The 57671-nt window shown below is 57.5% G+C and carries 53 protein-coding genes and 1 tRNA gene (2 of these 54 running past the window's edge); 27 read left to right on the plus strand and 27 right to left on the minus strand.

Annotation, left to right across the window (positions count from 1 at the left end; all coding sequences use genetic code 11):
- The 6 genes in view from AC2FLJ_RS01930 to AC2FLJ_RS01955 are tightly spaced (at most 43 nt apart) and all read right to left on the minus strand, a layout consistent with a single transcriptional unit that may run on beyond the window.
- A protein-coding gene (locus AC2FLJ_RS01930; protein ID WP_496704310.1) for an urea carboxylase-associated family protein crosses the window boundary here: on the minus strand, positions 1-569 show its 5' portion. 298 nt of this gene lie to the left of the window's left edge; only the first 569 of its 867 coding nucleotides appear in the window; its start codon is at positions 567-569; the stop codon falls past the left edge of the window.
- Between the two features lie 43 nt (positions 570-612).
- Complete coding sequence (locus tag AC2FLJ_RS01935) at positions 613-2091, minus strand: aldehyde dehydrogenase (RefSeq protein ID WP_496704311.1); 1479 nt, start codon at positions 2089-2091, stop codon at positions 613-615.
- 8 nt (positions 2092-2099) lie between these two features.
- A complete protein-coding gene (locus AC2FLJ_RS01940) occupies positions 2100-3134 on the minus strand; it encodes an LLM class flavin-dependent oxidoreductase (RefSeq protein ID WP_282118595.1) in 1035 nt (344 codons plus the stop codon).
- A complete protein-coding gene (locus AC2FLJ_RS01945; RefSeq protein ID WP_496704312.1) occupies positions 3134-4054 on the minus strand; it encodes a flavin reductase family protein in 921 nt (306 codons plus the stop codon). The genes AC2FLJ_RS01940 and AC2FLJ_RS01945 overlap by 1 nt, the downstream gene beginning before the upstream one ends.
- On the minus strand, positions 4051-4830 hold the full coding sequence (locus AC2FLJ_RS01950) for an alpha/beta fold hydrolase (RefSeq protein ID WP_496704313.1): 780 nt from the start codon (positions 4828-4830) through the stop codon (positions 4051-4053). Before AC2FLJ_RS01950 ends, AC2FLJ_RS01945 begins: the two co-directional genes overlap by 4 nt.
- Positions 4802-5401 carry an amino acid synthesis family protein gene (locus AC2FLJ_RS01955; RefSeq protein WP_496704314.1) on the minus strand — a complete coding sequence of 200 codons (600 nt, stop codon included), beginning with the start codon at positions 5399-5401 and terminating at the stop codon, positions 4802-4804. Before AC2FLJ_RS01955 ends, AC2FLJ_RS01950 begins: the two co-directional genes overlap by 29 nt.
- Positions 5402-5508: 107 nt before the next feature.
- Between AC2FLJ_RS01955 and AC2FLJ_RS01960 the strand changes: the two genes are divergently transcribed.
- The 5 genes from AC2FLJ_RS01960 (at position 5509) to AC2FLJ_RS01980 (ending at position 11496) form a co-directional block, all read left to right on the plus strand.
- On the plus strand, positions 5509-6372 hold the full coding sequence (locus AC2FLJ_RS01960; protein WP_496704315.1) for a LysR family transcriptional regulator: 864 nt from the start codon (positions 5509-5511) through the stop codon (positions 6370-6372).
- A gap of 77 nt (positions 6373-6449) precedes the next feature.
- Complete coding sequence (locus AC2FLJ_RS01965; RefSeq protein ID WP_496704316.1) at positions 6450-7700, plus strand: sarcosine oxidase subunit beta family protein; 1251 nt, start codon at positions 6450-6452, stop codon at positions 7698-7700.
- Positions 7701-7713: 13 nt separating this feature from the next.
- Positions 7714-8001, plus strand: a complete 288-nt coding sequence (locus tag AC2FLJ_RS01970) for a sarcosine oxidase subunit delta (protein ID WP_496704317.1) — start codon at positions 7714-7716, stop codon at positions 7999-8001.
- A complete protein-coding gene (locus AC2FLJ_RS01975; protein WP_496704318.1) occupies positions 7998-10943 on the plus strand; it encodes a sarcosine oxidase subunit alpha family protein in 2946 nt (981 codons plus the stop codon). Before AC2FLJ_RS01970 ends, AC2FLJ_RS01975 begins: the two co-directional genes overlap by 4 nt.
- The gene (locus AC2FLJ_RS01980) at positions 10936-11496 is read left to right on the plus strand and encodes a sarcosine oxidase subunit gamma (RefSeq protein WP_496695248.1); all 561 of its coding nucleotides are present in this window, start codon (positions 10936-10938) and stop codon (positions 11494-11496) included. Before AC2FLJ_RS01975 ends, AC2FLJ_RS01980 begins: the two co-directional genes overlap by 8 nt.
- Positions 11497-11503: 7 nt before the next feature.
- Here AC2FLJ_RS01980 and AC2FLJ_RS01985 read toward each other — a convergent pair whose 3' ends face one another.
- From AC2FLJ_RS01985 to AC2FLJ_RS01995, 3 genes are read right to left on the minus strand one after another with little or no spacing between them, the layout of a single operon-like run.
- Entirely contained in the window at positions 11504-12508 is a 1005-nt protein-coding gene (locus tag AC2FLJ_RS01985) for a GlxA family transcriptional regulator (RefSeq protein ID WP_496695246.1), read from the minus strand.
- Between the two features lie 43 nt (positions 12509-12551).
- The gene (locus AC2FLJ_RS01990; RefSeq protein ID WP_108858788.1) at positions 12552-12806 is read right to left on the minus strand and encodes a hypothetical protein; all 255 of its coding nucleotides are present in this window, start codon (positions 12804-12806) and stop codon (positions 12552-12554) included.
- A gap of 3 nt (positions 12807-12809) precedes the next feature.
- A complete protein-coding gene (locus tag AC2FLJ_RS01995; protein WP_496695244.1) occupies positions 12810-13151 on the minus strand; it encodes a hypothetical protein in 342 nt (113 codons plus the stop codon).
- 73 nt (positions 13152-13224) lie between these two features.
- On the opposite strand from AC2FLJ_RS01995, the gene AC2FLJ_RS02000 reads away from it, so the two are divergent.
- Positions 13225-14136: a LysR family transcriptional regulator gene (locus AC2FLJ_RS02000; RefSeq protein WP_496704319.1), complete on the plus strand. Its 912-nt coding sequence runs from the start codon at positions 13225-13227 to the stop codon at positions 14134-14136.
- A gap of 129 nt (positions 14137-14265) precedes the next feature.
- Here AC2FLJ_RS02000 and AC2FLJ_RS02005 read toward each other — a convergent pair whose 3' ends face one another.
- Positions 14266-14946 (minus strand): GntR family transcriptional regulator, encoded by a 681-nt coding sequence (locus AC2FLJ_RS02005; protein WP_496704320.1) that lies wholly within the window; start codon positions 14944-14946, stop codon positions 14266-14268.
- Between the two features lie 107 nt (positions 14947-15053).
- Here AC2FLJ_RS02005 and AC2FLJ_RS02010 point away from each other — a divergent pair, with 107 nt between their 5' ends.
- A complete protein-coding gene (locus AC2FLJ_RS02010) occupies positions 15054-16085 on the plus strand; it encodes an AbrB family transcriptional regulator (protein ID WP_496704488.1) in 1032 nt (343 codons plus the stop codon).
- Between the two features lie 46 nt (positions 16086-16131).
- Here AC2FLJ_RS02010 and AC2FLJ_RS02015 read toward each other — a convergent pair.
- From AC2FLJ_RS02015 to pyrH, 9 genes are all read right to left on the minus strand, one after another.
- Positions 16132-16221, minus strand: a tRNA-Ser gene (locus AC2FLJ_RS02015).
- A 90-nt stretch (positions 16222-16311) separates the two neighbouring features.
- Positions 16312-18741, minus strand: coding sequence for a DUF3772 domain-containing protein (locus AC2FLJ_RS02020; RefSeq protein ID WP_496695236.1), 2430 nt, complete (start codon positions 18739-18741; stop codon positions 16312-16314).
- The gene (locus tag AC2FLJ_RS02025; protein ID WP_108858796.1) at positions 18741-19775 is read right to left on the minus strand and encodes a cysteine synthase A; all 1035 of its coding nucleotides are present in this window, start codon (positions 19773-19775) and stop codon (positions 18741-18743) included. The genes AC2FLJ_RS02020 and AC2FLJ_RS02025 overlap by 1 nt, the downstream gene beginning before the upstream one ends.
- Before the next feature lie 69 nt (positions 19776-19844).
- A complete protein-coding gene (locus AC2FLJ_RS02030; protein ID WP_496695234.1) occupies positions 19845-20960 on the minus strand; it encodes an NUDIX domain-containing protein in 1116 nt (371 codons plus the stop codon).
- A gap of 32 nt (positions 20961-20992) precedes the next feature.
- A complete protein-coding gene (locus AC2FLJ_RS02035) occupies positions 20993-21433 on the minus strand; it encodes a TrgA family protein (protein ID WP_058273774.1) in 441 nt (146 codons plus the stop codon).
- A gap of 16 nt (positions 21434-21449) precedes the next feature.
- Positions 21450-22658, minus strand: coding sequence for a class I SAM-dependent methyltransferase (locus AC2FLJ_RS02040; protein ID WP_496695232.1), 1209 nt, complete (start codon positions 22656-22658; stop codon positions 21450-21452).
- A gap of 69 nt (positions 22659-22727) precedes the next feature.
- A complete protein-coding gene (locus AC2FLJ_RS02045) occupies positions 22728-24152 on the minus strand; it encodes a cryptochrome/photolyase family protein (protein WP_496704321.1) in 1425 nt (474 codons plus the stop codon).
- 54 nt (positions 24153-24206) lie between these two features.
- A complete protein-coding gene (locus AC2FLJ_RS02050) occupies positions 24207-25433 on the minus strand; it encodes an aminotransferase class V-fold PLP-dependent enzyme (RefSeq protein ID WP_496704322.1) in 1227 nt (408 codons plus the stop codon).
- Between the two features lie 251 nt (positions 25434-25684).
- On the minus strand, positions 25685-26437 hold the full coding sequence (gene pyrH, locus AC2FLJ_RS02055) for a UMP kinase (RefSeq protein ID WP_109312162.1): 753 nt from the start codon (positions 26435-26437) through the stop codon (positions 25685-25687).
- 97 nt (positions 26438-26534) lie between these two features.
- Here pyrH and miaA point away from each other — a divergent pair, with 97 nt between their 5' ends.
- The 5 genes from miaA (at position 26535) to AC2FLJ_RS02080 (ending at position 34262) form a co-directional block, all read left to right on the plus strand.
- Entirely contained in the window at positions 26535-27428 is an 894-nt protein-coding gene (gene miaA, locus AC2FLJ_RS02060; protein ID WP_496704323.1) for a tRNA (adenosine(37)-N6)-dimethylallyltransferase MiaA, read from the plus strand.
- Between the two features lie 326 nt (positions 27429-27754).
- Positions 27755-29425 (plus strand): ABC transporter substrate-binding protein, encoded by a 1671-nt coding sequence (locus tag AC2FLJ_RS02065; RefSeq protein WP_282151047.1) that lies wholly within the window; start codon positions 27755-27757, stop codon positions 29423-29425.
- Between the two features lie 135 nt (positions 29426-29560).
- Entirely contained in the window at positions 29561-30607 is a 1047-nt protein-coding gene (locus AC2FLJ_RS02070; protein WP_496704324.1) for an ABC transporter permease, read from the plus strand.
- 12 nt (positions 30608-30619) lie between these two features.
- Positions 30620-32083: an ABC transporter permease gene (locus AC2FLJ_RS02075; protein WP_496704325.1), complete on the plus strand. Its 1464-nt coding sequence runs from the start codon at positions 30620-30622 to the stop codon at positions 32081-32083.
- A gap of 91 nt (positions 32084-32174) precedes the next feature.
- The gene (locus AC2FLJ_RS02080) at positions 32175-34262 is read left to right on the plus strand and encodes a dipeptide ABC transporter ATP-binding protein (RefSeq protein ID WP_496704326.1); all 2088 of its coding nucleotides are present in this window, start codon (positions 32175-32177) and stop codon (positions 34260-34262) included.
- Between the two features lie 62 nt (positions 34263-34324).
- On the opposite strand, the gene AC2FLJ_RS02085 is transcribed toward AC2FLJ_RS02080, so the two are convergent.
- Positions 34325-34906, minus strand: a complete 582-nt coding sequence (locus AC2FLJ_RS02085; protein WP_113788946.1) for a lytic transglycosylase domain-containing protein — start codon at positions 34904-34906, stop codon at positions 34325-34327.
- Positions 34907-35113: 207 nt separating this feature from the next.
- On the opposite strand from AC2FLJ_RS02085, the gene ssb reads away from it, so the two are divergent.
- Both ssb and AC2FLJ_RS02095 read left to right on the plus strand, forming a co-directional pair.
- On the plus strand, positions 35114-35626 hold the full coding sequence (gene ssb, locus AC2FLJ_RS02090) for a single-stranded DNA-binding protein (RefSeq protein WP_058273781.1): 513 nt from the start codon (positions 35114-35116) through the stop codon (positions 35624-35626).
- Positions 35627-35644: 18 nt separating this feature from the next.
- The gene (locus tag AC2FLJ_RS02095) at positions 35645-36715 is read left to right on the plus strand and encodes a site-2 protease family protein (protein WP_496695218.1); all 1071 of its coding nucleotides are present in this window, start codon (positions 35645-35647) and stop codon (positions 36713-36715) included.
- Here AC2FLJ_RS02095 and aroB read toward each other — a convergent pair whose 3' ends face one another.
- Both aroB and AC2FLJ_RS02105 read right to left on the minus strand, forming a co-directional pair.
- Positions 36716-37828: a 3-dehydroquinate synthase gene (gene aroB, locus AC2FLJ_RS02100; RefSeq protein ID WP_496704327.1), complete on the minus strand. Its 1113-nt coding sequence runs from the start codon at positions 37826-37828 to the stop codon at positions 36716-36718.
- Positions 37829-38416 carry a shikimate kinase gene (locus tag AC2FLJ_RS02105; RefSeq protein WP_496704328.1) on the minus strand — a complete coding sequence of 196 codons (588 nt, stop codon included), beginning with the start codon at positions 38414-38416 and terminating at the stop codon, positions 37829-37831.
- 79 nt (positions 38417-38495) lie between these two features.
- On the opposite strand from AC2FLJ_RS02105, the gene AC2FLJ_RS02110 reads away from it, so the two are divergent.
- The 9 genes from AC2FLJ_RS02110 to AC2FLJ_RS02150 all read left to right on the plus strand — a co-directional run bounded on the left by AC2FLJ_RS02110 (position 38496) and on the right by AC2FLJ_RS02150 (position 50164).
- On the plus strand, positions 38496-38645 hold the full coding sequence (locus tag AC2FLJ_RS02110) for a hypothetical protein (protein ID WP_170557697.1): 150 nt from the start codon (positions 38496-38498) through the stop codon (positions 38643-38645).
- The gene (locus tag AC2FLJ_RS02115; RefSeq protein ID WP_496704329.1) at positions 38635-40158 is read left to right on the plus strand and encodes a hypothetical protein; all 1524 of its coding nucleotides are present in this window, start codon (positions 38635-38637) and stop codon (positions 40156-40158) included. Before AC2FLJ_RS02110 ends, AC2FLJ_RS02115 begins: the two co-directional genes overlap by 11 nt.
- A gap of 2 nt (positions 40159-40160) precedes the next feature.
- Positions 40161-41114: a site-specific tyrosine recombinase XerD gene (locus tag AC2FLJ_RS02120; protein ID WP_496704330.1), complete on the plus strand. Its 954-nt coding sequence runs from the start codon at positions 40161-40163 to the stop codon at positions 41112-41114.
- A gap of 63 nt (positions 41115-41177) precedes the next feature.
- Complete coding sequence (locus AC2FLJ_RS02125) at positions 41178-42488, plus strand: HlyC/CorC family transporter (protein ID WP_496704331.1); 1311 nt, start codon at positions 41178-41180, stop codon at positions 42486-42488.
- A 203-nt stretch (positions 42489-42691) separates the two neighbouring features.
- Complete coding sequence (locus tag AC2FLJ_RS02130) at positions 42692-45109, plus strand: GcvT family protein (RefSeq protein WP_496704332.1); 2418 nt, start codon at positions 42692-42694, stop codon at positions 45107-45109.
- A 31-nt stretch (positions 45110-45140) separates the two neighbouring features.
- A complete protein-coding gene (locus AC2FLJ_RS02135; RefSeq protein ID WP_496695207.1) occupies positions 45141-45740 on the plus strand; it encodes a nucleotidyltransferase family protein in 600 nt (199 codons plus the stop codon).
- Between the two features lie 756 nt (positions 45741-46496).
- Positions 46497-47939, plus strand: a complete 1443-nt coding sequence (locus AC2FLJ_RS02140; RefSeq protein ID WP_496704333.1) for a Do family serine endopeptidase — start codon at positions 46497-46499, stop codon at positions 47937-47939.
- 181 nt (positions 47940-48120) lie between these two features.
- Positions 48121-48801 (plus strand): response regulator transcription factor, encoded by a 681-nt coding sequence (locus AC2FLJ_RS02145; RefSeq protein ID WP_058273791.1) that lies wholly within the window; start codon positions 48121-48123, stop codon positions 48799-48801.
- Entirely contained in the window at positions 48794-50164 is a 1371-nt protein-coding gene (locus tag AC2FLJ_RS02150; protein WP_496704334.1) for a sensor histidine kinase, read from the plus strand. The genes AC2FLJ_RS02145 and AC2FLJ_RS02150 overlap by 8 nt, the downstream gene beginning before the upstream one ends.
- On the opposite strand, the gene AC2FLJ_RS02155 is transcribed toward AC2FLJ_RS02150, so the two are convergent.
- Genes AC2FLJ_RS02155 through AC2FLJ_RS02165 form a run of 3 tightly spaced genes read right to left on the minus strand, consistent with a single transcriptional unit; the run spans position 50161 to position 52898 of the window.
- Positions 50161-50628: a CYTH domain-containing protein gene (locus AC2FLJ_RS02155; protein ID WP_496704335.1), complete on the minus strand. Its 468-nt coding sequence runs from the start codon at positions 50626-50628 to the stop codon at positions 50161-50163. The two genes, AC2FLJ_RS02150 and AC2FLJ_RS02155, sit on opposite strands and share 4 nt — an antisense overlap.
- Positions 50625-51380 (minus strand): ParA family protein, encoded by a 756-nt coding sequence (locus AC2FLJ_RS02160; protein WP_496704336.1) that lies wholly within the window; start codon positions 51378-51380, stop codon positions 50625-50627. Before AC2FLJ_RS02160 ends, AC2FLJ_RS02155 begins: the two co-directional genes overlap by 4 nt.
- A 3-nt stretch (positions 51381-51383) precedes the next feature.
- Positions 51384-52898 carry a CHAD domain-containing protein gene (locus tag AC2FLJ_RS02165; protein WP_496704337.1) on the minus strand — a complete coding sequence of 505 codons (1515 nt, stop codon included), beginning with the start codon at positions 52896-52898 and terminating at the stop codon, positions 51384-51386.
- Positions 52899-53060: 162 nt separating this feature from the next.
- Here AC2FLJ_RS02165 and AC2FLJ_RS02170 point away from each other — a divergent pair, with 162 nt between their 5' ends.
- The gene (locus AC2FLJ_RS02170) at positions 53061-53408 is read left to right on the plus strand and encodes a TfoX/Sxy family DNA transformation protein (protein WP_496704338.1); all 348 of its coding nucleotides are present in this window, start codon (positions 53061-53063) and stop codon (positions 53406-53408) included.
- A 57-nt stretch (positions 53409-53465) separates the two neighbouring features.
- On the opposite strand, the gene ndk is transcribed toward AC2FLJ_RS02170, so the two are convergent.
- Positions 53466-53888 (minus strand): nucleoside-diphosphate kinase, encoded by a 423-nt coding sequence (gene ndk, locus AC2FLJ_RS02175; RefSeq protein ID WP_058273797.1) that lies wholly within the window; start codon positions 53886-53888, stop codon positions 53466-53468.
- A gap of 114 nt (positions 53889-54002) precedes the next feature.
- A complete protein-coding gene (locus AC2FLJ_RS02180) occupies positions 54003-55205 on the minus strand; it encodes a multidrug effflux MFS transporter (RefSeq protein ID WP_496704339.1) in 1203 nt (400 codons plus the stop codon).
- A gap of 108 nt (positions 55206-55313) precedes the next feature.
- On the opposite strand from AC2FLJ_RS02180, the gene AC2FLJ_RS02185 reads away from it, so the two are divergent.
- The 3 genes in view from AC2FLJ_RS02185 to AC2FLJ_RS02195 are tightly spaced (each overlapping or abutting the next) and all read left to right on the plus strand, a layout consistent with a single transcriptional unit that may run on beyond the window.
- Positions 55314-57164 (plus strand): ABC-F family ATP-binding cassette domain-containing protein, encoded by a 1851-nt coding sequence (locus tag AC2FLJ_RS02185; RefSeq protein ID WP_496704340.1) that lies wholly within the window; start codon positions 55314-55316, stop codon positions 57162-57164.
- Positions 57161-57553, plus strand: a complete 393-nt coding sequence (locus tag AC2FLJ_RS02190) for an ACT domain-containing protein (RefSeq protein WP_496704341.1) — start codon at positions 57161-57163, stop codon at positions 57551-57553. Before AC2FLJ_RS02185 ends, AC2FLJ_RS02190 begins: the two co-directional genes overlap by 4 nt.
- On the plus strand, positions 57550-57671 hold the 5' end (the start) of the coding sequence (locus tag AC2FLJ_RS02195; RefSeq protein WP_058273801.1) for a MarC family protein. The gene runs 502 nt beyond the window's last position; 122 of the gene's 624 nt are visible here — the first part of the coding sequence; its start codon is at positions 57550-57552; its stop codon lies beyond the right edge, outside the window. The genes AC2FLJ_RS02190 and AC2FLJ_RS02195 overlap by 4 nt, the downstream gene beginning before the upstream one ends.

Here is a 57671-nt window from a genome sequence, read left to right on the forward strand (position 1 = left end):
ATCTCGGCCTCATGCAGCGGCAGGTCGCAATGGCTGGCCAGCGCGCGGGTCAGGTTCGAGTGGCAGCAATAGTGATAGTCGTCCCCCGACAGCAAACGCCCGGTATAGGGATCACACCGTGTGCCAATCACGTCATGGACCGATCCGCCATAGGTATCGAACCCGTACCAGTCCAGAGTATCGGCAACGATCGTCGCCATAGGTCGCATGTTTGGAAAGCTCGACCACATCCGGTCTCCGGTCGACAGGTGCGTGCCGTGCAGCGCGCGGGTTTTGCCGGAATAGAACCGCTCGGTCAGGTCATGCTTGTTCCACATGTTCAGGTCGCCAACCTGAGGACCGTCGACCGAAACCACCCTGAAGAAAGCGCCAGCCGGAACATCAATGCATGCCGCGTCACGCGGGGCAGCAGTGGCCTCGGCCACCTTTACGGCACCTTCGCGCAGTTGGCCCAAACCAATCAGATCAGGCTGCTGCAACGAGTCCGGCGGGTAGCAAATTACTGGGGCAATGGCCTTGCGGTCGGCGGCATCGGCCGGTGGTGGGAAGTTCGGTTTTGTCAGTTTCATGCGCCCCTCACTTCCCTCCGGAAATCCCTGCCTTTCCGAATCCTTAGCGCATTATGAAAGGGTTCGCCATCGGCTCTTGCGCGGTGCTGATCCAAGTGGTCTTGGTTCTGGTGTAATCCAGGATCGCCTCAACGCCGGCCTCGCGGCCATATCCCGACTGATTGAACCCGCCAAACGGCGCGATAGGAGAGATCGCGCGATAGGTGTTCACCCAGCAGATACCGGCCCTGATCCGTTTCGAAACACGGTGTGCACGCGCAAGGTTCTGCGTGAACACGCCCGAGCCCAACCCGTAAGGGGTGCCGTTTGCCAGCGCGATAGCCTCTTCTTCGGTATCGAACGGCAGCAAGGACATGACAGGTCCGAACATTTCGATCTTCAAGGTTTCGGTCTCGGGTGACACGCATTCGACCAAAGTGGGATTCATGTAATTTCCGGATCGGTCTGCAGTTTCTCCGCCGAAATGGATCGTCGCGCCCTGCCCCCGCGCTTTGCCTAAAGTCTCTTCGATCTTGCGCACCTGCGCTGCCGTGCACAGCGGGCCGACATGCGTTTCCGGCTGCAGGGGATCACCCAACCGGATAGCGCTGGCCTTTTCGGCGATCCGTTCAACCAGTGGTCCCAAGATCGACCGTTGCACGAGTCCGCGCGTGCCCGCCACACAACTCTGACCGGATGCGCCGAAGTTACCCGCGATCAGGCCGTTTGCTGCACCGTCCAAATCGGCGTCCTCAAACACGAGGATCGGCGACTTTCCACCCAGCTCCAATGACGTGACCGCAAAGTTCTCAGCCGAGTTTCGCACCACATGGCGGGCGGTTTCAGGCCCACCCGTAAAGGCAATTCGGTCAACATCCGGGTGCCGGGTCAGTGGGATCGCGCAGTTTTCGGCGTCACCGGTGATAACCGATACAACTCCGGACGGGAACCCAGCCTGTTCAATCAGCTTGGCGAATTCCAGCATGGGTGCGGGCGCGATTTCCGATGCTTTCAGCACGACGGAACACCCGGCAGCCAACGCCGGGCCTAGCTTGGTCGCGGTCAGGAACATTTGCGCATTCCACGGCACGATCGCGGCCACGACGCCGATCGCTTCGCGTGTGGTAAAGACGTGCATGTCGGGCTTGTCGATGGGCAGGACCGTGCCTTCGATCTTGTCTGCCAGCCCCGCAAAGTAACGGTAGTAATCCGCGACATATCCGGTTTGTGCCGAGGTTTCCGCCAACAGCTTTCCGCTGTCGGTCGTCTCCAACTCACCCAGACGCGCGGCATTCTCAGCCACCAGATCGGCCAGGCGATACAGCAGCTTACCCCGCTGGGTCTGTGTCATATCCCGCCATTCCGGGTCATCCAGAACCCGTTTGGCGGCGGCGATGGCGCGTTCAACATCACTGGGCGAGGCGCACGCGAATGTGGCCCACCCCTGGCCTGTGGCCGGGTTCTGTGACGTCATCACCTGCGAGGCTGATCCTTCGGTCCAGGCGCCGTCAATGAACAGCTGAAAATGCGGTAGGTTTCCCATGGTGGTCCTCACTGAAATGCCGGCATCACGTCGTCGATGAATCGCGCCAAAGAGGCACGCTTACGTTCGTTGGTCATGCCGCTGTCGACCCAGAACGAAAACTCGTCATAACCCAGATCTTCATAGCGCTTGATCCGGTCGATCACCTGTTGGGCAGTCCCAACTGTCAGATCACGGCCCAAATTTTCTTTGGTATACATCGGGTTCGCGTCCATCTCGGCTTCGGTAATCGGCTTGATCAAGCCCTGTTCAACTGGCCGTTTGTTCATGAACCATGCACCAAAGTAATTGTAGTACCGGCGCAGATTTTGCACGCCCTGCGCAACATCGTCGTCATCTTTACCGACATAGGTGTGGTGCAACAGCATGATCTTGGGGCGCGGCCCCGCGTAGCTGTCACAGGCATCGTTGAACCGCCCCATCAGGGTCTCGATCTCTTCCATGCCCTGCCACAGCGGGGTGACCTGAATATTGAATCCGTTGTGAACGCCGAATTCGTGGCTGTTAGGATCCCGCGCTGCGATCCAGATTGGCGGGCCGTCCTCCTGATATGGCTTCGGTGCCGAAGTTGCCGCCGGAAACTCATAGAACTCGCCTTCATGGGCACAATCGCCCTTCCAGATCTGAGGCAACAGCGGGGTGGACTCGCGCATGCGCTGCCCCGCCTCCCAAGCGTCCATTCCCGGCATCAGACGTTCGTATTCATAGGAATACGCACCGCGCGCGATCCCCAACTCGATACGCCCTTTCGTCATCTGATCCGCTGCGGCGGCCTCACCTGCCAGTTTGATCGGATGCCAGAACGGCGCAATTACCGTTCCGGTGCCCAACCGCACATTGCGCGTGTGATGCGCCAGATCGACCAGCGACAGAAACGGGTTGGGGGCAATGGTGAACTCCATCCCATGATGTTCACCTGTCCAAACTGCCCGCATGCCCCCGTCATCAGCCATCTTCACCAGGCTCACGAATTCATCATACAGAACATCGTGAGGCTGATCCGGGGTCAGACGTTCCACGTGGGCAAACAGTGAAAACTCCATCAAATGGCTCCTTTACCGAAACTGTGAATTTCGCCGCGTTCGGCGTCACCGAGATACAGCCCGAAAACGCCTTCGCGGGCTTCAAGCGCGTAGCGGGTCATCATGTGGTGCAAGCTATTGCTGGCGTAAGTCAGATCAGCCAGATCGCCGATATCTACCCATTCGGCATTTTCCACCGGGATGTTCTGAACGCAAGACGCCAGAAAGAACGTGTAGTGCAGGTTCGTTTCGGCATCGTTGAACGAAGAATAGACCTGTTCGATCTGCGCCTGAATGCCCCGATCGGCAAGGCCCTGTGCCAGCCTGTTGCGTTGCCCTCCGGGTTCCGCACCGGCGATTTGAACCGGGCGAAATGCGCCTTCGTGGCGTTCCAGAAGAACTTTGCCACTCGATGCGACAATCGCGCCGCAGATTGTTGGAACCTGCGCGTCCATCTCACGCTCGAGCTCAAGACTGAAGTACGATCCGTTCACGTAACCCAAACCGTTTCCGCCAATATGGGTGAACTCTGTGACACGGCCAATCAGAACCGTGTGGTCGCCTGCGGGCAGCGCCTGATGCGTTTCACAGCTGAACTGCGCCAGCGCCCCGTCGATCAGCGGCATGCCATTGGCTCCGTCGCGATGCGCCACCCGACCAAATCGGTCGCCCTTGAAACTTGCGAAGGTATTCGAGACGCCCTGCTGCCCATCTGCCAGAACATTCACCGCAAAATGCAAGCATCCGGCAAAGGTATCGTGGCTGGACAGAAACTTGCCGGGGCAGACCAACAGCAAAGGCGGATCAAGCGACACGGACGTGAAGGAATTCGCCGTGAACCCGACCGGGTTTCCAGAGGCGTCGCGGGTCGTCACAACCGTTACACCGGTCATGAAGTTGCCAAATGCATCACGCAGGGCGCGGGTGTCAATCTCGGTCATGGCAGGCACCTCCGAACGAACTCAAGCAAATTGGCGTTAACGTCAACCGGGTGCGTCATGGGCATCATGTGGGCAGCATTTGGGATTATCTCTACCCGCCCATTTGTCACCTTCTGCGCCATGCCCTGTGACATGCCCGGTGTGGAATTTGGCTCATCCCCGCCCGTCATAAACAGTGCCGGGCATTTGATTTGCCCCAGCTGTGCGTCAGTCGGGCCATCGCTTTCGGCGAAGATGGAATAGGCCGCTTTGTATGCGCCCGGGTGGACATCTTTCAGCCAACGCGAACAGGCTTCGCCTTCTTCTGAAACCTGATCGCCGAACCAACGCTGCAAAGTCACGGTGGGATCGTTTATGGCCGCAGCATCCAGTGCCGCCGCGCGGGTCGTGACAGCCGCACGCGCTTCGGGGGTTCGGCGGTAAATTGCGTTCAACGCGGCAACGCCTCTCACCTGATCATGCCCCGATGCCGCAATGTCCAAAGCGATCAAAGCTCCCATGGAATGCCCAATCAGAACAGCAGGCTCGGTCAATCGGGCCGCGATCGGGTTGGCGTACCCATCCAGCCCCATAGCACCTTGAAACTGGGTTTTTCCGTGCCCGGGCATATCCGGACACAGAACACGATACCCGGCGGCAGACAGCGCATCGATTTGCGCGCCCCAGGCTTCGGCCCTCAGGCCAACGCCATGGAGCAGAACCACAAGCGGGCCTTCACCTTCGTCTATAGCGGCGAGCCCGCCGATGTCAGACCGAGGCCGGGTTGTCCACGTCATGGCCCAGATCCTTCAAGTCCTGATAACGGTCGCCGATGCGATGATGCGGACGGCCCGAGGTTGCTCCGCCCAAAACCACGACGATCTCATCCGCACGGGGCGCGTCGGGGATGGCGAATTGCAGCGTCAGATAGTGTGACCGGCGGCCCGCATCATTCTTGTCCATCATAGGCACCATGATCGGTGTGTTCGCCGGGCCTCGGGTGTTGGTGAATGAAAGATAGGACTTGGCGTCAACCGCCTGCCGGAAGATGTTTCCGAAATGCAGCGTGTGGATCAGGCCCGAAGCATGCTCGACCTCTCCGTCCAGCCCCACAACCGCAGCCTTGCCGTAGGCCTCAATCGCCTCGCCGCTTCCGGCCAGCGCGATCATCCTGTCGGTCAACTCTTGGCCCAGGATTGGGCCATAGGCCAAAATTTCGGGCCGCAGATCTTCGACGAAACGTCCGGCCCAGGGGTTGGTAACAACCGCTGCTACAGCAAACATGCGCCACGGCCGTTCGGCTTTGCGATATCCTTCGATCAGAACTTCTTCGTCGAAGGTCACTATTTTACGAATTTCCGGCTGCACTATATCCCCCAATCTTGAGTACGAGAAATATCTTTGATTGGCCGGCACTTTGACAAACGAAAGAAGTTGGGTCTTAGGTATTAACAAAGCTACTAGGTCGGTTGCACATGCCCAAAACACTGCCCCCCCTTACATGGTTCAGGTCTTTCGAGGCCGCGGCCCGAAGGCTAAGCTCAACAGCTGCGGCGGATGAAATCGGATTGACCCAATCCGCCGTAAGCCAGCAAATCAGGTCGCTGGAATCCCGGTTGGGCGTCGTCCTGTTTCATCGGCATCCGCGCGGTCTTTCCTTGACGGATGAAGGCCGAAAGCTGCTGCCGCAGGTCGAAGCCGCACTGCAATTGCTGCAATCCGCCGCCTCTCCGTATTTGGCAGAGGAACGGGCCAGACACGTCACTGTGGCGGCGTCGATCAGCATCATCGAATGGTTGATTTTCCCTGCCCTGCCCCAGTTTCGCGTCCAAAACCCAGATACGTCCATTCGCTTTGTCAGCACGATCTGGCCCGATGAATACTCGGCCCTGCGCGCCGATGTTGAAATCCGGTTCGGGTCGGAAAAACAAGTCGGGCGGGATGCAAAACCGTTACTGCCGAATGACCTGATCGCGGTAAAAGCACCTGGCTTGGTTGGCGCTTTTCAAGACTTGCCGTTGATCGAGGCCGTGGGAACGTCAGACAACTGGTCCACCTGGGCGGAAGTCACCGGTCATAAAATCCATACCCCGGCCTATTATGTCGATTCTTACGGGCTCGCCTTGCAATTGGCCGCTTCCGGGAACGGCGTGGCCTTGGTGAATGCACTTATCGCCGATCACGCTCTGCAGACCGGACAGGTCGCGCGTGCTTTCGATGAGACTGCTCCAGCGGCCGAAGGGTACTTTCTGGCCGTGCAGCGCGCATCACCCGAGGTTGACGCCTTTGTATCATGGTTTTCACAATTGGTTCCCGGCTCGTCACACCAAAGGGTCTGATTCAGACACACCAATGTCGCATCTGAGGATATCGCTGAGCAGGAAAATAGTGAATTCTGGCAAAAAAGGTCCGATTCATGCGATATTCAGGCTTTCGAGTCATCAAAGAGGCGCTTACCGGCCACAAAGGGTGGAAACCGGTCTGGCGTGACCCCGAACCCAAAGCTCATTACGACATTATCGTCATAGGCGGTGGTGGTCATGGGCTGGCGACGGCCCATTATCTGTCCAAGGTCTACGGTCATCGCAATGTCGCGGTTGTCGAAAAGGGCTGGATCGGCGGAGGCAATGTCGGGCGGAATACAACGATCGTGCGCTCGAACTACATGCTGGACGGGAATGAGCCGTTCTATGAATTCTCGATGAAACTGTGGGAAGGGCTTGAACAAGACCTGAACTACAACGCCATGATGAGCCAGCGCGGAATACTCAACCTGTTCCACACGGATGGTCAGCGCGACGCTTATACGCGGCGCGGCAATGCGATGATCCTGCACGGTGCAGATGCCGAATTGCTGGATGCCGATCAGATACGCAAAGAACACCCCTATCTGAATTTCGACGATGCGCGTTTCCCGATCAAAGGCGGTCTGGCCCAGCGGCGGGGCGGCACCGCGCGCCATGATGCGGTGGCCTGGGGCTTTGCCCGGTCCGCGGACAGCCACGGTGTCGACATCATCCAGAATTGCGAAGTCACTGGTCTGCGTATCGAGAACGGCAAATGTCTGGGTGTCGAGACCTCAAAGGGCTTTATCGGGGCTAACAAAGTCGGCTGCGCTGTTGCCGGTAACTCGGGCCGGGTGATGAACATGGCGGGCATGCGACTGCCGATTGAAAGCCACGTGTTGCAGGCCTTTGTGTCCGAAGGTCTGAAGCCCGTTCTGCCCAGCGTCATCACCTATGGGGCCGGACATTTCTATGTCAGCCAGTCCGACAAAGGCGGGTTGGTCTTTGGCGGCGATATCGACGGCTATAACACCTACGCCCAACGTGGAAATCTGCCTGTGGTCGAGGATGTCTGCGAAGGCGGCGTCTCATTGATGCCGATGATCGGGCGCGCCCGTCTGCTGCGCATGTGGGGCGGCGTTATGGACATGTCTATGGATGGCTCTCCCATCATCGACCGCACACCCGTCGAGGGGCTCTATTTCAATGGTGGCTGGTGCTACGGCGGATTCAAGGCGACCCCGGCGTCCGGTTACTGTTTTGCGCATCTTCTGGCGAAGGACGAACCGCACTCTACCGCCACGGCCTATCGCTTCGACCGGTTCCGCACGGGCCGGATGATCGACGAAAAAGGCGTGGGCAACCAGCCCAACCTGCATTGAGCGGAGCACGAGAATGATTATCAACCATCCCCTTCTGGGCCCGCGCGACGCATCTGAATTCACCTATCTAGGTGACGCGTCACTGATCAACCGCCCGGACTGGCAGGCCGAAAACGCGGCCGAAGCGTTCTATGAATACGGCTACTTGCGCGACAACCCCGCAGGCAAGCATCAGGAGTTGTGGTTTCACGAGGCTGGCGACCGATCCTGGCTGGTCGTGACCCGTGACACCACCACACATGAGATTTCCAAGGTGGAACTGGCCCGCGATGTGGCCCGCGCGCGGGGACGATCCAAATGACGCAATCCAACAGACTGAGCGGTGGCCAGATCGACCGCAACACAACAGTGAACTTCCGGTTCGACAACCGCAACTATACCGCCCATCCCGGCGATACGCTGGCTTCGGCTTTGCTGGCCAATGACGTGCGATTGATCGGACGCTCGTTCAAGTATCACCGCCCGCGCGGCCTGCTGACTGCCGGATCCGAGGAACCCAATGGCATTGTCGAGCTGCGCTCCGGCAACCGGCAGGAACCCAACACACGGGCCACAACGACCGAGATGTTTGACGGGCTTGAGGCGCAATCGCAGAACCGTTGGCCCAGCCTGAAATTCGATGCGCTTGGCGTAAACGACCTGTTCTCGAATTTCCTGTCCGCCGGGTTCTACTACAAGACCTTCATGTGGCCGGCCGCTTTTTGGGAAAAAATCTATGAGCCGATCATTCGCCGCGCCGCTGGCCTTGGCTCTTTGTCGATGGAGGCTGACCCCGACGAATATGACAAAGGGTTCCGCCACTGTGATCTGCTGATCATCGGTGCCGGTCCATCGGGCTTGATGGCAGCCCTGACCGCAGGGCGCGCGGGTGCCGACGTTATTCTGGCTGATGAGGATTTTCGGTTCGGCGGACGTCTGAACAGCGAGACATTCTCAGTCGGAGATCAAAGCGGCAGCGATTGGGCGGCGCAGGCCGTCGCGGAACTGTCATCCATGCCCAACGTCCGGCTGATGGCCAGAACCACTGTCATCGGCGCCTTCGACCACGGCATCTACGGCGCTGTAGAACGGACCGGAGATCATGTGGCCACCCTGCCCGCCGGTAAGCCGCGCCAGATCCTGTGGCGTATCTACACCAAGAAGGCCTTGCTGTGTGTTGGCGCGACCGAGCGTCCGATTGCGTTCGAAAACAACGACCGCCCCGGCATCATGATGTCCAGCGCGTTGCGAACCTATGCCAATCGGTTCGCGGCCACGGCCTCTCAGCGCGTGGCGATCTTTACCAACAACGACGACGGTCATCGCACCGCCGCCGACCTGCATGCCAAGGGCGTTCACATTTGCGCCGTTGTCGATGTGCGTGAGGATGCTCCGGTCAACTACGATTACGAAGTCCTGAGCGGCGCACAGGTTGTGAATACCAAGGGACGCCTTGGTCTGACCTTTGTCGAAGTTGCCCTGCTCGACGGCTCGACCCGCACGCTGGAATGCGGCGCGCTGGGCGTTTCGGGGGGTTGGAACCCGAATGTGCACCTGACCTGCCATCAGCGCGGGCGTCCAGTCTGGAACAACGATCTGGCCGCCTTTGTACCCGGCTCAAATCTGCCTGTCGGGCTATCGGTGGCGGGCGCTGCGAACGGGGTGATGTCCACCCATGGCGCGTTGCAATCCGGTGCCGAAGCTGCTGCAGCAGCGCTGGAGCTAAGCGGTGCTCAGCCCGACCTGCCAGAGGCCGAGGATACACCAATCGCGCAGAAACCGTTCTGGTATGTTGAAAGCTGCAAACGCGCATGGCTGGACCAGCAAAACGACGTGACCGTCAAGGACGTCAAACTCAGCTATCAGGAAGGGTTCCGGTCAGTTGAACACCTGAAACGCTATACCACGCTTGGCATGGCGACCGATCAGGGCAAGACATCGAACATCAGCGCTTTGGCGATCATGGCCGAGGTGGCCGGAAAGACGATCCCCGAAACAGGGACAACCATTTTCCGCCCGCCTTACACGCCTGTTCCGATCAGCACCTTCGCCGGTCGGATGAAGGGACAAGAATTCCACCCCACGCGCCTGACGCCCTCGCATTATTGGGCCAAGGAGAAGGGCGCTGTGTTTGTCGAGGTCGGCAACTGGCTGCGCGCGCAATGGTTCCCCCTTCCGGGTGAGACTCATTGGCGTGAATCAGTGGACCGTGAAGTGCGCCAGACCCGCGCGTCCGTCGGGGTGTGCGACTGTACGACACTTGGAAAAATCGACGTGCAGGGCGCGGACGCGGCTGATTTCCTGAACCGCGTCTACGCGAACGGTTTCGCCAAGCTTCCCGTGGGAAAAACCCGCTATGGCCTGATGCTTCGCGAAGACGGCATGGTGATGGATGATGGCACAGCCGCGCGTCTGGCCGAGGATCATATTGTCGTTACAACGACCACGGCCAACGCGGTAAATGTCTATCGTCACATGGAATTTGTGCGCCAATGCCTGTTCCCGGATATGGATGTGCAGCTGATCTCGACCACGGAATCCTGGGCGCAATATGCTGTCGCTGGTCCCAATTCGCGCAAGCTGCTGCAAAAGATCGTCGACCCTGAATTCGACATTTCAAACGAGGCATTTCCGTTCATGGGCTGTGGCAACATTACAGTCTGCGGCGGGTTGCGCGCGCGGCTGTTCCGGATCTCATTCTCGGGAGAGTTGGCGTTCGAAATCGCGGTGCCCTCACGCTATGGCGATGCGCTGATGCGGCGTCTGATGACCGAGGGTGAAGAATTTGACGTGGTCCCCTACGGCACCGAAGCGCTGGGCGTCATGCGGATCGAAAAGGGCCACGCGGCTGGCAACGAGCTGAACGGCACCACAACGGCATTGAATCTTGGATTGGGTAAGATGGTGTCGAAAAAGAAAGACAGCATCGGATCGACCCTGTCCGAACGAGAGGCCTTGGTAGAACCGGATGTCCTGCGGCTGGTCGGGATCAAACCGGTATCGCCCGAAGAGAAAGTCACCGCTGGTGGCCATTTGATGAACACGACCGGCCCGGTGGATGCCGCGCACGATCAGGGCTATGTCACTTCGGCTGCGTATTCGCCTATTCTGAACAGCAATATCGGGCTGGGTCTTTTGAAGGATGGCGCAAACCGGATGGGCGAGAAAATGCGCCTCGTGTCCCCATTGACCGATCTGACCGTCGAGGTCGAAATCGTATCGGCCCATTTCGTTGACCCCGAAGGAGAGCGTCTGCGTGCATGATCTAGTTGCAATAACCGCATTGGGCGGGTCCGAACCGCAGGTCGACACTGTTGGCGGGGTTACGTGCCGGGAAGTTCCGGGCGTCGCGCTGGCATCCGTCGCCGCGCGGATGGGACAGGAATCCAAAGCCAGCAAAGCCCTGGCAAAACTGATCGGTGCCCCTGCACCTGGCATCGGCCAACATGCCGGTGACACTGTCACTGCCTTTTGGGCCGGTCCGGATCAGTGGATGATCGAGGCGCCTTTTGACACGCACGAAGAGCTTACTGATCAAGTGAAGTCCGCTTTGGGCGATACCGCGTCGGTGACAGAACAGACCGACGGTTGGACACGGTTCGACCTGAATGGGGGTCAAATACCAGCAGTGCTGGAGCTGTTGTGCATGCTGGATCTCCGTAAAATGGACGCGGGCAGCGTCACCCGTTGCTCAATTCACCACGTTGGCTGCTTTGTTCTCTGTCGGTCAGACGAGGCGTTCAGCATTTATGGCCCTCGTTCATCCGCCGGATCGTTGCACCATGCCATCGTCACTGCAATGCGTTCGGCGCTGTAAAGCAGTGTCAGACTGACGGCAGCGGCGCATTACCTTCAACGCGGAAGCGGTTGATCCTACGGCGATCTTCGCTGGGGCTTAGCCCAAAAGCCGACCGGTAATGCGTCACAAGCGGCGCCACTGAACCATACCCGATCGCAGCCGCGATGTCTGCGATTGGGTCTTTGGTATAGACCACCATCTGGCGCGCCGCCTTCATGCGCATTGTGCGATAATAGTGGCTGGGGCTTTGGCCTGTCGCCTGTTTAAAGGCACGTTCCACCTGGCGCGGCGTAACCCCCATCTGCTGTGCGGCCTCTGCGATGGAAATCGGTTCGCTCATGTGGCCCGAGAATAGGTCGACACAGCGCGACACCAGCGGCGGCAGGCTGTCGCCAGTTTCCGGCGCGGTCGTGGTAGGAACCTGCTGCCGCACACCTGCCCCGCGCATCATCGGATGTTGGAACCAACAGGCAACCTCGTGCGCGACTTCGCCACCCAGCCGATCCTCGATCAGATGCAGGGCCAGATCGAACCCGGCAGCGGCACCGGCTGCGGTGTAGCGTGTCGCCGTTTTCACGATCACCTCGCTACGCGAGTCGACTTCGGGAAACTCAGCCAGAAATGCGGCCTCATAGCACCAATGGACGGAAACAGGTTGCCCCCCCATCACCCCGGACCGGACCAATGGGAAAACCCCACCGCTAATCCCGCCCAAAACGGTGCCATGCCGTCCGAGACTGCGCAGAGCACCGTTGCCAACGGTTGTGTTGTCAAAGCCGGACGTTGGGCTGCTGAGAAGGAACAAAATGTCGATATCCTTGCAGTCGGCCAAAGATCTCTCGGCCTCGAACCGGACACCTGCGCTGGATTGTACTTTCTGTTGACGCTCGGACAGCAGGGACCAGCAGAACGCCTCTTGCCCGGCGATTTCATTGGCCGCCCGCAACGGCTCGATCACCGAGGTCAGGCAAGCCATGGGAAAGCCGTCGAACAGCAAAAAGCCGATTTTGATTCTGTCTTCATTGCGCATAAGGCTGTTCTAACAAGATTTCCGCAATTGCCCTATGCGAAGTTCATGCCCACCGGATCAAGCCGATGATCGCCGAGGCCGCATAGAACCCCTGCAACAACAGGAACGTCCAGCGGCGATCAATCACGGCCCAGGCCGCAAACAGGCCCGAGGACAGTAACAACAGGGCAAACCCGAACAGCTCGGCCCCTGTATTAGACGCGATCAACAAGGCATAGGCCATGGCCAGAACCGATCCAGTGATTTCGAATACCGTCGTCAGACCGCGCCGGTCACGGGTTTTGATTTGATCCGTCATAGCTCAGCCCTTTCGCTTCAGGAGATTGATCAGCGGCGCGGGTGTCTGTTTGGGCTGATCATTTATCGGGGATTGACCGCAGTTTTTCGGCAACTTGTGAACGACGGGAACTTGATCGGTAACCGACCCATTAAGCGCCGGATCCCAAGGCCGTTCAGACTGACCAAGACGCGCCAGATCGAATAAGCGTACCCTCTTGCCCGCCGCAGCCCGTACAGGCAGCACGTCGCGCCGGATGTAAGAAAATGTGCTGTGGATCAAAACCACCGGATCGTCTTCCCCATGGGTTCCGGGGACTATCCGCGGGGTTTTGATCACTGTGTGATCCGGGACGAGATGCGGCATGCGAATGCTCCTGAGCTTTGGATTTCCTGACCAGTAGTTCAATACTGGCGCGTGACACAAATGAATGATATTCATGGCTCAATTAAAATATGTCATGGTTTCACAAATGACCGACCGATTGGAAATTGACGCTCTGCGCGCCCTTCTAGCCATCGCATCCCATGGCGGCGTGACGCGCGCGGCCGAGCATCTGGCGCTGTCGCAATCGGCAGTCAGCCACAAAATCCGACGGTTAGAGCAAGCCCTGGACTGCGATCTGCTGGCGCGCCGACCCGGTGGCCCTCTGTTCACAAATACCGGTCTGCGCCTGTGCGACTATGCCAGTCGAATATGTGCCCTGCACGATGAGGCGTTGGCCAGTTTGGGCAAGAAACCCTTGGCCGGCGCACTCCGGCTGGGCATGACCGAAGACACGGCAACCAGCGACATCGCCCGCATATTGGGTCGTTTCACACGGCTTTACCCGGACGTTCAGGTCCGAACACGCACCAGTCAAAGTCTGAACGTGCAAGAGTGGTTGAAGGCCGGAGAGTTGGATGTCGCCGTCATGCAAATCTTTCGGCACGATACGCGGCCAGATGACCTGATCTTGTTCGAGGACACTCTGCACTGGGTAAAATCCCCGGATTTCCAACTGGATACGACAGCACCTGTTCCCTTTCTGTCCTTCGACAGCCAATGTTTCTATCGCAAATGGGGCTTCGGAGATGGGCAGCTGCAAGGGCACCGCTTCGACAACGTATTAGAATGCCCAAGCGCCACTGGCATTCAGTCGGCCGTGCGGTCCGGTTTGGGCGTCGCCCTGTTGAATGGAATGCATGTCACACCGGACATAGAGGTGATCAAAGGCGTGTTCCCCGATCCCCCGGCCATCGTTTTTGTCGCGCGTATGCATGTTAAGCGCCGAAACCCTGCCGCGATGGCGCTGGTACAAGAGATTAGCCGCGAGGTTGAAGGCGCCAACCCTTTGAAAGTGGTCAGCTGAGTGTTTGTACCGGAAGAGCCTAAACAACGACCTCCACGATAGTCGGGTTTTTCGTCGACTTCTGCGGATAGGAGGAGTGGTTTGGTGAAGGAACCAAAGACCGAGAGTTAGGACAATCAGCTCCTCAGGTCAGGCCTGATCAATTGCGCGGTCCCGTTTCTGCAACGCGCGGATACGCATCCGCTGGGCCGCATGAACATGGGCGCGCATCGCCAGCTCGGCTGCGTCGCCGTCGCGGGCCTGCAAGGCTTCCATCACACGGCGATGCTCACCCGCGGCATCGTCTGCGCGCTGACCATCCAGCATTTGGGATGGACCCAATATCAACAGCGCCTTTTGCAGCGATAACATCGACTTTGTGAGAAAGCGGTTTTTGGCGGCATCCAACAGCGTGGCATGGAAAATACGGTTCAACTGAGCGGCCACCGGACCGGTGCCAGCCTCGGCAAGGCGATCGTTCAGGACATTAAGTTCGTCCAGTTCCACATCCGAAGCCGCGCGTGCGGCCAACCGTGCCGCTGTTCCTTCAAGTACGGCGCGCATTTCATAAAGTTCCATGACTTCCGAATAACTCAGACTGCGAACCGTTGCGCCCAGCCTAGGGACATGCGTCACCAACCCATCTGCTTCGAGTTGCCGTATCGCTTCGCGCACAGGTGTTCGGCTGACACCCAATCTTTCGGACAGCTCGATCTCTCTCAGACGTTCACCAGGTAACAAAACACCCTCGCGAATTTCATCCAGCAAGCGCTGATAAGCGGAATTCCCCTGCGGGCCGGTCTGATTAGGATCTTCTTGAGTTTTCATCATTCTCAATCTTGCATATTGCGTCTCTTTGTATACATTTGGATACATGCTTTCGTCAACGAAATCGGACACTATCCTTGACCGTTTCAAGCCTTCATTTGTCGCCGCTGATGCAACGGTCAGTCACGCTGATATTGGCTATGTTGGGAACTGCAGTTTTTTGGGCGTTGAACCTGCCGCTGCCCTTTCTGTTCGGGCCGATGTCAGCGTGTTTGATTGCAGCTTTGGCACACGCACCCATGCGGGATTTCGGGCAAATCTCGGTCGGGTCCAGAACCATCCTTGGCGTCGCGGTTGGGGCATCAATCACACCCAGCCTGTTCGCAGAACTTCCAAAGATGGCGGCGTCCCTTTTGCTGATACCGGTATTTATCCTGCTGATTGCAATGGTTGGTGTGCCGTTCTTTCGTAAATTTTGGGGCTTTGACGACAAAACTGCGTTTTTTGCGGCCATGCCGGGAGGGTTTCAGGACATGGTTATCTTTGGAGCCGAGGCCGGTGCCAATCCGCGAACCCTGTCCCTAATCCACGGGACGCGCGTATTGATTATCGTCACCCTTGCCCCTTTGTTCCTGACTTTGTTTTACGGTGCCGAGCTGACCAACCCGTTGGGCGAACCTGCCTCGGCCCTCCCCTTGCATGAACTGATACTCATGGCGGTCGCAGCTTTTGTCGGCTGGAAAGGTGGAGAGAAGATCGGGCTTTTCGGTGCTTCAATTCTTGGGCCATTAATCCTGACAGCGGCCTTGTCGCTTGGGGATTTCATCCATACCCGCCCCCCGCGCGAGGCGATCCTGTTCGCCCAGTTCTTCATCGGCTGTGGGATCGGCGTCAAGTTCGTGGGTGTCACCTGGTCGGAACTTAGACGCGTCGTGGCGGCTGGCTTCACCTATGTCATCTTGCTGGCCGTTCTGGCCGCTGCTTTCACGGCAGTGGTCACCACGCTGGGGCTGGGCCGTCCGGTCGAAGCCTTTCTAGCTTTTTCACCGGGCGGTCAGGCAGAGATGACGGTGCTGGCCATCGTATCGGGGGCGGATCTGGGGTATGTGGTCACACACCACCTGGCGCGCATTGTCGTCGTGATCATCGGCGCGCCAATCGCGGCCAACCTACTTCTGCGCTGGTCGAAATCCAGGGATTGACGGATTCACGTCCAAACGCGGCTGGATGAATGTTGATAGGGGATTGTGGCGGAGAGACAGGGATTCGAACCCTGGAGACGGTCTCCCGCCTACACACTTTCCAGGCGTGCGCCTTCGACCACTCGGCCACCTCTCCGTGCCGGCGTTATTTGAACTATCGCCGAGGGATTTGCAAGGCCCCATTGAGGTGAAATTTCACCTGAAATCGAAAGCCTTGCAAAGGCGTTTAAATCTCGTCGCCGTCACCATCAGCCAAATCGCCCTCGGTCATCTCGACAGGATTTGTGGATGGCTTTGTGGACGGTATTTCGTCGGTGTTCTTGCTGGGTTGGGCTTCGCTGCCCTGCAACGCCTCGGGGTTACGCAACCAGAGATCGCGTTGTGCAAACGGGATCTCGATCCCCTCGTCGACGAAGCGCCGGTTGATCTCGTGGTTCATGTCGGATTTGACCGACAACACCCAGTTCACATCGCGCAGGATGGCCCGGATTTCAAAGTCCAGCGAATCTGCACCAAACCCCTGGAACACCACACTGGGTGCTGGATTCGCCAAAACCATCGGATGCGCATTCGCAATCTCACCCAGGATTTTTTCCACCAACCGGGTATCAGTCCCATAGGCGACCCCGACCGGTACAATCACCCGCCCGATCGTATTGCCGCGTGTATAGTTCGTGACAACGCCGCTGATCAGATCCGAGTTCGGAACGATCACATCCGTTCGGTCAAACGTCTCGATCCGCGTGGACCGGACGGAAATATCACGGACGTACCCCATCATCCCATTCACGTCGATCCAATCCCCTTTCGAGATTGGGCGTTCGACCAACAGGATAATGCCCGACACAAAGTTCGACACGATGGTTTGCAGACCAAAGCCGATCCCGACTGACAACGCACCGGCAACAATAGCCAGCGATGACAGGTTGAAACCGGCAATCGTTATCGCAACCAGCGCGGCCAGGAAAATACCGACATACCCGGTGCCCGAAACAATCGCGTTTTGCCCGCCTGGATCAATGCTGGTCTTTGGCAACAGAGAATTGCGCAGCCCGCTTTGCAGCATCCGCGTCAGGCCATAGCCGATGGCAAATATGACAAGGAACGTAAAGAAGTTGCTGGGCGAGATGGTTACCCCGCCAATGTCAAACCCCTGCAGCAGGCGCGACCAGACTTCCTGCAGGTCGGTTTGACGCGCACCCCAATACAGCGCGAGCACGGGCATAGCCACAATGGCCATTGCAAAGCCGATGAGAACCGAAAACAGCGAGTCCTTGGCCTTATCGCCCTGCCCGCCAAGCCAGCCGTAAACAGACGTCAGGAAGCGTTGGACGATGACCAGCGCTGCAATAAGAACCAATGAACGCACGGCCGGGAAAACGATTGCCTCAGCCGCATTCGTATACCCCAGCATCGCTAAAATCGGGCTGGCGATCCCCAGGAAGAACAAAGCGCGTCGAATGAACTCGATCAGTTGGCTGAACCCGGCAGCGCGGGCCGTTTCGGACGGCTCACCTGCATCGACCGGGACATCAACACTGCGGACGCGACGGACGCGAAGAAGAATCAAAGCTGTTGCGACGATGACCGGAAAGGCGACGACGGCGCGCGTCGCATCCGAGATATTTTCGATCTGATCGAACAGGTTCACCAGTTCATGCAGGATCAGGAGCCCGGCAAGAAAATCGAGGTAGACGCGTAACTCAGTGACTTTCTGGCGGGACAGTTTTTTGAACCCCTGCGCCGCTTGCAGCACGTAGACCTGTCGGCCAATCCAGTCATAATAAAGGATGATCGCCGCCCAATAGGGCACGTTTTCCATCAACAGCGTCCCGCGCAGCCCCAGGACACCTGTCATCACAACCGCCTGAACCAGAAGCCAGACGCCGAACCAGGGGAGGATAATACGCAGCAACGAGGTCAGGAACGTCCATACGCCACTTCCCTGCCCCCCAAGTGCTCGCAGACGCGCACCAGCGGCTTCCGACCAGCGCTTACCGTAAAACAGCAGCACGCCGGCGACGAAAACCAAGGCCAGAATTCCCAGCCCACGGGACCGCAATCGTTCATGCACCACGTCAGTTTTCAGGTTCCGACGCGCTTCGTTGAACAACGCTTGCGCAGCTTCGTTCACATCAACCCAAGCCGGTCGCCAGTAGGAGGGGTTCAGGGGCGACGGTCCGCGCTCTAAAAGTTCTTTCGCCTGACGGTCCCGCAAAAGTTTATCTATCTCGGATATCAGACCATTGGCCCGGCTGAATGCCTCTTCTGAGATGATCTGCGGGACGCGCAAACTGTTCAGCTGCTCGTTTAGGTGCTTTCGTAGTGTGGCAATGTCTTCCGGTTCGGTGGCGTCGCCTTCGGGCGCAGCACCAAGAGCCTTGATCTGATTTTCAAGCGTCTGGATGCGTTCGGTGTTTGCACCGCGTGCCCGATTGAAATCATCTCTATAGCCGTTGATCTCTGAGCGCAGGTTTTCGAGCGAAGCGTTCGACGCACGATCGGCCTCGATTACCGTCTCGGCACGGTCCGCCGTTTTGACCCAGCCTTGATAGTATTCGCTTTGACGATCTGTAAGCTGCGCGGCAGCGGGGCCGCAAACTATCGCAAAACAAACCGCAACAAGGGTCAGGAACAGGCGAACACGCCGCAGCATCACACGTCCTCAAAAACGCCGGGGATACTGCGTGGAGCTTCGGTCATCCAGTCCGGGACAGGCAATTCCTTTTCACGCAGAAAGTCCGGGTTGAACAGCTTGGACTGATAGCGAGTTCCGTAGTCACACAGGATGGTCACGATGGTGTGGCCCGGTCCCAGATCTTTGGCCAGACGTACCGCACCAGCCATGTTAATGGCGGTTGAACCGCCCATGACCAGGCCTTCATCGCGCAGCAGATCAAAGATGTAAGGCAGCGCCTCGTTATCCGTCATCTGATACGCAAAGTCAGGTTTGAACCCCTCAAGGTTCTTGGTGATACGCACCTGACCGATGCCTTCGGCGATCGAGCCGCCCTCCATCGCGATTTCGCCGGTGGTGTAATACGAATACAGCCCAGCCCCCATCGGATCGACCAGACCGATCTTGACGCCTTTGGGCTGCAACGCGTCCGCTACGCCCGCCAATGTACCGCCCGAGCCCACGGCACAGACGAACCCGTCAACTTTGCCATCGGTCTGTTCCCAGATTTCGGGACCGGTCGTTTCCACATGCGCCTGACGGTTCGCAACATTGTCGAACTGGTTGGCCCAGATCGCGCCGTTGGGCTCGGTCTGCGCCAGTTCTTCGGCCAAACGACGGGAATAGTGTACGAAATTGTTGGGGTTGCGATACGGTGCGGCCGGAACCTGAACCAGCTGAGCCCCAGCTAGTCGCAGCATGTCCTTTTTCTCTTCGGACTGCGTTTCCGGGATGACAATGACGGTCTTGAACCCCATCGACGCACCAACAAGCGCCAAACCGATCCCGGTGTTACCCGCCGTACCTTCGACAATGGTGCCGCCCGGTTTCAGGTCACCACGCGCAATGGCATCGCGGATGATGTAGAGCGCCGCACGATCCTTGACCGACTGGCCGGGGTTCATGAATTCGGCCTTGCCGAGAATCTCGCACCCGGTCTCTTCGCTGATGCGACGCAGGCGGATCAGCGGGGTTTTTCCGACTGCGTCGGCAAGGTCTCGTGCAATGCGCATGGCGCCCTCATTTCATTTCGGATCAACGCAGATTTACCTGTGGTGCGCGACGACCACAAGCGGCGAAAATCACCCGCGCAGGCGCTCACGGTGACGTGCAAGCCAATGGGCCACCGCCAAAAGCGGCAAATCCTTGAACCCATGACTGTCAACCCTGTCCATGAATTCACTGAAAGGCAGAATCTGGGTTCGGATATCCTCACCCTCCGTTGCCAACCCACCATCTTCGATGGTCATGGTCAGATCAGCCAGCCCGACAAAAAGGTATAGATACTCAGTCGATGACCCGCTGGAGGAATACGCGCCGCCTGCATATTCCAGCCGGTTCAGCGCAATCTGGGCTTCTTCTTCGGCCTCGCGCAGGGCCGCCTGTTCCGGCGTTTCGCCTGGGTCGATCATCCCGGCGACCGGCTCCCACATCCAGGGTTCAGGATCTTCAGCCAGAAAGATCGGTGCCCTAAATTGTTCGACTAACAAAACCGTGTCGCGCACGGGATCATATGGCAGGACGATCACGGCGCTGCCCTGCATCAGGCTGCTGCGGTTCAGCACTTTGCCCATCGAGCCATCGTATTGGCGATGCTGCAATGCGACTTCTTCCATCCCGAAATAATTGACATAGGCCGGTTTACGACCGTGCACGATGACGTCTTTGGCAGTGTCTCGTGCATCACCTGTCGCACGTTGACGGGCAGCCAGCTTTGCCCATGCTCGCGTGCGGATCGACGGAAAGCTTCGCGCAATTTGTTCCGCATCAACCTTGCCGTAAAAACCCATAACCTCTTGCGCGGCGAGCATCGTCATCGCGCCCCACTCATCCAACCAGCCCTGCAGCGACCAGAGACCGCCGCGGTTCCAAAGCCCCGGCTCAGGGTAGAACACAAGGGCTTGCGATATCGACCCGTCGGCCAGATCAACTGTCTGCTCCCGCAGGTCGTAATCAAAGCCACCCTCGTAGAAGACCAAACGGTTCTGATCTTCCTCACTCAATCCCCGGAGCAATAACCCTTTGGCCAGACTGCCTTCCTCATGAACAATCATAGGAAAGGCCTGATCCTGCACGCTATGGACTGCATGATCTTTCAGAGTGGCTTGGGCAAATTCAAGTTCGGACGCTGGACGTCCCAAGACAAGCTCCAGCAATGGCAAGTGCCGCAGCGTGCCATAAAAGAACAGATCTGACACTGTTGGGTTCTTTCGTACTTTAAGTTGTTAGCTCACCGCCACCGGCGGGCTGCTTCCTCGGTGACCAGCCCAGTGATCAGAGCCCCAATGATCAAAGTCCACAAGATTTCGGGCACCACAAGTTGCTGACCATATTCAACACCGATTTTAAAGATGGAGATCAGCGCCTCGAACGGGCCGTCATACCGATGGCGCATTGCCAAGCGGAGCATTTCGTTTACACCCTGAACAAACAGGCCCCAGAACACCAGCGCCGCCATTCCGGTCAAGCCGTTGTTGATTGCGGCCGTCCAGCCCCGGCCGGCACGCTTGCCCATGATCCACCAACCGCAAATCACGCCCAACGCCATGTTTACGTAAGTAAACATACCGTAGTTCTTACCTTCATCACCGTTTTCGATGACCATACTCGAAACTAAGAACGCCACGATCAAAAGGCATAAGCCAGAAACAAGCTTGGGGGCAGTGGGCATTTCTGAAGTCCGTTCCTTAACTCGGTTTCGCTATAGTGATCTGTGTCACATCGCAATTACCGGTGTCAAAGGCTGCTCCGCAGGCGGTCAAATAATAATTCCACATGCGGCGAAAACGCTCATCAAAGCCCATTTCCGAGATTTCGTCCCACTTGCCGTTGAACGTGTCATACCAGCGGCGCAGGGTCAGGTCATAGCTTTTACCGAATTCTTTCGAATTGACGACTTTCAAACCCGCCTGAGCAACTTGTTCCTTCAAAATGGAAGGCGCCGGAAGCATGCCGCCCGGGAAAATATATTTCTGAATGAAATCAATACCGTTACGATACACATCCCATCTATGATCCGCGACAGTGATAATTTGCAACGTCGCTTGCGCCCCGGGTTTTAATCGCTCACGCACAGTGTCGAAATACACAGGCCAGTACTTTTGACCTACCGCTTCGAACATCTCGATCGATGCAATTCCGTCATACTGGCCACGCTCATCCCGGTAATCCTGCAATTTGAATTCAACCAAATCTGAAAGACCAGCATTTTCAATACGCTGCCTCGCAAAATTCAACTGCTCTTGACTGATCGTCAGACCTGTGACCCGCAGGCCACGCTCTTTCGCAGCGTATTCAGCGAACCCACCCCAGCCACAGCCAATCTCAAGAATATGATCTCCGGGTTTTGCACCCATTTCATCGACCATGCTGGCATATTTTGCGGTTTGCGCCTTTTCCAGACTTTCCTGCCCTGTTTCGAACAGTGCGCTGGAATAGGTCATCGTGTCATCAAGCCACAAACGATAGAAATCATTGCCCAGATCATAATGGTACGAGATGTTCTTTTTGGCCTGTGTCCGGTTATTGCGGTGCAACCAGAACCGTAACCGCTCATACATCTGCACAAGGACTTTGCCGGTGAAATCGTCGTAGACCGTTTCATTACCCATATGCACCAGATCCATAAAGGATCGCAGGTCCGGCGTGCTCCAGTCACCTTCCAGATATGCGTCGGAAAAACCAAGTTCACCCTCACGGACCAGGCGGGCAAAAACGTCTGGATTGTGGATATCCACACGCGCAACCGGCCCGGGTTTGGTGCCCTCGGTTCGGAAGACACGACCATCCGGCAGTCCGATGTCCAATCGGCCAGACTGCATCCGGCTAACCATTTTGAATACTTGCGCAAAGTATCTGGGCAGGTCTTTCTGCCCCTCGGTGGTCATCAAAGTCATCCGCTCTCCTCTGTGCGGCCGCGCAAACAGGCTAGGCCGAGTTTGTGTTTGTGGCAAGTTTTCAATTCGTTACTGGTTTTTTCGGCCCTCATAGGCCGCCAATGCACGCGCCCGACCGGCTGCCAAAGTGACAACGGGTTGCGGGTATGGGTCCTGTGGGCTGAGGTTCCATGACTTCGGAACCGCATCAAAATACGCCAGTGCTGTTGCTGGTGGATTGCTCTGCCCCTCAGCAATCCAATGCCGAACGAAGTCCGATTGCGGATCGAATTTTTCCTGCTGGGTATGCGGATTGAAGATGCGAAAGAATGGCGAGGCATCCGGCCCCGACCCTGCAACCCATTGCCAGCCCATAGCGTTTGCCGCCGGATCCCAGTCGACCAGACAATCCGCGAACCAATCCATGCCAATTTTCCAATGCGTCATGAGATGCTTGGTCAGGTAGCTCGCCACGATCATCCGGGCCCGATTGTGCATCCGCCCTGTCACATACATCTGCCGTAACCCCGCATCGACGCCCGGAACGCCGGTTTTCGCCTGCTTCCACGCGAGAACTTCGGGCTGCTCCGCATCAGTATTCCAGGGAAATCTATCCCACTCCGGCTTCCAATTACCGCTGAGCAAGGATGGAGTGTGATACATCAGGTGATAAGCAAACTCGCGCCAGACCAATTGGCGCAAATAGGGTTCGCCCCCCTGAACTCCCGTCATCCCGGCCCGCTGAACTGCGTGCCAGACACTGCGCGGGCCTATTTCACCTAAAGACAGATATTCGGACAGGTTGGATGTTCCGTCCAAGTCCATACGATCCCGGTGATCTGAATAGTCGGGGATGCGGTCCAGAAATTGATGCAACGCCTCAAAAGCTGCGGTTTCGCCCGGTCGGACATGGGGTGTGACCACGGATGCTCCGCGGCGCATCTGCGCGCCCAGATGCCAATCCTCAAGGTTTTCAGAAACGGGCCACATCGCGGGCGGTATGAGATGAGACACAGCGTTGTTTGGGGCCGGAACATCCCGGCTGCGCACTGAACGCCACATTGGAGTGAACACACGGAACGGCTGCCCTGTTTTCGTCGCAACTGTCCAAGGTTCGAACAAAAGATGGCCCGCGAAGGATTTAACCGTGATACTCTGGTCGGTCAGAGCCGTCTTGACTTTCGTATCTCTGGCAATGGCGTCTGGGTCATAGGCCCGAGACCAAAACACATCGCTTGCACCAGTTTCGACGACAAGCTGCTGCAAAACGGTCAGCGCATCCCCATGCCGCAGGATCAGGCGCCCGCCAGCCTGTTCTAGCGCCTGGGCAAAAGCCTTTAGGCCCAATCCAAGACGCCATTTCGGCGCTGCGCCCAAAGCCTGGACCGTGTGGTCCAGAATGAAAACTGGTATGATCGGTCGCCCGCTCTCAAGCGCGGCGCTCAGTGCAGGGTGATCCGACAGGCGCAAATCCCGTCGGAACCACATTATGATCGGTGACCGCTGCTGTTCCATGTCCGCCCTGCTCTTTTCTTCTTTCTTCGGTTACGAAGCAGAGGCGGAATTGGATCACAAAACGTCGTCTAGTGCATTCAAAAGCTGATCAATTTCCTGTTGAGACGTATAGTGCGTGAAACTGACCCGCAGCACGCCCTGATCCGGATCAACCCCCATCGCGGTCAACGGGCGCACGGCATAGAAATCACCTCCGCCGGCCATGATTCCATATCCAGTCAGATCGGCGGCAACCGCTTCGGCATTGCGGTTCAGCGCCAGGGCCACAGTCGGCGCGCGGTGGCTGGCATCGGATGTTCCGATCAGGCGAACGGCGTTGCGGTCTTTGACCGCATCCAGAACTGGTTGCAGCAATGCGACCTCGTGCGAGCGCATCAGATCATGGGCGAATGAACCACGCTCGGCCGCTTCGCCGGTTGGCCCGCTATGATGGTCGCACAGCAGATCAATATAATCCGCCATGCCCGCGCTGGCCGCAATCTGGGCATGGTCCGGTCCCGCCGGAGTAAACCGTTGGTACAGCACGTCGCCGTTGAAATAGTGCCCCTGGTTCGGCAGCATCTCCCCCAGCGTACGCCGGATGACCATACAACCCTGATGCGGCCCATATGTTTTGTAGGCCGAAAACAGATAGATATCCGGCCCCAGATCACCAACATTCGGAAACCCGTGTGGTGCATAGGATACGCCGTCAACGCATACAAATGCCCCCGCCGCATGGGCAATCGCGGTGATCTCGGTAACCGGGTTGATCTCTCCGATCACGTTCGAGCAATGGGGAAAACACACCAGACGCACGTTTTCATCCAATAGGTTTTCCAGATCCATCGGATTCAACGACCCGGTTTCGGGATCAATCTGCCATTCGCGGATTTCGATCCCCTCGTCCGCTAGCCGCCGCCACGGACCTGAATTTGCCTCATGATCCTGATTGGTGACAATGATGGCCTCACCCGGTTGCATCCATTGGCGGAAAGCTTGCGCCAGAACATAGGTGTTCTGCGTGGTCGAAGGGCCAAAGCTCAACTCATCCGTCTCGACGCCCAATATGGCTGCCATGCGTGCCCGGGCTTCGTCCATTTCCTCGCCGGCAAGACGGCTGGCCTCATAGGGTGCATAGGGTTGCACTTTGCGCTGGGTATAATACCGCGTCAGGCGGTCGAGAACCGGCTTGCAAGTGTATGACCCACCAGCGTTTTCGAAGAATGCCTGCCCTTGCAGGCTGGGCTCGGAAAAGGCCGGAAACTGTGACCGGACAAAATTGATATCCAGAGTGCTCATGGCACTTCTCTCCTTGATCATGCGCGTTCATTCAAGAGGTGTCCGAGCATGATTTCGAAACCCTCAGAAATCATGGCAGGTCTTCCAGCCCAGTCCACGCGATAGGCGCAGACAGCCCCCGCTACCGATCCGGCACGGGAACGCGGTCAAATTGCAAGGACTGAGATGGTTCGTCAAGCGTTCAGGTTTGCTAAACGCGCACAAAAAAGCCGGGCATCCAAACCCGGCTTTTAAGCAAACTGTAAAGCGGTTTAGCCCTGAACTTTGGTGTAGGTCCCCTCACCGGCCAAAATGCCCCGGAACCCGCCCGGTTCGTCCAGCCCGAAGACAATCAACGGCAGATTGTTGTCGCGCGCCAGCGCAATGGCCGACGCGTCCATGACCCGCAGGCGTTTGGCCAGAACATCATCATAGCTGACGGTGTCGTACCGCACGGCATCCGCGTGTTCCTTGGGGTCCTTGTCATAAACACCATCGACGCCATTTTTACCCATGAAGATCGCCTGACACGCCATTTCGTTGGCGCGCAGGGTCGCGGCGGTGTCGGTGGTGAAATACGGGTTTCCGGTTCCGGCAGCAAAGATGCAGACCCGTTTTTTCTCAAGGTGGCGCACGGCGCGACGGCGAATGTAGGGCTCGCAAACCTCATCCATGCGGATGGCTGAGATTACCCGGGTGAAAACGCCGATTTCTTCCAGCGCGGACTGCATCCCCAGCGCGTTCATGACCGTTGCCAGCATGCCCATGTAATCAGCCGTAGTCCGTTCCATCCCCTGTGCCGATCCGCTGAGACCGCGGAAGATGTTGCCCCCGCCAATCACCATGCAGATCTCGACACCCAAATCGTGCACAGATTTGATCTCTTGCGCGATGCGCTGAACTGTGGGCGGATGCAGGCCAAACCCCTGATCGCCCATAAGCGCCTCGCCCGAGATTTTCAGCATTACGCGATCATACCTTGCCTTTGTGATTTCGGCGGTGTCGGTGGTCGGGGAAATGGTCATGTTGCGCTCCGGGCTGGCACGGGTTTATTTTCAGGCGCAAAATGAAGCAAAACCGCCGCAGGTTCAATGCGATTGGTAAGGAATAAGGCAGTCCGAGATGACCGAACCCGCGAGATCGCAGATATTGGGCCGCCTGCCCCCCATTCCTGATGGGAAACCTGTTCTGATTGCCGGTCCAACCGCGTCCGGAAAGTCCGCCCTTGCCCTGTTGATCGCCGAACAGTTCGGCGGCGTCATCGTGAATGCCGATGCCAGCCAGGTCTACGATTGCTGGCGCGTAATTTCCGCCCGTCCGTCGGCTGAGGAGGAAGCCCGCGCGCCGCATCTTCTGTACGGACATATCTCATATGATCAGGACTACTCCACCGGCCATTGGCTGCGCGAGGTGAAACCGCTGCTGACCGGCGGCGCACGCCCCATTATTGTAGGGGGCACCGGCCTATATTTTTCTGCGCTGACCGAAGGTATGGCCGATATTCCACCTACACCGTCCGAAATCCGGGCCGAGGCGGACAGCCTGACCTTGCAGACTCTGATCGCGGGTGTGGATGCGCAGACACTGGCCCGGATCGACACACAAAACCGCGCCCGTGTTCAGCGGGCATGGGAAGTGTACAATGCCACCGGTCGAAACCTCAGTGACTGGCAAGACGCCACACCACCCCCGGTTTTGGACGTGAAGAAAACAGTGCCCATCGTTTTCGACGTGGATAAACAATGGCTTTTGGACCGCATCACGCGCCGCTTTGACCTGATGTTGGACACCGGTGCATTGACCGAGGTTGAAAGGATGCGGGACCGCTATGATCCGTCGCTTCCGGCATTCAAAGCCATCGGAGTACCCGAGTTGATGGCCTATTTCGACGGCACCATGATGTTGGATGAGGCCCGCGAACGGGCCACGATCTCGACCCGCCAATTCGCCAAACGACAGCGCACCTGGTTTCGCGCCCGCATGAAAAGCTGGAATCGGGTTGATTTATCAAAGTGATACCTGATGCGGTTGAAGTCGCACTGATCGCGAACACACATGCAGAGAATTCGCGGCGAATCCACTGGCGCGAAACTGAACCTGCCAAGGGATTCCCCTGGGGCTGAAAAAGCTGATAGCGTTAAACTCAGCCCGTCAATGTCGTTTTTGTACCTCGAATGACGATTTCGAACATTGACCTCACCAAAATTCTGGTGCCGAATGTCGGTCATGGGGATGTCCGAAATCCGAGATCAGAAGACCAATGAACCTGCCGGCCTGAGCATTCCGGCCTGAGCGGTTCGCCACTTCATCCAAAAAATACTGTCTCACAGGGAGTAACGTTAATGAATAATCAAACAATGACCGGAGCACCGATGCACTGGGCGGCAGAAATGCACGCACAGGAATATCGGGACGGCAAACTGAACCGACGCGAGTTTTTGACCCGCACCACGGGCCTTGGGGTCACCGCCGCCGCAGCCTATGGCATGATCGGACTGGCTGCCCCGGCGCGAGCGGCCGGAGAAGATGCAAAGAAAGAAGGCGGCACCCTGCGCGTTCAGCAGGAAGTGCGCGCCCTGAAAGACCCACGCACCTATGACTGGTCGCAGATCGCGAACGTCACCCGCGGCACGCTCGAGTATCTGGTCGAGTACAACTCGGACGGTACGTTCCGCGGCATGTTGCTGGAGGGCTGGGAAGTCAACGACGACGCAACCGTTTACACTCTGAAAGTCCGCCCGGGCGTCAAATGGAACAACGGTGACGACTTCACCGCGGAAGATGTGGCCCGCAACATTGGGCGCTGGTGTGACAAGAGTTCGGAAACCAACTCGATGGCAGGTCGCTTTGCGACACTGATCGATCCTGAATCTGGTCAGGCCATTGACGGCGCAATCGAAGTTGTCGATGCCAACACCGTCAAACTGAACCTGCCAGCTTCTGACATCTCGCTGATTGCGGGCATGGCAGATTATCCGGCGGCTATTGTACACAGCTCGTTCAGTGAAACCGATCTGCTCAACAATGTGGGCACCGGCGCATATCTTGTGCAGGAATTGGAAGTCGGCGTGAAAGCCACCCTCGTTCGCAACGAGAACCACACTTGGTGGGGCGAAGAAATCTTTGGTCGCCCGGCGCTGGACAGCATCGTCTACATTGACTACGGCACCGACCCGTCCGCATGGCTGGCCGCGCTGGAATCCGATGAAGTCGACATGTTGTATGAATCGGTTGGTGAATTCATCGATGTGATGGACAGCCTCGGCTATGTGAAGTCCGAAGTTGTAACCATGAACACCATCGTCGTCCGCCCGAACCAGTTGGCCGAGATTGACGGCAAGAAGCCTTACGAAGACAAGCGTGTGCGTCAGGCTCTGCAAATGGCGGTTGATAACTCGATCTGTCTGGAATTGGGTTACGGCGGTCGCGGTTCGCCTGCGGAAAACCACCATGTTGGTCCAATCCACCCGGACTATTACGAACTGCCGCCGCAGAAGGTTGACCCGGAAGGCGCGCGCGCGCTGATGGAAGAAGCCGGAATGATCGATTTCGAGCACGAGCTGATCTCGATCGACGATGACTGGCGCCGGAACACCACCGACGCGGTTGCAGCGCAGCTGCGTGACGCGGGTATCAAGGTCAAGCGGACCGTTCTGCCGGGCAACACGTTCTGGAACGACTGGGCGAAATACCCCTACAGCTCGACCAACTGGAACCACCGTCCACTGGGCGTGCAAATCTGGGCTCTGGCCTATCGTACCGGTGAAGCCTGGAACGAATTCGGCTGGGCAAATGCCGAGTTTGACGCGCTTCTGACCGAAGCGCTGGCCATCGCGGATGCCGACAAGCGCCGTGAAGTGGTCGCCAAGGGCGAGGCGATGATCCAGGAAGAAGGCGTCACCATTCAGCCTTACTGGCGTTCGCTGTATCGCCACATGAAGGACGGTCTTGTCGGCACCGACATGCACGTGTCCTTCGAGCACCACCACTATAAATGGGGTTGGGCGGCCTAAAACCTGCCAGACGTTAATGGGGGCGCCTGAACAGGGCGCCCCTTTCCAGCCGCAGACAGGCCGACACGGGGTCGGATGTCCGAGGCCAGACAATGGTCCAATGATCTGCGGAACACCCGAACAACAGGGGCCATCATGGGACTATTCATCCTCCGACGGTTCGGCGTCATGCTTCTTACTGCATTGTGCCTGACTTTCGTGGTCTTCTTTCTGACCAACCTCTACCCGAACCTGGAAAAGCTTGCGAAAACGCAGGGCAACCAGCGGATGTCCGACGAACAGGTTGAGACCTGGCTGGACAATCGCGGCTATCTGCAACCCACTCTCGTCAAGTACGGTCAATGGCTGGGCGTTCTCCCTGGCTTTTCCAAGACACTTGACGACGGTACGTTCCTTGGGACTTGTACCCGCCCGGGATCGACCGAGGAAACGACGCCCAGATATTGCGGCGTATTGCAGGGTGACTGGGGTTACTCAACCGTTTTCAAGGATGATGTCGGCAAAATCGTTGGTATACGTCTCGGCAATACCGGCTATCTTATGTTCTGGGTTCTGGTTTTGATGGTGCCATCTGCGCTGCTGGTGGGTGTGTTGGCCGGGATGCGCGAAGGATCAGCATTGGACCGGTCCCTGTCCACATTCTCGATCATTACCACGGCGACGCCGGAATATGTGTCGGGCGTGATCTTCATCGCGATCTTCACGTCGTCGACCGTCGGCCTGAAATGGTTCAAGGGCACGGCGACGTCAGCGATGGACAACCCAACCTTCGAGAACTTCTTCCTGCCGGTACTGACCATCTCACTGTACGGGATGGGCTATATCGCCCGGATGACCCGCGCGTCGATGACCGAGGTCATGACGGCGCAGTACATCCGAACCGCGCGGCTTAAAGGTGTTTCCTTTGGCAACATCGTTATGAAGCACGCGCTGCGAAACGCGCTGATCGCGCCCTTTACCGTCATCATGCTGCAGTTCCCATGGCTGCTGAATGGCGTGGTGATTGTTGAAACCCTGTTCAACTACAAAGGTTTCGGTTGGGCACTGGTACAGGCTGCAGGCAACAACGACATTCAGCTCTTGCTGGCGATTTCGGTCGTGTCGGTCTTTGTCGTGCTGGTGACGCAGCTGATCTCCGATATCGGCTATGTCTACCTCAACCCGCGCATCCGTATTTCTTAAGGGAGATAGATCATGGAACCTCTAAGCTGGACCGGCTCTATCGCCATTCTGAACCCTATCCTGATGATCGCGCTTGCCGCGTTGATCGTATCAATTGTCGTTTGGATTATCGGCAGCATTGTACTGCCCGAATCCCCGATGAGCGTGAATATCGATGGCACCATAAGCGGCGGCAACGGGCTACGTGGGCTAACACAAAAGGCCCTGAGATACAGCTTTTCTGCCTGTGTCGCGCTTGCCTTGGCCTACATCGTCCTTGGCATCCTGATGGGGACCAGTGCCGGGATAATCGGAGCGATCTCGCAGCAGTTTCTTCCTGTGTGGTTGTCGCTGATCATCCTGTTTGCAATGTCGATTGCCTTCAAACGTCGCCTCGGCCTTTACGGCAAACTGTTCGACAGCCCCATCGGCATGATCGGTTTTGGCCTTGTGATGTTCTGGGTCTTCACCGGCATCTTCGGCGCGCTTGATCTTATCATCACACATGACCCTTTGGTTCAAGTATCGGGCATGAAGAACAAAGTACCGGGAACACCGCTGCCAAGCCCCGAAGAAGGTGAGTATGCCTGGTACCTTCTGGGCGGCGACAACCTTGCCCGCGACGTCTTTAGCCGAATGGTCAAAGGTGCGTGGATCGTAGTTCAGATCGCTCCGCTTGCGACCATGTTTGCTTTCATGGTCGGGATCACTCTGGGCCTGCCGGCCGGGTACTACGGAGGACGTCTGGACACGTTCCTGTCCTTCCTTGCCAACCTGATCCTGGCTTTCCCGGTAATCCTGTTGTTCTACCTGCTGGTAACACCCGAAATCGTGGCGACAGGCGTGCCTAACTATATGGCAGCCGTTTTGTTCATATTCCCGATCTTGTTCATCGGCGTTCTGCTGAACTCGCGGTATTACACCCGCCCGAATTTCCGCACTCCGCTGTTGATCGGGGTTCTGGGTATCGCGCTGTGGCTGTATCTGTCGCTGATTTCGACCGATGGCTACATCATCAACACCGATGATTACGGCATTTGGGGCTTGCCGACCTATCTGGACCTGTTCGATATCCCTGGCGGTATCCTCGTGGTGTTTGTTTCGGTTGTCTTCGTGAACTCACCCACCGTGTTCCGCATCGTGCGCGGTCTCGCGCTGGACATCAAAACACGGGATTACGTGGCTGCGGCACAGACCCGTGGCGAAGGCCCGTGGTACATCATGCTGTGGGAAATCCTGCCCAATGCACGTGGTCCGCTGATCGTCGATTTCTGTCTGCGTATCGGCTATACCACGATCCTGTTGGGAACCTTGGGTTTCTTTGGATTGGGACTGCCGCCGGAAAGCCCGGATTGGGGCTCTACGATCAACGAAGGGCGCAAGCTGTTGTCGATCTATCTGCACCCTGCCCTTCCGCCTGCCTTTGCCTTGCTGTCGCTGGTTCTTGGTCTGAACCTGCTGGCAGATGGCCTGCGCGAAGAAAGCCTGAAGGACTGATGTGAGAGCGACCGGGGGCTTTGCCCCCGGACCCCCAGGATATTTTTAGCCAGATGAAGGGGATCCCCGGACTCTCGCGAGGAGATACAAGATGAACAAATTGGCGGAATATGACGGCCCAATTCTTGAGATCGACAAACTTTCGATTTCTTTCTTCACCCGCCTTCGGGAAATTCCCGCCGTGATGGATTTTTCGGTCAGCGTACAGCCCGGCGAGGCTGTTGGACTGGTAGGGGAATCCGGTTGTGGCAAGTCCACTGTGGCACTTGGGGTCATGCAGGACCTCGGCAAGAACGGGCGGGTTGTAGGCGGTTCGATCAAGTTCAAAGGGCGCGATCTGGCCGAGATGAGCGCGGATGAATTGCGCGATATTCGCGGCAATGAGATCGCGATGATCTATCAGGAACCGATGGCCTCGCTGAACCCTGCGATGAAGATCGGCAAGCAATTGATGGAAGTCCCGATGATCCACGAGGGAGTCGGCAAGGAAGAGGCCTATGCCCGTGCATTGGAAGTGGTAACGGACGTACGCCTGCCCGACCCCGAGCGGATGCTGAATTCGTTCCCCCATCAGCTTTCAGGGGGGCAGCAGCAGCGTATCGTGATCGCGATGGCTCTGATGTCGAAGCCGGCGCTGTTGATTCTGGATGAACCGACAACCGCACTGGATGTGACGGTTGAGGCCGCCGTAGTCGAGTTAGTCAGGGATTTGGGTAAGAAATACGGCACCTCGATGCTGTTCATCTCGCACAATCTTGGTCTGGTTCTGGAAACCTGTGACCGGCTTTGCGTGATGTATTCGGGTGAGGCAGTCGAGCGCGGCTCGATCCACGATGTGTTCGACGAGATGCAGCACCCTTATACGCAGGCGCTGTTCCGCTCGATCCCGCTGCCGGGGGCAGACAAGAACGCCCGCCCACTGGTGGCCATTCCCGGGAACTTTCCCCTGCCCCACGAACGCCCGTCAGGTTGCAACTTTGGCCCACGCTGCGACTATTTCGAAGAAGGCCGCTGCGACGCGCAGAATATTCTGATGGAGCCTGTGCCCGGCAATGACCGCCACCACACACGCTGTTTGAAGTTCAAGGAGATTGACTGGAACGCCCCGATCACTTTGGCCGACAAGAAAGAAAAAGGTGAAATCGGCCGCGTTGTCCTAAAAATGGACAACCTCAAGAAATACTATGAAGTAGCCGCCAATGCGTTGTTCGGGGGCGGTGAGAAGAAGGTGGTCAAGGCCAACGAAACACTGAGCTTTGAGGCACATGAATCTGAGACGCTGGCGATTGTGGGCGAATCTGGGTGCGGTAAATCCACCTTTGCCAAGGTTTTGATGGGGCTTGAAACGGCCACAGATGGGCAAATCCTGCTAGACAACCGCAATATCGAGGACGTTCCGATCGAAGAGCGGGATGCCAAGACCGTGGGCGAAGTTCAAATGGTGTTCCAGAACCCGTTTGACACTCTGAACCCCTCGATGACCGTTGGGCGACAAATCATCCGCGCGCTGGAAATCTTTGGCGTGGGAAATTCCGAGGCCGAACGAAAACAACGCATGCTGGAATTGTTGGACCTGGTGAAGCTACCGCGCGCCTTTGCCGATCGGATGCCGCGTCAGTTGTCCGGTGGACAGAAACAGCGCGTCGGTATTGCGCGCGCCTTTGCCGGCGATGCGCGGATCGTTGTTGCGGACGAACCTGTGTCGGCTTTGGATGTGTCTGTACAGGCGGCGGTGACCGACCTGTTGATGGAGATTCAGCGCGAACACAAGACCACCTTGCTGTTCATCAGTCACGACCTGTCGATTGTGCGCTATCTTAGCGACCGGGTGATGGTGATGTATCTGGGCCATGTGGTCGAGCTGGGGAGCACCGATCAGGTGTTCTCGCCGCCCTATCACCCCTATACCGAAGCGTTGCTGAGTGCTGTTCCCATCGCGGATACGTCGGTTGAAAAAGCGCATATCGTTCTGGATGGTGATATCCCCTCGGCCATGAACCCGCCCCCGGGGTGCCCTTTCCAGACGCGCTGTCGCTGGAAATCCGAAGTGCCGGGCGGGCTGTGCGAGAAAGATGTGCCGCCGGTAAAAACCCTGACGGACGGACATCAGGTCAAATGCCATCTGTCCGAAGAAGTTCTGGCTCGAATGGAGCCGGTCATCAAAATCGCGGCCGAGTAACGGCCCAAACGCAAAGAACCGGCCACAGCGCCGGTTCTTTTCTGACTTGGGTTGGTAGTTTATCAGCCGCCCCAGATCACTTTCACATAGTTCTGGGTTTCTTTGTAAGGTGGCACGCCGCCGTGCTTTTCCACGGCTTTCGGACCGGCGTTATAAGCCGCCAGCGCCAGCCGCCAGGATTTGAACTTGCGATACTGCCACGACAAATAACGGGCCCCGCCTTCCAGATTTTGCTTCGGATCATGCGGGTTCACACCCAAAAGACGCGCGGTTCCAGGCATCAGCTGCGCCAAACCCAGTGCCCCTTTGTGAGACACCGCGTGCGGGTTCCATCCGCTTTCCTGTTGCACCAGTCGCAAGAACAATTCTTCTGGGACACTGTGTTTCCGGGCTGCTTGCCGCGCCAGCGCCAGGTATTGGCCGCGATATTTACCATTATATCGCTTGATGACTTGAGTTGGCTGCGCTGTTTTTGGCTTCAGCCGTTCAGAGCCGCGGTACTGGGTGGCAGCACGCGAGTCTAAAATCTTGGATTGTTTGAGAAAAATATCCTTACGGTTTTTGGTGGACAGGGTTTCCGCCGCAGCCGGAACCGAAACCAGCGCAAGGCACAGAACAGAAAAACAACCAACTAAAAAACGCATTTATGCCAATCCCGCTCGCTCTCGAACCCTAACGAGTATAGGTATTTCAGGCAAAAATGAAAGCGTGGTAAATAGAACCTTCGGGATTTCTTGCCGACCGTTGCACAGATCAACTGTGTTTTAACCACGACGTAGGCCGTATAGGGTCGCGTAGAAACTTTGCGTCAGATTCGGGCGCTCTCGACACAGACAAGAACGGGGAAATATATGGCAGGTTCAGTCAACAAGGTCATTCTGGTCGGAAATCTTGGCCGCGATCCTGAAGTTAGGAATTTCCAAAACGGGGGCAAAGTATGCAACCTGCGCATCGCCACATCCGAAAACTGGAAAGACCGCAATACTGGCGAGCGTCGTGAGCGCACCGAGTGGCACTCGGTCGCGATCTTCAACGAAGGGCTTGTCCGCGTAGCGGAGCAATATCTGCGCAAAGGCTCGAAGGTCTATCTCGAAGGGCAATTGCAGACCCGCAAGTGGCAGGACCAATCTGGTCAGGACCGTTATTCGACTGAGGTTGTTCTTCAGGGCTTCGGCTCGACCCTTGTGATGCTGGATGCGCGCGGCGAAGGCGGAGGCGGCGGCGGTTATGGCGGCGGACAGTCAGGCAGCTATGGCGGTGGTCAGGCGGGCGGCGGCTATGGCGACCCCTATGGCGGACAGTCCAGCGCCCCTGCCCCTGCACCTGCATCCGGCGGAATCGACGACGACGAGATTCCGTTCTAAGGCAAACGGAGACGAAACATGACATGGTCCTTCTCACTCGGCCGGGTACTGGGGTCGGAACTGAGGGTCCATGTCACCTTTTTTCTGTTACTGGGCTGGGTCGCCTTTGCGGCTTATTCCAAAGGCGGGGTGCCCGCCGCGATCGACAACCTGGTCTTTGTTCTGGCCCTGTTTGCCTGCGTTGTCGCGCATGAGTTCGGCCACGCGCTGATGGCGCGGCGCTACGGCATCAAAACCCCTGACATCACCTTGCTGCCTATCGGCGGGCTTGCCCGGCTCGAAAGGATGCCCGAGAAGCCCATGGAAGAAGTCTGGGTCGCTCTGGCCGGGCCGGCGGTAAATATTGTGATCTGGATCGTTTTGATGGCCATGGGGGCCGGAATGACGCTGGAGTCTCTGGCCCGGATCGATTCGACCAGCGCCGGACTGTTGAACCGGCTGGCCTATGTGAACTTGCTGCTGGCCGTATTCAACATGATCCCGGCCTTCCCCATGGATGGCGGCCGGGTTTTCCGTGCGCTTTTGTGTCTGAAGATGGATCGGGTAAAAGCCACACGTATCGCCGCCCTTGCGGGTCAGGTGGTGGCGGTGGCGTTTGGTTTTCTCGGGTTGAGCACTGGTAACCCCCTGCTGGTTTTGATCGCCGTCTTTGTGTTCGTCGCTGCCAATGCGGAAAGCCACGATGTGGCCATGCGCTCAGTCGCGCGGCGGGTGCTGGCCCGCGACGCGATGATTACCGAGTTTCACGCCCTATCGCCCACCGACACGCTTGCAACCGCCGCACAGGCCGTCATTCACACCACCCAACACGAATTCCCCGTGTTGGGTCCGAATGGAGACCTGCTGGGCTTTATGGCACGCGGCACGCTGTTCACTGCCATGGCGCAAGAGGCACCTCGGTCCGATCTGGCAACTTCGATCATGGAAACCGAGATCCCGCGCGTTGAATTGACCACCGGCCTGGAAACCGTGCTGGGGAAACTACACAAGGGTGCTCCCGCCGTCGCAGTTTGCACCCAGGCCGGGACAATGGTCGGCTACATCACCCGCGAAAACATCGGTGAACTGATGGTGATCCGCGGACGGTGATCAGATCGTCGCCAATGCGTCTTCAAGCACGGACAACACAGCGTCCCTTGGGGCGTCCGAAGTGACGAACGCCTGCCCGATTCCGCGGGCAAGAATAAACCGCAACTGCCCGTCGATGACCTTTTTATCCTGCGCCATCAGGTCAACCAGCGCTTCGGCATCCGGCAGATCTCCGGGAATGTCGGCCAGATCGGTTTTCATTCCCATTGCACGTAGGTGCGCCCGAACACGGCTCGGTTCCTCCTGTGAGCACAGCCCAAGACGAGAGGACAGCTCAAACGCCAGTGCACAGCCGATAGCGACACCCTCGCCGTGCAACAGGCGATCAGAATACCCGGTGGCCGCTTCAAGCGCGTGACAGAAAGTGTGCCCAAGGTTCAGCAGCGCACGGTCGCCCTGCTCAGTCTCGTCGCGGGCTACGATGTCGGCCTTCATCTGAACCGAGCGTGTCACCGCCCGCACGCGCGCGGCCATATCGCCACCCGAAACGTCGGGACCGTTTCTTTCGAGCCATTCAAAGAACTCTGCATCGCCCAGCAGGCCGTACTTGACCACCTCGCCATAGCCCGACAGGAAATCCCGCTGGGTCATCGTGCCTAGAACCGAGGTGTCCGCCAGAACCAGAGACGGCTGATGGAATGCCCCAATCAGGTTTTTGCCCTGTGGAGCGTTGATGCCGGTTTTTCCGCCAACAGAACTGTCCACCTGTGCCAGCAACGAGGTCGGTATCTGGACAAAACGGACACCGCGCCGCAAAACGGCCGCAGCAAATCCCGCAAGATCACCGATGACCCCGCCACCCAAGGCGATAACCACGTCGCGACGTTCTACCTTTTCCGACAACAGCCACTCAACCGCTCGTTCAAAATGCTGCCAGCTTTTGGTGGCTTCTCCTGCAGGCAAGGCCAGCGAGGTCATTTCGATACCAGCTGTTGCCAGACCATCTCGCAACGCATTCAGGTGCAACTCGGCCACGTTCTCGTCCGTCAGAACGGCGACCTTGGGCCGGCGCAGCAAGGGCGCAATCATCGTGCCGGATTGTTCCAGCAGGTCAGGCCCGATTTCCACGTCATACGAGCGTTCGCCCAACTCTACATGTACGGTTTGGTGCATTTACTTCCGTTCCAATACGTCGGGGCGCGTCAACATCGACTCCACCACCCGGTCCACCATATTTTCAATCGAGGTTTCGCCATCGGACTCAACTGTCAGACCTGCCTGCGCATAAACCGGGACGCGGGCTTCATACAAGGCGCGCAAGGTCGCATAAGGTTCAGCCGTGCGCAGCAAAGGCCGTGTGTCCTTATGTTTGACCCTGTTCCACAACACCTTCAAGTCAGCCCGCAGCCAGACCGAGACCCCGCGTTCGGTGATCATCTGGCGGTTCTGATCGGAAAGAAAAGCGCCGCCGCCAGTTGACAGGATGCCTTTTTCCTCGTCCAGCAGACGCCCAATGACCTGACTTTCCTTGGCGCGAAAGAACGGTTCACCATCACGCTCAAATATCTCGGGGATGGTCATATTGGCGGCCGATTCGATCTCGGCGTCGCTGTCGAGGAAGGGAACACCCAGCCTTGCGGCCAAAGCACGGCCCACAGCCGTCTTTCCAGCCCCCATCATGCCAACAAGAACGACGGTTTTGTGCAGTTCAAAGACCGCATCAGTACCTTCTGTGTGGGCGTTATGCTTAATTTCGCTCATTTCAACGTGAATGACGTGATCTTACGAAAAATGCCAGCTATAACTATGGCAAAAGACAAAATTGGGGCAGCGTTGAGCAATGGGCCGTCTGATCAAGTTCCTGATATATATTGTTTGCCTGTGTTTTGTCGGGCTGGTGGGATATGCGTATTTGGGTCCGATATTCGGGGTGGATTTCTCGGCCCCGCAAGACGAGATCCGAGAGCCGGTAATCCTGAATGTTGAATAAAGCCGCACTGGCTGCCTTATTGCTGGCTGGATCAGCGCAGGCGCAGCAGGCTCCTCTTTCTGTCATCGATTGGCTGACGGACCCTCCGGAAAACCTGCCAGGGACTGTCCTGTTGGAACCACCGGTCACGGAAACGGGCATTCAGCCGGATATCCAAGTCTCTCCGCTTGAGGCGCTGTCACAGCCGTTGGGGCTTGTGTCGTCGTCGGTGACCGGCCTGCCGGTGCACCTTTGGCAGAATAGTGATGCCGACCGGCTGGCCGAGCTGATCACCGACGTGCCGGTTCGCTATAACCCCGCGATGCAGCGGTTGTTGTTTACGCTGATCCTGTCCGAGGCTCGCGCACCAGCTGGTTCGGGTGCTGAAGAAACCCTGCTGCTCGCCCGCATCGACCGGTTGATGCAACTTGGTGCAGCCGACCCGGCGCAATCGCTGGTCCAATTGGCCGGTCCGACCGACACACGCGAAAGGTTCCAGCGCTGGTTTGACGCCACCCTGCTCACCGGGGACGAGGATCGCAGCTGTACGTCGCTGATCGCGAAGCCACACCTGTCGCAGGACTACGCCGCACAGATTTTCTGCAAGGCCCGACGCGGAGACTGGCCATCAGCCGCCCTAACGCTGGAAGCGGCGCACGCATTGCAGATATTGCCACCAGATGAGCTGGATGTGCTGGATCGCTTTCTCAGCCCCGAGTTGTTTGAAGAAGCCGAATACCTTCCGCAACCAGATGATCCCAGCCCACTGACCTTTCGCCTGTTTGAGGCGATCGGGGAACGCCTGCCATCGGCCCCTCTGCCCCGTGCCTTTGCGAATGCCGACCTGCGGGACGTAGCCGGGTGGAAAGCGCAGATCGAAGCGGCTGAGCGGCTGACCCGCATTGGCGCGCTGACCCCCAACCAGTTGCTGGGTCTGTATACCGAGCGCTCTCCGGCCGCGTCCGGCGCAGTTTGGGACAGGGTCTCGTCCGTGCAACGGTTCGAGTCTGCACTGGATTCGCGCAATCCCGACAAAATCGCCCGAGCTTTAAGTACTGTGTGGACGCAAATGCGCCTGATCGGATTAGAGGTACCCTTTGCAGAATTGTTCGCAGAACGCCTGTCGCAGATAGAGCTGACGGATCCGTCGGCGGAACAGCTGCGCTGGCGTATCCTGCTGTTGTCCGAACTGTATGAAACAGCGGCCCTTTCTGTGCCCGGTCAATCCGACGAAAATCACTTTCTGGCGGCGTTAGCGCAAGGAGATCCGGGGCGCGCGCGCTCTCCTTCGCCTCTGGCGGATGCGGTTGCGCAAGGGTTTGCATGGGCTGCTCCGGTCCCGCCGAATATCGAAACGATGCTAAACAACGATCAGCTAGGTGAAGCGATCTTAGAGACCATGCAACGGTTCGCGCACGGGTCGCGCGGCAACCTAGTCGATCTGACAGCAGCCATTGCGACGCTGCGCCGGGTGGGTCTTGAGGACACCGCCCGCCGCGCCGCACTGAACTTGCTGATCCTGCAGGACCGCTGATCGTGGCGGCCCCGGCGACGCAGGACTTGTGGATTTCCACCTTTTTGCAAGCTCAGGCCGCCGAATTGGGGGCCGCGACCAATACGCTGCTAGCCTATGGCCGCGATCTGAAAGAATTCTCGGCCTGGCTGGAACGTCGAAAAACGGGTTTTCCCGACACACAAAGAGAACAAATCGAACATTACCTGATAGACTGCGACGCACAGGGCCTGTCCCGTTCCACGCGCGCACGTCGGTTGTCAGCGATCAAGCAACTGTTTCGGTTCGCCTTTGAAGAAGGTTGGCTTGAAGCTAACCCCGCCATTCAGATCAAAGGCCCCGGTCGGCAAAAACGGCTGCCCAAAACATTGGATGTCGCTGAAGTCGATCGTTTGCTTGAGGCCGCGCGCCGCACCGGTCGCAAGGATGCAGAACGGGTGCGCAACACCTGCCTGATGGAGGTTCTGTACGCCACGGGAATGCGGGTAACTGAATTGGTTTCGCTGCCGGTCTCCTCCGCCAGAGGTGACCCCCGGATGCTGCTTGTGCTGGGCAAAGGTGGCAAGGAACGGATGGTGCCTCTGTCCCCTCCAGCGCGCGATGCGTTGGCGGCGTGGTTGCTTATCAGGGACGAGACCGAGGACAAGCAGGTTGCAGACGGTGCTCAGCGTTCCAAGTTCCTGTTTCCGTCTCGCGGTAAATCCGGCTATCTGACCCGGCACAGGTTCTTTCTGCTGGTCAAGGAACTGGCCGTAGAAGGTGGCGTTTCGCCGGAAAAAGTGACACCACACACCCTGCGCCATGCCTTTGCCACGCATCTTCTGGCCAATGGCGCTGATCTGAGGTCGATCCAGACCCTGCTGGGCCATGCCGACGTGGCGACCACGGAAATCTACACGCATGTCCTGGACGAACGCCTGTCAGAGCTTGTGTTGCAGCATCACCCGCTGGCGAAAGACGGCGATGACGACGGCTAACCCCTTGATCCACAGCATGCGCACCCCCATAACGGATGCAGTATCACGAACAACCAAGGACCGATGGAACCCTCTTCTGCTTCTCTGATCGACGGCGCATTCTGGTTTACCACAGGCGCCATCCTGCTTTTGCTTGTCCTGTCGGGCTTTTTTTCAGGTTCTGAAACGGCATTGACCGCATCATCGCGCGGAAAACTGCGTGCGCAGGCCGACAAGGGTTCACGCGGCGCGCAAAAGGCGCTGGAAATCACGGACGACAACGAACGGCTGATCGGCTCGGTCCTGTTGGGCAACAACCTTGTCAACATCCTTGCTGCGTCGCTGGCGACCGCGCTTTTCACACGGCTGTTCGGTGAAAGCGGCGTAGCGCTGGCAACGCTGGTGATGACCCTTCTGGTCCTGATCTTTGCTGAGGTTCTTCCCAAGACCTACGCGATCACCAATTCGGAAAAGGCGGCCGCAGCCGTGGCACCGATCATCGGCGTCGTCGTCACGGTGTTTTCGCCTATCGTTGCAGCCGTGCGCCTGCTGGTACGCGGTGTTCTGCGCCTGTTTGGCGTCCAGATCGACCCGGACAGCAACATTCTGGCCGTGCGCGAGGAAATCGCCGGGGCATTGCAGCTTGGTCATTCCGAAGGCGTGGTCGAAAAGGAAGACCGCGACCGTATCCTTGGCGCGCTAGATCTGGGCGATCGTACAGTTGAAGAAATCATGCTGCACCGCTCAAATATTGAGATGATCGATGCAGACGCCTCGCCCGAGGCCATCCTTCAGCAATGTCTGAAAAGCAGTCACACCCGCCTGCCCGTTTTTCGGGATGAGCAAGAAAACATCGTGGGTGTCGTGCACGCCAAGGATCTGTTCCGCGCAATGTACGCCCATGCCGGCGGCAGTGAGAACGCCGATAACCGACTGAAAGAGTTCGACATCCTCAAGGTCGCGAACGACCCCTATTTTGTTCCGGAAACCACCACTCTGGACGATCAGATGCGCGAATTCCTGCGGATGCACAGCCACTTCGCGCTGGTAGTGGATGAATATGGCTCGCTGCGCGGGCTGATCACGCTTGAGGATATCCTCGAGGAAATCGTGGGCGAGATCGCGGACGAGTTCGACATCGACGAAGACGTATCCGTGACCCGAACCGAAGATGGGCAGTTTCTGGTCGAAGGGGCCACCACGATCCGCGACGCCAACCGCGCGATGGATTGGTCCCTGCCCGACGATGAGGCAAATACCATCGCCGGTCTGGTCATTCACGAAGCGCAAATGATCCCAACCGTCGGTCAGGTCTTTTCCTTTCACGGCTTCCGCTTTGAGGTGACAAAACGTCAAGGCAACCGGATCACCGAACTAAAAGTTCGACCTCTCTGAGAACAACCCAAAAAACTGCAAGAATCCACCGGCGCTCTGATCCGAGCGCCGGTTTTCTTTTGGACAACCACCGTATCCTTCCTGTTTGGGGTCGCCAGCAGGTGCTGAACCCGGATCGCCTTCCGCGACACTTTCTGTCGCTGAAGCTATTGCAAAGGCAGCTTTCCTATTGAGACTGACGGCATAGCCATCAGGAGACGTGCATGAAACTCACAACCCAAGTTGCAGTCATCGGCGGCGGAGTCGTTGGATGTTCCGTACTCTATCACCTGACCAAGCTGGGGTGGACGGACGTGATGCTGTTGGAACGCTCCGAACTGACCAGCGGGTCGACCTGGCACGCGGCGGGTGGGTTTCACACCTTGAACGGCGACACCAACATGGCGGCGCTGCAAGGATATACGATCCGGCTGTATAAAGAGCTGGAAGAGATCACCGGCATGTCCTGTGGTTTGCACCATGTGGGCGGGGTGACGTTGGCAGACAATCAGGATCGTTTCGACATGTTGCTGGCAGAACGCGCCAAGCATCGGTTCATGGGGTTGGAGACGGAAATCGTTGGTCCGGATGAGATCAAAAAAATCGCTCCTATCACCAACACCGACGGGATCATCGGCGCGCTTTATGATCCGCTGGACGGTCATCTGGATCCGTCGGGGACCACCCATGCCTATGCCAAAGCGGCCCGGATGGGAGGCGCTACGATCGAAACGCACTGCATGGTACGCGAGACCATCCAACGCACCGACGGGACATGGGATGTCGTCACCAACAAGGGTACGATCCATGCCGAACACATCGTCAATGCCGGTGGCCTTTGGGCGCGCGAGGTTGGCGCGATGGCGGGCGTCTATTTCCCCCTACACCCGATGGAACACCAGTATCTGGTGACAGACTCGATCCCTCAGATCGAGGCGATCATCGACTCTGGCGGCGAGCATCCGCATGTGATGGATCCCGCCGGAGAAAGCTATCTGCGGCAGGAAGGGCGCGGGCTGTGTATTGGGTTCTATGAACAACCCTGCAAACCCTGGGCTGTCGATGGCACACCGTGGGAGTTCGGCCACGAACTGCTGCCCGACGATTATGACAAGATCACCGACAGCATCGAATTTGCCTACAAACGCTTCCCCGTTCTGGCCGAGGCTGGCGTCAAATCGGTGATCCATGGACCGTTTACCTTTGCGCCCGATGGCAACCCGCTCGTCGGGCCGGTGCCGGGCATGCGCAACTATTGGTCCGCCTGTGGCGTGATGGCGGGTTTCAGTCAGGGCGGCGGGGTTGGCCTAACGTTGGCGCAATGGATGATCGAAGGAGAGCCTGAGCGCGATGTGTTCGCCATGGATATCGCCCGCTTCGGCGACTGGATCGGGCCTGGCTATACGCGCCCGAAGGTGATCGAGAACTATCAGAAACGCTTTAGTGTCGCCTACCCCAACGAAGAACTGCCGGCCGCGCGTCCGAACCGGACCACCCCGATGTACGATATCTTCAGCGATCTGGGCGCGGTTTGGGGTCAGCAATACGGGCTGGAGGTTGCGAACTATTTTGCGCAAGGCGATGAGCCGAGCTATGAAACGCCCTCATTCCGCCGCTCGGATGCCTTCGAGGCGACCGGGCGCGAGGTGCGCGCTGTGCGCAATGGTGTCGGCATCAACGAGGTCCACAATTTCGGCAAGTATCGCATCACCGGCCCGGGTGCGCGCGACTGGCTGGACCGCATCATGGCTGGCCGCATTCCAAAGCCTGGGCGCCTGTCGCTGACACCAATGCTGTCGCCCAAAGGCAAGCTGATCGGGGATTTCACCGTTTCCTGTCTGGCTGAGACCGAATTCCAACTGACCGCGTCATACGGCAGCCAGGCCTTCCATATGCGGTGGTTCCTGCAGCATCAGGACGATGGTATTGCAATTGAAAACATCAGCGACCGTCTGAACGGCTTTCAGATCGCCGGACCAAAGGCGGCCACGGTTTTGGCGGCCTGTACCCGCACGAACATCTCGAACCTCAGGTTCCTTGATGTTCGCCGCATGACCATCGATATGACCGACTGCACCGTTCAAAGGGTCAGCTACACGGGCGATCTGGGGTACGAAATCTACTGTGATCCGATGGCCCAACGGCAATTGTGGTGGACCCTTTGGCAGGCCGGTCAGCCCCACGACATGGTGCCCTTTGGCATGCGCGCGATGATGAGCCTGCGGTTGGACAAGTTCTTTGGGTCTTGGATGAACGAGTTCTCACCCGACTACTCTGCCGCGGAAACCGGGCTGGATCGCTTTATCGCCTTCACCAAGAACACGAACTTCATCGGTCGGACTGCGGCTGAACTGGAACGGACCGAAGGAACGGCGCGCAAGCTGGTCTCGTTCGAAGTGGATGCTGACGACGCTGACGTGAATGCCTATGAGCCGATCTGGCTGGATGGTGCGGTCGTCGGATTCTGCACCTCGGGCGGGTATTCCCATTACGCTGGCAAATCCATCGCTATGGGTTTCCTTCCCTCGGACCGTATACGTGACGGTTTGGAGGTCGAGATTGAGATACTGGGCCAGATGCGCAAGGCGCGCGTGATCTCAACCCCACTGTTCGACGGGGACGGTGAACGTATGCGGGGATGACAAAAGACGGCTACGGCGGCTATGTGAAGGTATGACAGACATTCCCATTATCCTTCTGGCCGCCGGGCAATCCCGCCGCATGGCTGGCACGGACAAGCTGATGCAAAGCGTCGATGGCATGCCACTGCTACGGCGATCCGCACAAACAGCGTTGCAGGTAGGCCCGGTGATAGTTGCGCTTCCGCCTGCTCCGCATCCTCGCCAGGACGCCTTGAAAGGTATGGATGTTGTTGCAGTTGAAATACCCGACGCTGATGAGGGCATGAACGCCAGTTTGCGCGGTGCTCTTGCGCATGTGCCCGCCGATGCCGGGGCTGTCATGGTTTTACTGGCAGATTTGCCGGAAATCACAGTTGGTGACCTGAAGCAGGTCGCAGATTCTGTCCAAGAATATCCAAATTTCTTGATCTGGCGTGGGGCGACAGCCACAGGAAAGCCCGGCCATCCGGTTGTGTTTGCTCGTCCGCTGTTCAAAGAGCTCAGGCAACTTACAGGCGATGAGGGCGCGCAGTCCGTTGTGCAGGCGCATAAGAATGCAGTGCATCTTCAACCACTACCCGGTCAAAACGCCCTGTTGGATCTGGACACTCCCGAGGATTGGGCACGCTGGCGGGCCGGGAAGGCCACATAACCGGCCTGCCAATATAGAAACGGCCCGGTCGATACCGACCAGGCCGCTTGCCCAAAACAGGACTACCACTTTTCACCAATCCTGAAAACGCTGCCAAAAATGCCTATGGCACCCTGGCTATTCCGCCGCTGAACCTAAACAAGACCCCCTCGTTAACATGCCGCTCAGCGTTTCCAGTGACTGTGACAAGCCGTTGGCACCCCCTAGTGCCTTCGGCTCCCCCTTCGCTTGGGCAAGTTCATCGTCACCCAAACGGTGCGCCCAAACAATGTAAAATTGGAAAGAACGGTTAATTTTTGGCGTCTCGGAATGGTTTTTGCGCAACATCCCGCCGAAGCGGGATCTACCTATAGACGATCAATCAACTGCACGCCTTAGGTCACATCGGACGTTATGTATATTCTTTATTGAGCATATATACAGCTTATCGGTAGCATACGCTTTTGATCTGTTCAGGTTGCAAAAACGAGCCACAACCAAGAGATGAGCGATTTTTCGCCAAGGCCCTTCAGTGATCCTTTGTTACCAAAACTGAATCAATTCAGGATTATTCAGGATTTGACTTTCAAATTGGCAACAATTGCTGATTCGCGACTAGCGATTCGCTACGCTTCCCTGCGGACCGTCGATATACAACGACCTGTTTGTGGCTAAATTAAGATATCTTAATCCTGAGCACAGGAAACTCACAGACTGATGCCTCATCTCCTCGGTTAACGCGCGCCTGCAATCGCGCGATATAAACAGGAGACTAAAATGAGCATCCGTAAATCCTCACTGCTTTTGCCACGCGCTACTGGCTTGGTTGGCGCATCCGCCCTTGGTGCAGCGCTGTTGGCCACGACAGCCCTGCCCTCACTGGCCGACGAAGCCCTGGCCGATCTGGTCGAAGGCGTGTCGCCGTCGGTGGTGACCATCATCGCGGAACAAGACATCGTACCCGTACAAGCGCCGGGACAAGGACAGAATTTTGATTTGGAAGACCACCCCTTTGGTGAGTTCTTCAAGCGCTTCGGCGCGCCTGAGGGCTTTCAGGCACCGCAGCGCGGACCATCCCAAGGTCTGGGGTCGGGTTTTGTATTGGACGAAGCCGGTTACATCATCACCAACCACCATGTTGTCGACAATGCATCGACCGTGACCGTCCGTCTGAGCGACGATCGTAGTTTCGAGGCCGAGATCGTGGGCACCGACCCGCTGACCGATATCGCCGTTCTGAAGATCGACGCTGGCGAAGCGTTGCAGGCCGTCAAGATTGGTGACAGCGACGTTATCCGCGTAGGTGAAGATGTCGTGGCCATCGGCAACCCGTTTGGCCTGCATTCGACCGTAACCACCGGTATCGTTTCGGCCAAGGGCCGCAACATCTCGGCCGGACCTTACGCTGAATTCATTCAGACCGATGCAGCCATCAACAAAGGCAATTCGGGCGGTCCGCTGTTCAACATGGAAGGCGAAGTGATTGGCGTGAACTCGGCCATCTACTCTCCTACCGGCGGTTCGGTTGGTCTTGGCTTTGCCGTGACCTCGAACATCGTTGAACATATCGCGGCCGATCTGCGCGATGACGGCCAGGTCAGCCGCGGCTGGCTGGGTGTTTCGATCCAGAATGTCAGCCCCGAGATCGCAGCAGCGATGGGTATCGACGCCACAACCGGCGCGCTGGTGTCGGATGTCGTCGCAGGCAGCCCGGCCGAGGGCGTGCTTGAGCAAGGTGATGTCATCCTTACCTTCAACGACGAATCCGTCGACTCCAGCAGTGAATTGCCGATCCTTGTGGGCACAACCAAAGTTGGTACCGACAGCGTCATGACCGTTCTGCGCGATGGCAAGGAACAGCAGATTGAACTGACAATCGGTCAGCATCAAAGCGCCTCGGCTGAGATCGACAAATCCGTGGACGAAGGTATCTCGGGCACTGCATTGGGCGTGACCGTCGCACCGCTGACCGACAGCAACCGTGCTCAGATGGGCGTTGCTGAGAATGTCGACGGTGTGGTCGTCACTGATCTGAAGCCAGACAGCCCTGCTGCCAAGGCCGGCCTGCAACGCGGCGACGTGATCGTGAAACTGGGCGGCCAAGAAACCGCCTCACCCGATGCGCTGAAGGCCGCGCTGGACAGCGAAAAGACTGATCCTGCGCTGGTGCTGATCAACCGTGGCGGAAACCAAATCTTCGTGGCGGTAGAAATCGCGTGATCCGAAGTCCGCGTGCGCCATTTGATGGGGATTTCTGGCGTACGCCTCCTCGGCGGATTGAATTGTCCGCATTCCGCTGAGACTGCCGGGTGCGCTGCAACGCACCCGGCACGTAATTTAAGCAAATCATGTGCTTTGCCGGATTTTTGTGTTTAAATCCCGCTAGAAAGGAACGCAAAATATGAGCCGTCGCCTGCTGATCGTCGAAGATGACGAGGACACTCGTGAGTTCATCGCCAAGGGCTTTGGCGAGGAAGGTTATGTGGTCGAGCAGGCCGCAGACGGGCGCGAGGGATTGTACCACGCCACGGATGGTGGGTTTGACGCCATTGTGCTGGACCGGATGCTTCCAGGTCTTGATGGCCTTTCGCTAATCCGATCTTTGCGGGCGGCCGGGGTCAAGACCCCTACCCTGATGCTGACCGCGATGAGTGCGGTTGACGAACGGGTCAAGGGCTTACGTTCGGGTGCGGATGACTATCTGGTCAAACCGTTTTCGTTCCAAGAACTGCATGCGCGGATCGAAGCCCTGTTGCGACGCCCGCAGGAATCTGAGGAAACCGCGACGCTGACCTGCCGCGATCTTGAGATGGACTTGCTGACTCGTAAAGTCACTCGCGACGGACAAGAGATTTCCCTGACCCCGCGTGAGTTCCAGATCCTTGAGTTCTTTCTGCGCCGCAAGAACCGCGTTGTATCGCGCACAATGTTGCTGGAAGGTGTCTGGGATTATCATTTCGACCCGAATACCAACGTGGTCGACGTCCATATATCAAAGCTGCGCCGCCAGCTGGATGAAGGCGACAGGCCGCCATTGATTGAAACGGTTCGAGGTGCGGGTTACATGATATCCGATGGATAACTTGCGACTTTCGTTCAATAATTCCCGTACCCGCCTCGTCCTTGCCAGCATGGTCCTCAGCACGTTGCTGACGGCAATTGTGCTGGGGCTTGTATACTTCACCGCCAATCGCAGTATCGAGGGTGAGACCCGCTCGGTGGTGTCCGCCGAACTGACAGGCCTGGCAGATGAATACGAACGACGCGGTCTGTTCGGGCTGTTGCAAGCCATTGAACGCAGGATTCCAACCGCGTCCGAGCGGGATGCGCTGTATCTTTTGACCGACCGGTTCGGTGTGAAGCTGGCCGGTAACCTCAAGCACTGGCCTGCGGATGTCACGGCAGGCAGCGGTTGGGTCGATCTGGATCTTCGCCGCGCCGATAACGACCAGTTGGTGCCGATCTCGGCCGCCTCAGTTCGCCTGCCCGGCGGCGAACGCCTGCTGGTTGGGCGCGATGCCCTCGCGCGGCAACAATTCGACAGGGCGCTGTTGCGCGCGGTTGGCTTGGCCTTAGCCATTGCACTGGCGCTAAGCCTTTTGACCGGCTGGCTTTTCACCCGGCTGGTGTTCACGCGCCTGTCCGAATTTGCGGGAACGGCGGAAAACATCGTGTCAGGTGATCTGTCCCGTCGCATGCCCTTGCGCGGAACCGGGGATGAGCTGGATCAAGTGGCCGGAACCTTGAACAGCATGTTGGACCGGATTGAGGAACTGATCAGCAATCTGCGCACAACCTCAAATTCAATCGCGCATGACTTGCGATCCCCCCTGTCCCGCTTGCGTCAAAGGGTCGAGTCGCTGTCTGACCCGTCCAAAAGTGATCTGGATCGCGAGGTCGACGTGGCCCGCGCTACGGCAGAGATCAACCACGTGCTGCGTGTTCTGGGGCAATTGACTGAAATCTCACGCGCCGAAGCCGGTGTCGGGCGGGAACAATTCGAACCCGTGGATCTGCAGCAACTGATTGGCGACGTCGTCGAGCTGTACGAACCAGTTGCCGCCGATCAGGGCATCTCGCTGGAGGTCGTCGGCACCGCCCACACTGTTCAGGGGCACCGCCCGCTTCTGTCTCAAGCGCTGTCAAATCTTCTGGAAAATGCCATGCGTTATGCCCCGGAAAAGACGGCAATCACGATCACCCTGTCAGAAAGCGGTCCTTACACCTGCCTGAGCGTGCGTGATCGGGGCCCGGGTGTCCCTGAAGAGGATTTGCCACGCCTGCAGGTGCCCTTTGTGACGCTCGATCCCGCAAGGACCGAGCGCAACTCAGGCCTGGGCCTGGCGCTGGTGGCGGCGATTTCTCACATGCATCAGGGCGCATTCGAGGCGCGCAATTGCGACCCGGGTCTTGAGGCAACAATTAAACTGGCGCGTAAGCCCTAGATTGGCACACCATTGATCGCCATCATCTTGTTTTTGTATCGTTTATCTGCCGTCACATCCGTTCCGAACCAGTCGGGCGGCGTGTATGCCTGCGCCTCGGCCTCTGTGTCGAACTCCACCTCGACCAGCCGCAGCGGCGCGAGGTTTCCCAGAAAGATGTCCAGCTCAAACACCCGTCCGTCTGGCATTTTTCCGGTATAGCGTTCTTTCTCAACCCGACGTCCTTCGGTTTCCGGCCAGAAGGTTTCGAATTGCTCGGCCGTGATCTCGGCCTCGCGTTCCACCCGCACCAAGGATCCCGCCCCTTTGAGCGTCAAAAAGTGCTTGTCATTCTTCTGCCGCAGACGCAGTTCCGTGGAATCGTCCGGCGCGGTCAGATAGCCTTGACGTACGACGGCCTTATCCGCGCCGCTCAGGTCAGGCAGTTCCGCCACCAGGAACTTGCGTTCAATTTCGGTGCTCATCGCTTTGAAATAACTCCGTTTTCCATCTCATCGTACAGCTTTTGATATGCTAAGCTGGCTGCGCTGCGCGGGGCGAATTCACTGACCGGCGCACGGTTTTGCCCCATCCGTTCGATATCCGCCGCAAACGGGATTGAGCTGCGCAGGAACCGCTTGCGATACAGCTTTCGCATCGCATCCATAGTCTCAAGGTGCAGGGTCTTGCGCTGTTGCACCATGGAAAAGAATGCCGTCAGCTTTTTCTTCGACAACTTGTTGGCATCAAAAAACCCAACCAACTGATCGAAAGACCGTTCAGACAGAGTCGTCGGGATGACCGGAACCACGATCTGATCGGCCGCTTTGAAGATGTTTTCCGACAGGGTCGAAAAGTTGGGCGGGCAATCCAGAATGATCACCTCATAATCGCTGCCCGCCGAGATCAGCGCTTTTTTCAGCCGCGACCGCTTGTTCCGCATCCGTGACAGGAAGACGTCAAAATCCCGAAAGGTCATGTTTGCTGGCAGCACGTCCAGCCCCTCGAAGTCACTGGCGCGAATGGACTTGGTAAACCGTGCGACATCCTCAAAGAACGTTGCATCTGTCAGTTTTTTGGATGGTTTGACGCGCAGATAAAACCCAGACGCCCCTTGCGGATCCAGGTCGCATAGCAAAACACTGTGCCCCGCTGCCGCGTAAGCATGGGCCAGATTGACCGAGGTCGCGGTTTTACCCACACCGCCCTTGTTGCTGTAACAGGCAATGATCTTCACTTCTCAGCCCTCCTTTTGATGAAACAAACTGCGGAACAGGTGCCGGATGTCCGGGCTGTCGAAATGCTTGAAACTTGCGATGACACGGTCACGTTCCGCCAATTGGCGCTGATCCAGAACAGAAATCAGCCCTCCCACGGATAAGGCCAACTGCGCATCAGCGCGGCCTTGCATATTGGTGTGCTGTTTAACAAAGCTCAGAAGCGCCTCTTGTTGGACTGAGAAATCATTGAATAGACCCAAATTATCCTGCAGCTTTTTCAATGGCTTGATGATCGTTTTAAATGCCTTTGCGTCAAACAAAGGCGCAAAGAACTCCATAAGATAACGCAGTTTTTTGCAGTCGATCCGCAGATTATGCACAGCTTCGTCAGGCGTGTTTGGCGTAATGCCGCGCGCCAGTTTGCAGGTTTTGCGATATCGCTTCCAGATCAGGGCGCGCGCGTATTCATAAGCAGGCCGATCTGCATTTGGGCCAGGCTGCAGGTTGGCCGGATCAGCGAAAAGCTCGGTCAACTTTTTCATCTGATTGTCATAGCTCTGCGTCCGAAAGCGCCGAGACATACGTCCAAGTGCCTGGCTGCGTTCCTTTTCGAATTGCGCAAACATGGCCACGGCACCTTCATGAAGGTTCGGCGGTATCAGATTGAAGTAACTGTCTTTTTCCAACAGATAGACGTCCAAATCCCGCGCTCGGCCAGTGGGTTCCATCAGACCGGAAAACTCGCGCTTTAATGCAGCGGTTTGTTCAGGCGAGAGAACCCCCTTGAACAGGCTGATCACAGATCGCACGCGGCGCAGGGAAACGCGGTAGTCATGCAAAAATTCAGTATCGATATCATCGATCACGCCCGCTTCATTCTGGCGCGCGACCGCCAGATAGGTGCGAATGATGTCGGTGGCGACCTCGATTGATGGCTCTTGTTTACTAACGCGGATTTCGGGCTTGGCCTTGTATATGGTCGCGTCGGGAAACAACCAGTCGAACAATGGCTTAGCCTTGCTTTTGCCACCCTCCAATTTCGTCAGCTTTTCACAAACAGTCTTATACGCCCGGTCATATCCGCGCATGTGTTGAACGGTTACAACTGTTACCTGCCCCTGATCCGAGGACATCAACATCATCGTGCCACGCACTTGCGTCTTTTGCAGGTCACCCAGAATGGCAAACGAGCGGTATTCGACCCTGCCCGCTCCGACGCTCATCAACGCGCGCAACTTGGGAAAGCCAGCGAGGCCCGCTTTGACGGGTCCTTCAGGCAAATCCTTAACGAACTTGCCTTTACCCGTGCGCAGCTGGGTTTTGGCTCTACCGCCGCGCAACAAAAACAATGCCCCGTCGGTTTGGATCAAAACCTTGGCAGATGACCTGAGGGATTGGTCATGACAATCCAGAATATCAAAATTTCCAGCAGGTTCAGCGGCCTCGAACCGCAATGCCAATTCTTTCAAAGATTTAGTAAAACCAGCCTCATCGAATGTGCCCGGAATAACAAAACAGTTTTTGACCCGAGCCATTAAAAGCGTCCCTTTCACCGAGGATCCAGTACGTCATTATGAATTCATACTCCTGCGATCCGATCAACGACTAACTCCGTTAATCAACAGCAATGACCAGAACATCTGATTTAGCTCGAACAACCGAATGACTCTGTCCGGGCATTTGGCTAAGACGGGCGGATGTCTGATCCTGTTTCATCAATCCGCAATCTCGGCCCGGCTTTTGAGCAATCCTGCGCACGCGCAGGCATTCAGTCTGCGCAGGAATTGCGCGATTTGGGGGCGGATGAGGCCTATGCAGGGCTATTACAGGCGGGCACCCGGCCGCACTTCATCGGATACTACGTGCTGGTGATGGGATTGCAGGGGCGCCCCTGGAACGACTGCAAGGGCGAGGAAAAGAAGGCGCTGCGCGTAAAGTTCGACGCAATAAAATCCAGCGTTAGTACCGCCCCGGAAACCCAGATGATTTCTGATCTGGATGCAATTGGCATACGCGTTGCACCGAAAGATCTTAAAGAGGTCTGAAACGAAAAAGGCCGCACCCCCAATGGGATACGGCCCTGAACTTCGTCTGACGGCGGATTAGCCGACCAGTTCGATGCCCGAGAAGAAGTATGCGATTTCAACCGCAGCAGTTTCAGGCGCGTCCGAACCGTGGACCGAGTTTTCGCCAACCGATTCAGCGAACTCCGCGCGGATGGTGCCGGGTGCTGCGTCTGCGGGGTTGGTTGCGCCCATGACTTCGCGGTTCTTGGCAATGGCGCCTTCGCCTTCCAGAACCTGAACGATAACCGGCTCGGAGGACATGAATTCGCACAGTTCGTCATAGAACGGACGCTCGGCGTGTACGTCGTAGAACTTGCCAGCCTGAGCTTTGGTCATGTGAATGCGCTTTTGCGCAACGATGCGCAGGCCAGCGTCTTCGAACTTGGCGTTGATCTTGCCAGTCAGGTTGCGACGGGTTGCATCAGGTTTGATGATCGAGAATGTGCGTTCCAGTGCCATATCGGCCTCTCCTTACTATATGGCGCGAGGTACGCGCCGAAATCCATCGCGCGCCGCCTAACACGGTATGTGCCTCATGAAAAGTGGAATGATTGCGCCAGTGGGTCTTGGCCATCAGATTGTGTCCGGCAAGGGCTCTGACGCGTCGATCCGGCGAACGTAAAGCACCGCAAGCAATCCGACAAAGCTGCTGGCGAACATCATGCCCAACACCAGAAAGGGCCCATTTTCAGGGCTAACAAACGCGCCGGTCATCAAGGTCAGAACTGCGCCCAACGCCACGATCAACGCACCAGATAGCCCCGCGGCGCTGCCCGCCAGATTGGGTCTCACGGACATTACCCCGGCCGAGGCGTTCGCATTCGTCAGCCCGTTACCGAAGCCCACGCAAATGGCCGATCCGAAGAATACCCAGACTGAACCCAGACCTGCTGTGAACAGCAGCAACCCGCAGAAAGGCCCAATAGAGGCAACGACCCGACCGATCAGGATCATCGTCGTCAGCTTCGTGTGTGCTGCGATACGCCCGGTGATGAAATTGCCCACCATGAAGCCGCCGGTAATAATTCCGATCCCCAGACCCAGCATGGCAGGGCTCAGGTCGAACCAGACCGCGGCGACCAGTGGCGCACCGGTGATAAAGCTGAAGAACCCGCCGATCGAGAATGCCGCGCACAGCGCGTAACCCCAGAACCGACGCGCGCGAAACAGGTGTGGGTATTCCTTTAACTGAGCCGAGAATGTTGCGGATCGGTTTGCATTTGTCTCACCCATGTCCGCCCACAAGAGCACCAGCATCCCCGCCCCCAGGACCGAGTACAATATGAACCCGGCTCGCCAACCGAACAGCATATCCAGTGCGCCGCCCAGCATCGGGCCAAGCATCGGTGCCAAAGCCATTGCCATCGCAACATAACCCAGTTTGCTGGCGGCCTCGTTCGGGGTATAGAGATCCCGGATCGAGGCGCTGGACAGCACGGGCCCGGCCACCACCGCTGCTTGAAGCAGACGGAAGCCGAGGAATATCCAGATCGACTCGGCCAATACGCAGCCAACGGAGGCCACTGTGAAAACTGCCATGCAAATCAACAGGATCGGTCTGCGACCATATCGGTCGGACAACGGCCCCATGATCAATTGCAACACGGCGGATACCGCCAAATACCCGGCGACTGACAGGTTAATCAGTCCGTAGTCGACCTGAAACCCCTCGGCCATCCTCGCAAGCGACGGCAGGAACATGTTCAACGACAAAACCGACAACGCCGTGGCGAAGATCAAAGTGACCAAAGAAGGAGGCGTCTGAGCCGCGCGCATGATGAAAACCGTCGAGTAATGCCAACCGGATCAGCGCTAACACATTGCCTGGATATTGAAAATATCAAGCTGCTGGCGGCGGCACCAAGGCTCTGCTAAGAGCGCGTCATGCTACGGATTCAAGACATAACCTACGCCGTTGAAGGCCGCCCCCTGTTCGATGGGGCCAGTGCGACTATTCCCGACGGCCACAAGGTTGGCCTTGTGGGGCGGAACGGCACGGGGAAGACAACCCTGTTCCGACTGATCCGGGGCGAATTGGCGCTGGAGTCAGGCAATATCAATGTCCCGAAGCGCGCCCGAATTGGCGGAGTGGCGCAAGAGGTGCCCTCCTCGGATGTGTCGCTGATCAACACGGTTCTGGCCGCCGATACCGAGCGCAGCGCGCTGATGGACGAGGCCGACACCGCGACCGATCCCACACGTATCGCCGAAATCCAGACCCGCCTGGTAGATATCGACGCCTGGTCCGCCGAAGCGCGCGCCGCCTCGATCCTCAAAGGTCTTGGGTTTGATGATGACGACCAGTTGAGGCCCTGCTCCGATTTCTCGGGCGGCTGGCGGATGCGCGTGGCGCTGGCGGCGGTGCTGTTTTCTCAGCCCGATCTGCTGTTGCTGGACGAACCGACGAACTACCTGGACCTCGAAGGTGCGCTGTGGCTGGAAAGCTATTTGGCCAAATATCCGCACACCGTCATCATCATCAGCCACGACCGCGGGTTGCTGAACCGCGCGGTGGGGTCGATCCTGCATTTGGAAGACCGCAAACTGACCTATTACGCGGTTCCTTATGACAAATTCGCCGAACGCCGCGCTGAACGGCTGGCACAGGCGGAATCCGAGAACGTGAAAGCCAAGGCCCGGATCGCCCATCTGCAGAGTTTCGTGGATCGCTTCCGCTACAAGGCATCCAAGGCGGTTCAGGCCCAGTCACGCCTGAAAATGATCGAGCGCATTCAGCTGGTTTCAACCCCTCAAGAGGCCGCTCTGCGCGCATTCTCCTTCCCCGAGCCAGAAGAGCTGTCCCCGCCGATCATCCAGATTGAAGGCGGCGTGACGGGCTATGGTGAAACCGAGGTGCTGCGCCGCTTGAACCTGCGTATTGATCAGGATGACCGTATCGCGCTGCTGGGCAAGAACGGTCAGGGCAAGTCGACCCTGTCCAAGCTGCTGTCCGACCGCCTTCCCCTGATGGCGGGCAAGATGACCCGCAGCAACAAGTTGCGGATTGGTTATTTTGCGCAGCATCAGGTTGATGAGCTTTATGTGGACGAAACGCCGCTGGACCACCTGCGCCGCCTGCGCCCGAACGAGGTGCCGGGCAAGTGGCGGTCGCGTCTGGCGGGATTCGGGTTGAACGCGGATCAGGCTGAAACCAAGGTTGGTCGTCTATCGGGCGGCCAAAAGGCACGCCTGTCTCTGCTGATCGCCACCATCGACGCGCCGCATATGTTGATCTTGGACGAGCCGACCAACCACCTGGATATCGAAAGCCGTGAGGCATTAGTCGAGGCGTTGACCGCCTATTCTGGTGCGGTGGTTCTGGTCAGCCACGATATGCACCTATTGTCGCTGGTCGCGGACCATCTGTGGCTGGTTTCGGACGGAACGGTCAAACCTTTCGAGGGAGATCTCGAGACCTATCGCACCATGCTGCTGGGACGCGACAAACCGGCCAAAGAGAAACCGCAAGTGATCAAGCCCAAGCGCCCTTCGCGCGAGGCAGTGCTGAGCCTGCGGGCGGACCTTCGCAAATGCGAGGACCGGATCGAGAAGCTTACGGATATGCATGATAAACTGTCGGCCAAACTGGCAGATCCTGCGCTTTACGAGGACGACAGGAAAAACGATCTTGCAACGTGGAACCGGAAATTTGCCGAAGTGGTCGAAGCCATGCAAAAAGCCGAGGCGCTTTGGGTCGTCGCAGCCGAACGCCTGGAAAAAGCCGAAGCGACATGACGAAACCCGTAATCGAAACGACTGCCATGATCGCAGGCATGCGCCCTGAACTTCAGGACGGGGAATTTGCCTTTGTCGTTTGGCCGCATGACAAAGCCTGGCCCAAAGGAACGCGGGCCAGTTGTATGGAGGCCGAAGGTCTGTCCCTTATCGTGCCCAACGACGCAGCACCCGCTGGCGCCATCAGTATGAAGTGCATCACCTTGCGGGTTCATTCCTCACTAGAAGGCGTTGGCTTGACTGCCGCTGTGTCCGATGCTCTTGCACAAAGTGACATTCCGGCAAACATGGTCGCGGGGTATCACCACGACCACGTCTATGTTCCAAGCAATCTGGCGGAAAAAGCTGTGGCCGTTCTGTTAGACCTCCAACAAGGTGCCGGCAAATGATCGACCTCGCCTTTTTCATCACTGCCTTCACCACCCTGTTCGTGGTGATTGACCCCTTTGGCACCGCGCCGATTTTTGTGGCTTTAACTCAGGACATGGACGCCCGCGCCCGTCGCCG

Source organism: Ruegeria sp. CDSA034 (assembly GCF_059612275.1).

Bases quoted from the DNA above. Each gene is read 5' to 3' on its own strand.
- AC2FLJ_RS02035 (WP_058273774.1), bottom strand. From the start codon at position 21,433: ATGCCCACTGCCCCCAAGCTTGTTTCTGGCTTATGCCTTTTGATCGTG.
- AC2FLJ_RS02085 (WP_113788946.1), bottom strand. From the start codon at position 34,906: ATGCGTTTTTTAGTTGGTTGTTTTTCTGTTCTGTGCCTTGCGCTGGTT.
- AC2FLJ_RS02145 (WP_058273791.1), top strand. From the start codon at position 48,121: ATGAGCCGTCGCCTGCTGATCGTCGAAGATGACGAGGACACTCGTGAG.
- AC2FLJ_RS02135 (WP_496695207.1), top strand. From the start codon at position 45,141: ATGACAGACATTCCCATTATCCTTCTGGCCGCCGGGCAATCCCGCCGC.
- AC2FLJ_RS02010 (WP_496704488.1), top strand. From the start codon at position 15,054: ATGCAACGGTCAGTCACGCTGATATTGGCTATGTTGGGAACTGCAGTT.
- AC2FLJ_RS02020 (WP_496695236.1), bottom strand. From the start codon at position 18,741: ATGCTGCGGCGTGTTCGCCTGTTCCTGACCCTTGTTGCGGTTTGTTTT.
- AC2FLJ_RS02140 (WP_496704333.1), top strand. From the start codon at position 46,497: ATGAGCATCCGTAAATCCTCACTGCTTTTGCCACGCGCTACTGGCTTG.
- AC2FLJ_RS02115 (WP_496704329.1), top strand. From the start codon at position 38,635: ATGTTGAATAAAGCCGCACTGGCTGCCTTATTGCTGGCTGGATCAGCG.
- AC2FLJ_RS02110 (WP_170557697.1), top strand. From the start codon at position 38,496: ATGGGCCGTCTGATCAAGTTCCTGATATATATTGTTTGCCTGTGTTTT.
- AC2FLJ_RS02045 (WP_496704321.1), bottom strand. From the start codon at position 24,152: ATGGAACAGCAGCGGTCACCGATCATAATGTGGTTCCGACGGGATTTG.
- AC2FLJ_RS02130 (WP_496704332.1), top strand. From the start codon at position 42,692: ATGAAACTCACAACCCAAGTTGCAGTCATCGGCGGCGGAGTCGTTGGA.
- AC2FLJ_RS02095 (WP_496695218.1), top strand. From the start codon at position 35,645: ATGACATGGTCCTTCTCACTCGGCCGGGTACTGGGGTCGGAACTGAGG.
- AC2FLJ_RS02105 (WP_496704328.1), bottom strand. From the start codon at position 38,416: ATGAGCGAAATTAAGCATAACGCCCACACAGAAGGTACTGATGCGGTC.
- AC2FLJ_RS01960 (WP_496704315.1), top strand. From the start codon at position 5,509: ATGCCCAAAACACTGCCCCCCCTTACATGGTTCAGGTCTTTCGAGGCC.
- ndk (WP_058273797.1), bottom strand. From the start codon at position 53,888: ATGGCACTGGAACGCACATTCTCGATCATCAAACCTGATGCAACCCGT.
- AC2FLJ_RS01965 (WP_496704316.1), top strand. From the start codon at position 6,450: ATGCGATATTCAGGCTTTCGAGTCATCAAAGAGGCGCTTACCGGCCAC.
- AC2FLJ_RS01940 (WP_282118595.1), bottom strand. From the start codon at position 3,134: ATGGAGTTTTCACTGTTTGCCCACGTGGAACGTCTGACCCCGGATCAG.
- miaA (WP_496704323.1), top strand. From the start codon at position 26,535: ATGACCGAACCCGCGAGATCGCAGATATTGGGCCGCCTGCCCCCCATT.
- AC2FLJ_RS02165 (WP_496704337.1), bottom strand. From the start codon at position 52,898: ATGGCTCGGGTCAAAAACTGTTTTGTTATTCCGGGCACATTCGATGAG.
- AC2FLJ_RS02170 (WP_496704338.1), top strand. From the start codon at position 53,061: ATGTCTGATCCTGTTTCATCAATCCGCAATCTCGGCCCGGCTTTTGAG.
- AC2FLJ_RS01975 (WP_496704318.1), top strand. From the start codon at position 7,998: ATGACGCAATCCAACAGACTGAGCGGTGGCCAGATCGACCGCAACACA.
- AC2FLJ_RS02125 (WP_496704331.1), top strand. From the start codon at position 41,178: ATGGAACCCTCTTCTGCTTCTCTGATCGACGGCGCATTCTGGTTTACC.
- AC2FLJ_RS01990 (WP_108858788.1), bottom strand. From the start codon at position 12,806: ATGACGGATCAAATCAAAACCCGTGACCGGCGCGGTCTGACGACGGTA.
- AC2FLJ_RS01935 (WP_496704311.1), bottom strand. From the start codon at position 2,091: ATGGGAAACCTACCGCATTTTCAGCTGTTCATTGACGGCGCCTGGACC.
- AC2FLJ_RS02150 (WP_496704334.1), top strand. From the start codon at position 48,794: ATGGATAACTTGCGACTTTCGTTCAATAATTCCCGTACCCGCCTCGTC.
- AC2FLJ_RS02155 (WP_496704335.1), bottom strand. From the start codon at position 50,628: ATGAGCACCGAAATTGAACGCAAGTTCCTGGTGGCGGAACTGCCTGAC.
- AC2FLJ_RS01970 (WP_496704317.1), top strand. From the start codon at position 7,714: ATGATTATCAACCATCCCCTTCTGGGCCCGCGCGACGCATCTGAATTC.
- AC2FLJ_RS01945 (WP_496704312.1), bottom strand. From the start codon at position 4,054: ATGACCGAGATTGACACCCGCGCCCTGCGTGATGCATTTGGCAACTTC.
- AC2FLJ_RS02190 (WP_496704341.1), top strand. From the start codon at position 57,161: ATGACGAAACCCGTAATCGAAACGACTGCCATGATCGCAGGCATGCGC.
- AC2FLJ_RS02075 (WP_496704325.1), top strand. From the start codon at position 30,620: ATGGAACCTCTAAGCTGGACCGGCTCTATCGCCATTCTGAACCCTATC.
- AC2FLJ_RS02080 (WP_496704326.1), top strand. From the start codon at position 32,175: ATGAACAAATTGGCGGAATATGACGGCCCAATTCTTGAGATCGACAAA.
- aroB (WP_496704327.1), bottom strand. From the start codon at position 37,828: ATGCACCAAACCGTACATGTAGAGTTGGGCGAACGCTCGTATGACGTG.
- ssb (WP_058273781.1), top strand. From the start codon at position 35,114: ATGGCAGGTTCAGTCAACAAGGTCATTCTGGTCGGAAATCTTGGCCGC.
- AC2FLJ_RS02180 (WP_496704339.1), bottom strand. From the start codon at position 55,205: ATGCGCGCGGCTCAGACGCCTCCTTCTTTGGTCACTTTGATCTTCGCC.
- AC2FLJ_RS01950 (WP_496704313.1), bottom strand. From the start codon at position 4,830: ATGACGTGGACAACCCGGCCTCGGTCTGACATCGGCGGGCTCGCCGCT.
- AC2FLJ_RS02040 (WP_496695232.1), bottom strand. From the start codon at position 22,658: ATGACTTTGATGACCACCGAGGGGCAGAAAGACCTGCCCAGATACTTT.
- pyrH (WP_109312162.1), bottom strand. From the start codon at position 26,437: ATGACCATTTCCCCGACCACCGACACCGCCGAAATCACAAAGGCAAGG.
- AC2FLJ_RS02050 (WP_496704322.1), bottom strand. From the start codon at position 25,433: ATGAGCACTCTGGATATCAATTTTGTCCGGTCACAGTTTCCGGCCTTT.
- AC2FLJ_RS02185 (WP_496704340.1), top strand. From the start codon at position 55,314: ATGCTACGGATTCAAGACATAACCTACGCCGTTGAAGGCCGCCCCCTG.
- AC2FLJ_RS02005 (WP_496704320.1), bottom strand. From the start codon at position 14,946: ATGATGAAAACTCAAGAAGATCCTAATCAGACCGGCCCGCAGGGGAAT.
- AC2FLJ_RS01985 (WP_496695246.1), bottom strand. From the start codon at position 12,508: ATGCGCAATGAAGACAGAATCAAAATCGGCTTTTTGCTGTTCGACGGC.
- AC2FLJ_RS02025 (WP_108858796.1), bottom strand. From the start codon at position 19,775: ATGCGCATTGCACGAGACCTTGCCGACGCAGTCGGAAAAACCCCGCTG.
- AC2FLJ_RS02065 (WP_282151047.1), top strand. From the start codon at position 27,755: ATGAATAATCAAACAATGACCGGAGCACCGATGCACTGGGCGGCAGAA.
- AC2FLJ_RS02070 (WP_496704324.1), top strand. From the start codon at position 29,561: ATGGGACTATTCATCCTCCGACGGTTCGGCGTCATGCTTCTTACTGCA.
- AC2FLJ_RS01995 (WP_496695244.1), bottom strand. From the start codon at position 13,151: ATGCCGCATCTCGTCCCGGATCACACAGTGATCAAAACCCCGCGGATA.
- AC2FLJ_RS02000 (WP_496704319.1), top strand. From the start codon at position 13,225: ATGGCTCAATTAAAATATGTCATGGTTTCACAAATGACCGACCGATTG.